48 protein-coding genes and 2 pseudogenes (1 of these 50 running past the window's edge) are annotated in these 57,671 nt (G+C 63.9%); 15 read left to right on the forward strand and 35 right to left on the reverse strand.

The window, feature by feature from the left end:
• Positions 1–351 precede the first annotated feature (351 nt).
• The 5 genes from AC1DT6_RS26580 to AC1DT6_RS26600 all read right to left on the reverse strand — a co-directional run bounded on the left by AC1DT6_RS26580 (position 352) and on the right by AC1DT6_RS26600 (position 6,548).
• Positions 352–714 (reverse strand): hypothetical protein, encoded by a 363-nt coding sequence (locus tag AC1DT6_RS26580; RefSeq protein WP_477115009.1) that lies wholly within the window; start codon positions 712–714, stop codon positions 352–354.
• Positions 711–2,597 carry an integrase gene (locus tag AC1DT6_RS26585; protein ID WP_477115010.1) on the reverse strand — a complete coding sequence of 629 codons (1,887 nt, stop codon included), beginning with the start codon at positions 2,595–2,597 and terminating at the stop codon, positions 711–713. Before AC1DT6_RS26585 ends, AC1DT6_RS26580 begins: the two co-directional genes overlap by 4 nt.
• Positions 2,594–4,474 carry an integrase gene (locus AC1DT6_RS26590; RefSeq protein WP_477115011.1) on the reverse strand — a complete coding sequence of 627 codons (1,881 nt, stop codon included), beginning with the start codon at positions 4,472–4,474 and terminating at the stop codon, positions 2,594–2,596. The genes AC1DT6_RS26585 and AC1DT6_RS26590 overlap by 4 nt, the downstream gene beginning before the upstream one ends.
• Entirely contained in the window at positions 4,471–5,919 is a 1,449-nt protein-coding gene (locus AC1DT6_RS26595; RefSeq protein WP_477115012.1) for a site-specific integrase, read from the reverse strand. Before AC1DT6_RS26595 ends, AC1DT6_RS26590 begins: the two co-directional genes overlap by 4 nt.
• Positions 5,920–6,347: 428 nt before the next feature.
• The gene (locus tag AC1DT6_RS26600; RefSeq protein ID WP_477115075.1) at positions 6,348–6,548 is read right to left on the reverse strand and encodes a hypothetical protein; all 201 of its coding nucleotides are present in this window, start codon (positions 6,546–6,548) and stop codon (positions 6,348–6,350) included.
• On the opposite strand from AC1DT6_RS26600, the pseudogene AC1DT6_RS26605 reads away from it, so the two are divergent.
• Positions 6,524–6,775, forward strand: a pseudogene (locus AC1DT6_RS26605) (tyrosine-type recombinase/integrase); the annotation flags it as partial. The gene AC1DT6_RS26600 and the pseudogene AC1DT6_RS26605 sit on opposite strands and share 25 nt — an antisense overlap.
• Before the next feature lie 300 nt (positions 6,776–7,075).
• Here the strand turns inward: AC1DT6_RS26605 and AC1DT6_RS26610 are convergent.
• The 3 genes and pseudogenes from AC1DT6_RS26610 to AC1DT6_RS26620 all read right to left on the reverse strand — a co-directional run bounded on the left by AC1DT6_RS26610 (position 7,076) and on the right by AC1DT6_RS26620 (position 9,662).
• Positions 7,076–7,741, reverse strand: a complete 666-nt coding sequence (locus AC1DT6_RS26610) for a hypothetical protein (protein WP_477115013.1) — start codon at positions 7,739–7,741, stop codon at positions 7,076–7,078.
• Positions 7,704–8,132 (reverse strand): annotated as a pseudogene (locus tag AC1DT6_RS26615) (ATP-binding protein); the annotation flags it as partial. The gene AC1DT6_RS26610 and the pseudogene AC1DT6_RS26615, both read right to left, overlap by 38 nt.
• A gap of 444 nt (positions 8,133–8,576) precedes the next feature.
• The gene (locus AC1DT6_RS26620) at positions 8,577–9,662 is read right to left on the reverse strand and encodes a Zn-dependent alcohol dehydrogenase (protein ID WP_477115014.1); all 1,086 of its coding nucleotides are present in this window, start codon (positions 9,660–9,662) and stop codon (positions 8,577–8,579) included.
• A gap of 413 nt (positions 9,663–10,075) precedes the next feature.
• Between AC1DT6_RS26620 and AC1DT6_RS26625 the strand changes: the two genes are divergently transcribed.
• The 5 genes from AC1DT6_RS26625 (at position 10,076) to AC1DT6_RS26645 (ending at position 18,750) form a co-directional block, all read left to right on the forward strand.
• Positions 10,076–11,878, forward strand: a complete 1,803-nt coding sequence (locus AC1DT6_RS26625) for a hypothetical protein (RefSeq protein ID WP_477115015.1) — start codon at positions 10,076–10,078, stop codon at positions 11,876–11,878.
• Between the two features lie 119 nt (positions 11,879–11,997).
• Positions 11,998–13,170: a porin gene (locus AC1DT6_RS26630; RefSeq protein WP_477115016.1), complete on the forward strand. Its 1,173-nt coding sequence runs from the start codon at positions 11,998–12,000 to the stop codon at positions 13,168–13,170.
• Positions 13,171–13,245: 75 nt separating this feature from the next.
• Positions 13,246–14,814: a long-chain-fatty-acid--CoA ligase gene (locus AC1DT6_RS26635; protein WP_477115017.1), complete on the forward strand. Its 1,569-nt coding sequence runs from the start codon at positions 13,246–13,248 to the stop codon at positions 14,812–14,814.
• A gap of 122 nt (positions 14,815–14,936) precedes the next feature.
• A complete protein-coding gene (locus AC1DT6_RS26640) occupies positions 14,937–15,842 on the forward strand; it encodes a LysR family transcriptional regulator (protein WP_477115018.1) in 906 nt (301 codons plus the stop codon).
• Between the two features lie 166 nt (positions 15,843–16,008).
• The gene (locus AC1DT6_RS26645; protein ID WP_477115019.1) at positions 16,009–18,750 is read left to right on the forward strand and encodes a LuxR C-terminal-related transcriptional regulator; all 2,742 of its coding nucleotides are present in this window, start codon (positions 16,009–16,011) and stop codon (positions 18,748–18,750) included.
• Between the two features lie 72 nt (positions 18,751–18,822).
• On the opposite strand, the gene AC1DT6_RS26650 is transcribed toward AC1DT6_RS26645, so the two are convergent.
• From AC1DT6_RS26650 to AC1DT6_RS26685, 8 genes are all read right to left on the reverse strand, one after another.
• Positions 18,823–20,244, reverse strand: coding sequence for an aldehyde dehydrogenase family protein (locus AC1DT6_RS26650; RefSeq protein ID WP_477115020.1), 1,422 nt, complete (start codon positions 20,242–20,244; stop codon positions 18,823–18,825).
• A gap of 61 nt (positions 20,245–20,305) precedes the next feature.
• The gene (locus AC1DT6_RS26655; RefSeq protein WP_477115021.1) at positions 20,306–21,493 is read right to left on the reverse strand and encodes a lipid-transfer protein; all 1,188 of its coding nucleotides are present in this window, start codon (positions 21,491–21,493) and stop codon (positions 20,306–20,308) included.
• 58 nt (positions 21,494–21,551) lie between these two features.
• On the reverse strand, positions 21,552–21,974 hold the full coding sequence (locus AC1DT6_RS26660) for a MaoC family dehydratase (protein WP_477115071.1): 423 nt from the start codon (positions 21,972–21,974) through the stop codon (positions 21,552–21,554).
• A gap of 24 nt (positions 21,975–21,998) precedes the next feature.
• Positions 21,999–22,442, reverse strand: a complete 444-nt coding sequence (locus AC1DT6_RS26665) for a MaoC family dehydratase N-terminal domain-containing protein (RefSeq protein ID WP_477115022.1) — start codon at positions 22,440–22,442, stop codon at positions 21,999–22,001.
• A gap of 31 nt (positions 22,443–22,473) precedes the next feature.
• Positions 22,474–23,613 (reverse strand): acyl-CoA dehydrogenase family protein, encoded by a 1,140-nt coding sequence (locus AC1DT6_RS26670; RefSeq protein ID WP_477115023.1) that lies wholly within the window; start codon positions 23,611–23,613, stop codon positions 22,474–22,476.
• A 153-nt stretch (positions 23,614–23,766) separates the two neighbouring features.
• Positions 23,767–24,597, reverse strand: a complete 831-nt coding sequence (locus AC1DT6_RS26675) for an SDR family NAD(P)-dependent oxidoreductase (RefSeq protein WP_477115024.1) — start codon at positions 24,595–24,597, stop codon at positions 23,767–23,769.
• A 40-nt stretch (positions 24,598–24,637) separates the two neighbouring features.
• Positions 24,638–25,828, reverse strand: coding sequence for a lipid-transfer protein (locus AC1DT6_RS26680; protein WP_477115025.1), 1,191 nt, complete (start codon positions 25,826–25,828; stop codon positions 24,638–24,640).
• A 33-nt stretch (positions 25,829–25,861) separates the two neighbouring features.
• On the reverse strand, positions 25,862–27,013 hold the full coding sequence (locus tag AC1DT6_RS26685; protein WP_477115026.1) for an acyl-CoA dehydrogenase family protein: 1,152 nt from the start codon (positions 27,011–27,013) through the stop codon (positions 25,862–25,864).
• A gap of 260 nt (positions 27,014–27,273) precedes the next feature.
• Here AC1DT6_RS26685 and AC1DT6_RS26690 point away from each other — a divergent pair, with 260 nt between their 5' ends.
• The 6 genes from AC1DT6_RS26690 (at position 27,274) to AC1DT6_RS26715 (ending at position 34,333) form a co-directional block, all read left to right on the forward strand.
• Positions 27,274–28,044 (forward strand): enoyl-CoA hydratase/isomerase family protein, encoded by a 771-nt coding sequence (locus AC1DT6_RS26690; RefSeq protein ID WP_477115027.1) that lies wholly within the window; start codon positions 27,274–27,276, stop codon positions 28,042–28,044.
• A gap of 199 nt (positions 28,045–28,243) precedes the next feature.
• Positions 28,244–29,410 (forward strand): acyl-CoA dehydrogenase family protein, encoded by a 1,167-nt coding sequence (locus tag AC1DT6_RS26695; RefSeq protein ID WP_477115028.1) that lies wholly within the window; start codon positions 28,244–28,246, stop codon positions 29,408–29,410.
• A 100-nt stretch (positions 29,411–29,510) separates the two neighbouring features.
• Positions 29,511–30,512, forward strand: a complete 1,002-nt coding sequence (locus AC1DT6_RS26700) for a Bug family tripartite tricarboxylate transporter substrate binding protein (RefSeq protein WP_477115029.1) — start codon at positions 29,511–29,513, stop codon at positions 30,510–30,512.
• Between the two features lie 113 nt (positions 30,513–30,625).
• Complete coding sequence (locus tag AC1DT6_RS26705; protein WP_477115030.1) at positions 30,626–32,197, forward strand: acyl-CoA synthetase; 1,572 nt, start codon at positions 30,626–30,628, stop codon at positions 32,195–32,197.
• 128 nt (positions 32,198–32,325) lie between these two features.
• Positions 32,326–33,489: a CaiB/BaiF CoA transferase family protein gene (locus AC1DT6_RS26710; RefSeq protein WP_477115031.1), complete on the forward strand. Its 1,164-nt coding sequence runs from the start codon at positions 32,326–32,328 to the stop codon at positions 33,487–33,489.
• A gap of 151 nt (positions 33,490–33,640) precedes the next feature.
• Complete coding sequence (locus AC1DT6_RS26715) at positions 33,641–34,333, forward strand: IS6 family transposase (protein ID WP_477115032.1); 693 nt, start codon at positions 33,641–33,643, stop codon at positions 34,331–34,333.
• Between the two features lie 339 nt (positions 34,334–34,672).
• On the opposite strand, the gene AC1DT6_RS26720 is transcribed toward AC1DT6_RS26715, so the two are convergent.
• From AC1DT6_RS26720 to AC1DT6_RS26735, 4 genes are all read right to left on the reverse strand, one after another.
• A complete protein-coding gene (locus tag AC1DT6_RS26720; protein ID WP_477115033.1) occupies positions 34,673–35,281 on the reverse strand; it encodes an acyloxyacyl hydrolase in 609 nt (202 codons plus the stop codon).
• Positions 35,282–35,796: 515 nt separating this feature from the next.
• Positions 35,797–36,474 (reverse strand): isochorismatase family protein, encoded by a 678-nt coding sequence (locus AC1DT6_RS26725; RefSeq protein WP_477115034.1) that lies wholly within the window; start codon positions 36,472–36,474, stop codon positions 35,797–35,799.
• An 80-nt stretch (positions 36,475–36,554) separates the two neighbouring features.
• On the reverse strand, positions 36,555–37,421 hold the full coding sequence (locus AC1DT6_RS26730) for a pirin family protein (RefSeq protein WP_477115035.1): 867 nt from the start codon (positions 37,419–37,421) through the stop codon (positions 36,555–36,557).
• Positions 37,422–37,588: 167 nt separating this feature from the next.
• Positions 37,589–38,539, reverse strand: coding sequence for a VOC family protein (locus AC1DT6_RS26735; protein WP_477115036.1), 951 nt, complete (start codon positions 38,537–38,539; stop codon positions 37,589–37,591).
• 442 nt (positions 38,540–38,981) lie between these two features.
• Here AC1DT6_RS26735 and AC1DT6_RS26740 point away from each other — a divergent pair, with 442 nt between their 5' ends.
• Positions 38,982–39,941: a LysR family transcriptional regulator gene (locus tag AC1DT6_RS26740; protein WP_477115037.1), complete on the forward strand. Its 960-nt coding sequence runs from the start codon at positions 38,982–38,984 to the stop codon at positions 39,939–39,941.
• 213 nt (positions 39,942–40,154) lie between these two features.
• The gene (locus AC1DT6_RS26745; protein WP_477115038.1) at positions 40,155–41,546 is read left to right on the forward strand and encodes an alginate export family protein; all 1,392 of its coding nucleotides are present in this window, start codon (positions 40,155–40,157) and stop codon (positions 41,544–41,546) included.
• Positions 41,547–41,581: 35 nt separating this feature from the next.
• Here AC1DT6_RS26745 and AC1DT6_RS26750 read toward each other — a convergent pair whose 3' ends face one another.
• The 3 genes from AC1DT6_RS26750 to AC1DT6_RS26760 form a co-directional block, all read right to left on the reverse strand.
• Positions 41,582–42,547, reverse strand: a complete 966-nt coding sequence (locus AC1DT6_RS26750) for a pirin family protein (protein WP_477115039.1) — start codon at positions 42,545–42,547, stop codon at positions 41,582–41,584.
• Positions 42,548–42,593: 46 nt separating this feature from the next.
• Positions 42,594–45,275, reverse strand: a complete 2,682-nt coding sequence (aceE, locus tag AC1DT6_RS26755; protein WP_477115040.1) for a pyruvate dehydrogenase (acetyl-transferring), homodimeric type — start codon at positions 45,273–45,275, stop codon at positions 42,594–42,596.
• 176 nt (positions 45,276–45,451) lie between these two features.
• Entirely contained in the window at positions 45,452–45,841 is a 390-nt protein-coding gene (locus AC1DT6_RS26760) for a nuclear transport factor 2 family protein (protein ID WP_477115041.1), read from the reverse strand.
• Between the two features lie 82 nt (positions 45,842–45,923).
• Here AC1DT6_RS26760 and AC1DT6_RS26765 point away from each other — a divergent pair, with 82 nt between their 5' ends.
• Positions 45,924–46,949, forward strand: a complete 1,026-nt coding sequence (locus AC1DT6_RS26765) for an IS630 family transposase (RefSeq protein ID WP_477115042.1) — start codon at positions 45,924–45,926, stop codon at positions 46,947–46,949.
• An 18-nt stretch (positions 46,950–46,967) separates the two neighbouring features.
• Here AC1DT6_RS26765 and AC1DT6_RS26770 read toward each other — a convergent pair whose 3' ends face one another.
• The 12 genes from AC1DT6_RS26770 to AC1DT6_RS26825 all read right to left on the reverse strand — a co-directional run.
• Entirely contained in the window at positions 46,968–47,687 is a 720-nt protein-coding gene (locus AC1DT6_RS26770) for an ABC transporter ATP-binding protein (protein WP_477115043.1), read from the reverse strand.
• Between the two features lie 2 nt (positions 47,688–47,689).
• The gene (locus tag AC1DT6_RS26775; protein ID WP_477115044.1) at positions 47,690–48,487 is read right to left on the reverse strand and encodes an ABC transporter ATP-binding protein; all 798 of its coding nucleotides are present in this window, start codon (positions 48,485–48,487) and stop codon (positions 47,690–47,692) included.
• 8 nt (positions 48,488–48,495) lie between these two features.
• Positions 48,496–49,329: a branched-chain amino acid ABC transporter permease gene (locus tag AC1DT6_RS26780; protein ID WP_477115072.1), complete on the reverse strand. Its 834-nt coding sequence runs from the start codon at positions 49,327–49,329 to the stop codon at positions 48,496–48,498.
• A gap of 103 nt (positions 49,330–49,432) precedes the next feature.
• Positions 49,433–50,314, reverse strand: coding sequence for a branched-chain amino acid ABC transporter permease (locus AC1DT6_RS26785; protein WP_477115045.1), 882 nt, complete (start codon positions 50,312–50,314; stop codon positions 49,433–49,435).
• Between the two features lie 36 nt (positions 50,315–50,350).
• Complete coding sequence (locus AC1DT6_RS26790) at positions 50,351–50,935, reverse strand: ABC transporter substrate-binding protein (protein ID WP_477115046.1); 585 nt, start codon at positions 50,933–50,935, stop codon at positions 50,351–50,353.
• The gene (locus tag AC1DT6_RS26795) at positions 50,932–51,474 is read right to left on the reverse strand and encodes an ABC transporter substrate-binding protein (RefSeq protein ID WP_477115047.1); all 543 of its coding nucleotides are present in this window, start codon (positions 51,472–51,474) and stop codon (positions 50,932–50,934) included. The genes AC1DT6_RS26790 and AC1DT6_RS26795 overlap by 4 nt, the downstream gene beginning before the upstream one ends.
• Before the next feature lie 354 nt (positions 51,475–51,828).
• Positions 51,829–52,905, reverse strand: coding sequence for a Bug family tripartite tricarboxylate transporter substrate binding protein (locus tag AC1DT6_RS26800; protein ID WP_477115048.1), 1,077 nt, complete (start codon positions 52,903–52,905; stop codon positions 51,829–51,831).
• Between the two features lie 65 nt (positions 52,906–52,970).
• Positions 52,971–53,609: a 3-isopropylmalate dehydratase small subunit gene (gene leuD / locus AC1DT6_RS26805; protein ID WP_477115049.1), complete on the reverse strand. Its 639-nt coding sequence runs from the start codon at positions 53,607–53,609 to the stop codon at positions 52,971–52,973.
• Between the two features lie 14 nt (positions 53,610–53,623).
• The gene (leuC, locus tag AC1DT6_RS26810; RefSeq protein WP_477115050.1) at positions 53,624–55,039 is read right to left on the reverse strand and encodes a 3-isopropylmalate dehydratase large subunit; all 1,416 of its coding nucleotides are present in this window, start codon (positions 55,037–55,039) and stop codon (positions 53,624–53,626) included.
• An 80-nt stretch (positions 55,040–55,119) separates the two neighbouring features.
• A complete protein-coding gene (locus AC1DT6_RS26815) occupies positions 55,120–56,064 on the reverse strand; it encodes a hydroxymethylglutaryl-CoA lyase (protein WP_477115051.1) in 945 nt (314 codons plus the stop codon).
• 29 nt (positions 56,065–56,093) lie between these two features.
• A complete protein-coding gene (locus tag AC1DT6_RS26820; protein ID WP_477115052.1) occupies positions 56,094–57,323 on the reverse strand; it encodes a CaiB/BaiF CoA transferase family protein in 1,230 nt (409 codons plus the stop codon).
• 133 nt (positions 57,324–57,456) lie between these two features.
• Positions 57,457–57,671, reverse strand: partial view of a LysR family transcriptional regulator gene (locus tag AC1DT6_RS26825; protein WP_477115073.1) — the 3' end only. Its footprint extends 673 nt past the window's final position; only the last 215 of its 888 coding nucleotides appear in the window; its start codon lies beyond the right edge, outside the window; its stop codon occupies positions 57,457–57,459.

The following is a 57,671-nucleotide window of genomic DNA, read 5'->3' on the forward strand; positions in this document are numbered from 1 at the left end:
TCACGTCCGAGCAGCGCCGCGCCGTGAAGATCTTCGAACTGCAGCGGTGGGCACCAATATTATTTCATGTATGACTTCCGAGCCCATTCAGTCATGATTTACGGGCCAAGAGCCGCCGATGGGGCCTTGCTTTGCGAAAGTACCGCTAGAGCGTGTCAAAGCATCGCGCGTCAAGGGTTCACTTCGCCGGGCTTCGCCCGCCCTTGACCCATTCAGCGGTGTTACAGAACCACGATCGAACTTGATGCGTCACTACGCGAGGTGAGCCGTACCGGGAACCTTCCCGAACATCAAGTCGACGCTGGCGAAGCAGCCCAGGCGCCGGTTTTGAGCGAAGACGCCCGCCCCGATCTAGCGGGGCTGCAAGGGCAGGACGCTACCGCCACGCAGCGCAGCCAGTTCCTTGCGCAGGCTGAACACCTGGCGCAGCAGTGAGAGTTCACGAGCCAGCGACTCGTCAAGCTGTGCCTGCAGATTCTTCGCGTCGTCCTTCGCGCGGTTCAGACGGTTGGTCAGTTCGAGCTTCGGGCGCTCGGCTACGACGTTGGCGGCGTGGATCGCTTCGATCAGTTCAGCGAACTGCGGGCGAGATTTCTTGATGCTGCCCTTCTTGCGGCCCGCCTCGATCGCCACGGTGTCGTTGTTGATGCGCGCACCCTTGCGTTTCTTCAGCCGCTCAAGGGCGGCGTAGTAGTCGGTCATGGCGCCGCTCATGCTGCCTCCGGATTGATGATGAGTTTCTCTTGCGCGTCAAGCAGTCGTTGCAGTGTGTGTGCCTCGATACGGTATTCGACACTCGCCTCATCGACAGCGCGCAGCTTCTCGACGGTAGCCTGCTGCGCCTTGATCACGCGCTGAAGCTTCGACGGCACGACCACAAGGTTACGGCAGTTCGATTCAAGGCAATCCAGACGCATCCAGTCGAGCGGCGTCGACTTGCACTGTTCGACGCTGGCACAGCCGCCCAGCACCGTCTCCCGGTACGCGAGCGTGCCCTTCTCGAACATTCTGACCGCCTGCTCGCGCGAGTAGACCGACACAGGTGACGCCTGCACTGCACGGCTCTGCGTCCACGCTGCATGCCCACCGAACAGCCGCTCGTCAGAGAACAGCACCTGCTCCGCGTACGCAAGGTACTCGGACAGGCCCTGCGTCTCGCCCCATTCCTTCGCGAAGTGGGTCCTGTCGGTGTCGATGAAGCCCTTCGCGAACGCCGAGCCACGAGCGTAATACATGCTCATTTCCTGCGTGATGTGCTGCAGCTGACGTTTGAGCGTCGGCAGAGTTACGAGACCGCTGCGGTGCGCGTACAGTGCGAGCGTGCGGCGAAGCTGATGACGCGTGAACGGCCACCGCTGTCCGGCCGCGTACTTCGGCTCATCTTCCCACGCGCGGTGCATGTCGACACGCTTCAGCTCAACGATGTCCTCGACCGTGATCGTCGGGAAGACGCGCTCACGAAAGGCTTCGATATCTTTGTGTACGGTACTCGGCGCCAGGTTTGCCACGTACTCATTATGCAGACCCATCCGACAGAACAGCAGGTGTGAACCGTCCGTCGATTCGGTGTAGCCTTGCGCGCCGTGTGCCCGGTGCGCCTCGCCCGACAGCCGTTGCGCGAGCCTGACCGCGCGGGCAGCGAGCGGGCTGGTCACCCAGCATGCGCGCCTGGGACGCCCGCCCGACAGCTTGGTCGTGACGCCTTTGATGGTGTAGTGCGTCACGCCATCCAGACGGGTCTCACCCAGGCAGTCGTACGGCAGGTTCTCCGCTTCCGCCGCGCGCATACCGGTGAACGACAGGATGACAAGCTGGCATAGCGTGCTGATCGACGCCACAAGCGACGACTCGACGTAACGGGAGTCCTTGCACCGGAAGTGCGCAGCAGCCGTTGCCAGCGCTGCAGAGATGCCTAGATTCTCGTCAGAGTACACGCGTGCGAGGTAGTCCGACAGGCTGTCGGCGACACCCTCAGCGATGCCAAGGTCATGCTCGCAGGTCGACAGGAAATGCTGGTAGATCCGCGTCGGGATGACAGGGTATTGTGAGTATCCAGCGTGTTGCGCGAAGCGTTCGAGCAGAGGCTTATGCAGTTGAGCCAGCGGTACGCGCAGCCCTGTGGTCTCGACGCCCAGACGGTGAAGCTTCACCAGAATCGAATGAAGGCGTTGTGCCTTCGCCTCCATCCCGGCTTGCGCCACATAGTCCAGAACAACGATGACGTTGGACAGCCCCTCGTAGAGCGTAAGCTGACGTGCGGCGGCAAAGAACGTAAACTCCCTCAGGTGCATTGAACGAGCTTGAAGCGTACCGGACGCCGGTACGATATCGGTTGCTTCGTGCATCAGAAAGTACATGACCTGCTTCCATTGACGCGTAGTCGCTTCTGAAAGCGCGCGGCTCACGCCGTCAGGCGAGTGGCCCCTAAAATAGATATGGGTGCTGCGTGGCCCAACCGTGTATGCACGGATGTCCCAGGCGTCGTCACCAAACAGCGAAACAGTGTTCCCAGCCGTATCGCGCGTGACGACCGTATCGTCCTCGACCCGATACCAGTCCGGTCGCGCGGCGATCGGCGCAATCAGCGTGTTGTTCATGCCACTCCCAGTTCGTAGAGTTGGTCGAGCTTGGCCGACCAGAAAGCGTCCAGATTCCCTTCGATATCAACGTCCTGCTCGATCTGATGAACCAATGCGGCGTCGCGCTTGCGCAGCTCATCCAGCAGGAAGTCAACGCGCCGCAGCACGGCGCCGAACGAGCTGTCGTACTGCCAGATCGAGTCGGCACGTCCGCTCACGAGCCTGACGCAGTGACGGCAGCTCAGCAGCTTGCGGATGTCGGCGGCGTCAGCGTGTACGCGGTACTGGTCGCAGAAGAGACACCCTTCGGTCGAGCGGCAGTCAGGCTGTACGGTGACCGACGCCGCGATTGGCGCAGGCTTGTTGAACTCAATGCAGACGCCCACCGCGCTCTTGATGCTGCCCGCCGGGTCGTTGCCGGGCTTCAGCACGGACTTCTCCACCAAAGCGAGGAATGCGCCCATCTCTGCCTTGTGCGCGGCGTCCGTGCCGTCCGAGTACGAGCGCAGCGCCGTGACCAGGGAGTGGCCCATCAGCCTGGCTGCGACGACGGGGCCGTGGTTGCTCACCGCCCAATCCTGCTTCGCCGCACGCCACTGACGTGCGCTAATTCGCGGCAGTACAACCCCGAGTTTGTTGAGTCGACTGTAAAGCAGCACCAGAAATTCGGTTGGGAGACCGATTGGCCGTCGTAGCTGTGCATGATTCCCGACTACGATGAATAATGCGTCGCAGTCTGCGTCCTGCACCAGATACTCGCGCAACGCCAGATACGCCTTGAGCTTAGGCATGAAACCCAGCGAGACGGTAAACGTGACGTCCTTCCCGGCTGCACGGTACTTGACCTCACGAAACTTCTGACGTGCAACTGACGCATCCTGCAGGCTCGCGGCAAGCTCGGGCCTCCATTTCATGGCCAGCAGCTGCGCGAGGTTGATGCCTGTTTCGGCGAGAAACAGCGTGGCGAAGCAAGAGGCCGCTATCGAAGCGTGCGAGCGACGGATCGGTGACTGCGCGTCCGCGTTCGCCGCCGTAAGATTTTTAGCCGTTAGCCTGGCGATTTCCCACGAACGCTCACGCGGTTTGTTAGCCCCTGCCTCAACCATCCGCGTCCTGAGTTCCTCCCGTGTGCGCGGCTCTCCCGTCTCCAGATTCCAGCCAAGCAGGCCGCGCGAGTTGTCGCCCTTATTACGGCCAAACGGGTGCGGAACAAGGAAAAGATTCTCGCCTCGTGCTGTGGTCACGTGCACCGGGTACGGCTTGAAGTCGAGTACGAGCGTGCTGATGCTGCTGAAGAGCGCATCAGCCCATGCGAGCAGGGAGGCTTGTGCCTCGGCATCAGGCACAGCTGTTGGCACAGAAGCATTCTCTTGGCTGCGCAACACTCTCGCATCGGCGCAGAAGTCGTCGTTTCTGAAGAGCTCACGTAGCATCGACAACAGATTGCGCTGATAGCGGGCGACGGAATTGCGGTGCAGGCTGCCCAGCGAGACCTGTTCGCGCTTCTCACGGAAGTAGCGATGAACCGCTTCCTCGGTAGTCTTCTCGTCACAGAGCACCTGATGCAATCCCTGACTGTCGGCCCAGTTGACGAAGTCAAGCACGACGCGCAGAGCAGCGTAGACCGTCTTCGGACGCATCGCGCCAAGGGTCATACGCCCGGAAAGCTGCGTCACCAGCAGGCGTACGACCTTAGCGCGTTCGCTGCTGAAGCTTGTATGGTCGAAAGTACGTCGCGTGCGCTGCCGACTCGACGTGTCGCGCGTCAGGTAGCAGATCCTCCCGATATCGGAACTGCTGCTAAGGCCTTCCCACTTGAGCAGCGCGCGTTCGGGGTGCAGCAGCGTTGTGCCCTCCGCGAGCGGCATGCACACTTCCTCATACAGGCGGTTCATGCTGCCACCGTAGTGTCGAGGACGCGCGTGACCAGCGTCGACAGATGCGCACCCCAGCCGTCCTGCACAGCGTCGAACAGCTTGCGATTCTCGCGGTAGCTGAGGTAGCCCTCGGTCGTGGACAGCCGCGCGTGCCACATCAACTGCCGCAACTGATCGAGTGCCCGTGTGTACTTCGTCTCATTCGCTGTCATCGTATCGACCATGTTCAGCCCGTAGGTAGCGCGCAGGTCGTGGAAGCTGAACTCGTACTTGGGGTTGCCGAACTGCACGCGCATCATGGGCAACAGTTCGTCCCTGATGAACTGGCGCACGGCCTGCCCGGTCTTGACGTGGCGGCGCTCCTGCGGGCCAGTGCTGAGCGGGCCGCGCGACGCGCGATCCTCGTAGAGTGGCGCACCGCGATGGCTCAGAAAGAGCGGCTGGTCGGGGTGATCGCCGCCGTCTGCCAGTTGGCGACGCTTGCGAGCACGATTGCTGTGCACGTAGACGTACAGCCGCTCGTAGAAACCGCGCGGCAGGTGCAACACGCCCTTGACACCGCCCTTCGTGTCGATGCCCGTGCCCGGCCCGCAGGCGAGACGGATGTCGTCGCCGTGAAACCCGTCAGGCTTGCGCATCACGTGTTTCGCGCGCACGGTCAGTACCGTCTGGATGCGAGCGCCTGTCAACAGCGCGAACAGATGAACGAGCGTCATCTCGGTGTTGCCGAGTCCGGCTAACGATTCAAGCAGCACCGACTGCTCTGAAGAGGGGAGCGGACGCAAGCCGCCGCCGTCCTGAATGCGATCGTCCCACGGGTCCTCTGCGCGCCGACCACTGATCGACAGGTCGGTGGTCTTGACCTCGATCACGCCGCTGAAGCCCTGCTGGTCCTTGAACTCGATGAAACGGTCAGATTCGACCCACGGCGCGTTCGCGGGCCTGAAGCCCACTTCGGTCATGAGCCAGCGATAGAAGCGCACCACGGCGCCCATACGACGCTTGGCGACGCCCGGAGACAGTTCGCCTACCTGCACGGCCAGCTTGATCGAGGCGCTATAGCGGTAGGTCGGACGTTGCCGCTTGTTCGCGGGGAACACCAGCCAGTCGATGCCCTCGTCATCCAGATAACGACGGAACGCCACTAGATCGTCAGCGATGCTGGCAAAGGTCAGCATGTTGGGCGACGACTTCGACTCCATCATATCGATGAGCCAGACATTCGCCTCAGCCCACGGCGCGCCGTCTGCGAGTCRGACAACTGGAAAGAGAGGGAATGTGCCTGCGATCCACTGCGGGCGGGCATCGCGCCGCCTGCCGGTGTCGGGGTCTGCGAGCGGGACCGTGTGATAGATGGTGCCGCCCTCGGGCGTGGTGATGCTGACCGGCGTCGCGCCGGGTGTGTCACGGTCAACAACCTCGGTCAGTGGCAGTTGCCGGATGGTGGTTCGTCTTGCTGTCATCGCCCAGATCCTCATGTTGTATTCGAGTGGGCGTCCTCTCTAACACAGCCTGCGAGTATCACGGGATCGTTCTTGGCTTGCGCATACCGCCTGGGCGTTGATCGAGAAACCGGGCCTAGCGAACCTACTGCGTCAGACACAGCAGTCGACTCAAAGCTCGCCTGAGCGTGCGATGCGCTTGCTGCTTGAACTGCTGAACTTGGAGCGACACGGTCGCCACCATGAACTAGTGGAACGGCGCAAGGAATTGCGCGGTTTGCAGCCGGCGCTGTTTGCCGCCTACATGAGCAGCCGATAGGGTTGTGCCGCAGAAAGGGAGGGAGAGTCAGCAGCCGAAGTTGGCGATGGCCGTATTGCATCGATGAACGCCCAGCCATGGCCCGGGCGTTCATTGATCAGGCTTGGGTCGCGGACCGTGCCGCCGTGGCCTAGCGGGTCGTTACGGGCACCGCGGCTTGCGCTTCATGGTTTTGCCAGCGCAGGTTTTCCGTGGTGTCACACTTGCCGTCATGGCTCCAGCCCGGGAGCAGGGCCAGGTAGCTGATTGCATCCCACAGGTGCGTGCCGAAACGATTTCCCGTGCCACCCTGCAGACCTATCGACGCGCGGCGCGACCGCGTGGCGGCCATTTGCCGGTCCGCTCTCTCCGGTGAGCGCGCGCCACACCATGGTGATCCTCAACGGCCTGTTCGCCTAGCTGGTCGACGCCGGCTACCTGGCCGGCAATCCGCTCTCGCTGGCACGCGGCCGGCGCGGCGCGCCCAAGCCGCGCATCACGCGCTACCTGCGCCACGCCATGTGGCAGGCGGTCAAGGACGCGATCGACGCGACGCCGGGCTCGAGCGACAGTCGTAGACCAAAGGAAAGTTGCCACTGTTTCCGAAGTAATGTTGTCAATCTGCAAGACAGCGGCAGAGCGATCCGAGGTAACATCAATGAAATCAATGATTTACATCATGCGAAGTAAAGTTGTCACCACCTGAGGTTCGCGAAGGTGTCAATCAGGTGTGCGACGCGACTGCGCAGCCCTAAAACTCCGGGCCCCCGACCATCTTGCGACCGCGATCGGCGACCTAAAACGGAATCGAAAATCCTGACCGCCTTACTGCAGCGGCTGTCTTGTGATCGCGGTATGCGCTCAAGCCAGTGTCCGTGACTAACCAAGGCTCCTGCATCCCAGGCCATGCTCAAAGTAAGCCCGCGCCAACGCCTTGCGGTGCTCCGGCTTCATACGTCGATCACTGCCGGGTCGCCATAACACCTGCCGAACATAGCGTACGTGGCAATGCGCGCAACGGTATGGCGCCTCAAGCAGTTGCACGTTTACGCGATACGGCGTCTCATACCCGCACCGTGGACATGCCGACTCCATTGGGCAACGATGCGCAGGACATCGAATCGCGCTCTCCATTTGATGCAAGAGGCAGTGGTAGCCGCGTGTCATGCAGGAGCGACAGTAGCGGAACACTTCGCAGTAGCGTCGCTGCTCGCCTGCCTCGATGAGTGCCATGTGCAGCGCTTTTGTTGGCAAGCCCAGTGCTTCGTTCAGCCGAACGATATCAATCAATCCCCGCTGCGGCGGAATGCTCCCGTAGGGATCGATGTCCGGTCTTACCAGCCGCATCATAGCCGCACCAGACAACGCATTCGCTATCTTGAATTTCCACAAGATCGAGACGAGCGACTCCCATGGCTCGATCCACTTCTTGTCGAACACGTAGCCCAGCGCCGGTGTGAGCTTTGCCTCGTCGAGCGTGAGGATAGGAAAGCGCGGCGCTCCCACCTCACAAGGCGGCGGCGACGAGCACACGTCCGGTTGCATGGCGTGACTGGACATAACCGCAATGCCGTACCGCATGAGCCCACAACGCTGGCTCGGGACAGTAGCCCGGGCAATCCCTGATCTCGCTGTCTTTCAGCAGGATCTCGACGGCACGAGCGAACGACTCCATCGGGATCTCGAGTTTGCCTGGCAAACTGGCCTTGTGGTGCGCCGTCTCGAACGCCTCCCACAGCGCGTCGGCATCGCTGACCAGCCGATAACCAGCATCAAACGCTTGCGGAACGTAGAATCGGGTAAAGCTCCATTGGCTACGCTCAGGATAAGCCGTCTCGTCATAGCCGCTCAGACACGTCGCCACGTCCTTCGCATTTCGAATGCCGTAGAAAGCCAACTCCTCGACCATCAGCCGCGCGACGATCTGCGTCTTGCCTGTCGAAGCCCTGACTACAAGAGCCGCACCCTCTAGGCTTGCCGTAGCTCGCCAATAGAAGCGCTAGATGAAACACATTGCGCGAGACAACAGCCATCGCTTACCTCACGCCTAGTACAAGGTTGGCCATCGTCACTGGACTTACCTGTAGCGCCGAATACTCGACAACACCTAGTTAACTACGCTTCGCTGGTAGCAGACGCGAGCGGGCAATCCGCTCGACGGCAGCATCCTCGTCGGCAACTTCCCGAATTTTTTCACTTTGCGGGCCTGAAGGTACCGCTATCGTCGTCCTGGAAAATCCGCGAAACCTACACCTTCAGGCACGCTCCCCCAAACCATACCGCTAACTCTGAGCATTCCCCATCGGGGCGGCTTTTCACTCGGCGTGCGGAGATCTGCCTGTCGGCATTACCCCAAGCCCCCGGAGCCGCCCGTACGGAGTCAGTCTTCGAACACAATGACTGAGCGGGCCAGTTCTCCGCGACGCAGCTCGTCGAAGGCCTCGTTGATCTGCTCCAGCTTCAGCCGGCGCGAGATCATCTCGTCCAGTCGCAGCTTGCCCGCCATGTAGAAATCGACAAGGCGCGGCATGTCGACCGGGAAGCGGTTGGAGCCCATCACCGAGCCTTGCAGGCGCTTGCCCTGCAACAGCTGGTAGGGATCGATATCGAGCTTGACCCCGGGCTTGACCATGCCGATCACCGTGGCAGTTCCGCCCCGTCGCAGCATGGCGAAGGCCTGCTCGGCAGTGGCCTTCAGGCCGATACACTCGAACGCATGATGCACCCCGCCGCGTGTGAGGTCACGGACGGCCTTCGCCACATCGGTGTCTTTCGCGCTGATGACGTCGGTGGCGCCGAAGGAGCGCGCCAGTTCGAGCTTGCCGTCGAGCATGTCGATCGCAATGATGCGGCCGGCCCCGGCGAGCGCCGCGCCATTGATGGCAGCCAGGCCGATGCCGCCGCAGCCGATCACGGCGACCGTCTCGCCCGGCGCTACGTTGGCCGTGTGGAACACCGCGCCGGTGCCCGTCGTCACGCCGCAGCCGATCAGCGCGGCGCGGTCCAGCGGCATGTCGCGCCGGATGGCGACGCAGGCGTGCTCGTGCACCAGCATCTGCTCGGCGAAGGCCGAGAGATTGGCGAACTGCGGCATCGGCTTCTGCCGGTAGGCAAGGCGAGGCTCCTCCTCCTTGCTTCGGCGAGTATCCGGCGAGATGCACAGCGAAAGCTGGCCGGTCAGGCAATGCTCGCAGTGGCCGCAATAGACGGAGAGGCACGTCACAACATGGTCCCCCGGCTTGACCGTCCGGACCAGCTCGCCGACTGCCTCGACCACACCGGCCGCTTCGTGTCCGAGGATGACGGGCGCCGGATGCGGCAAGAGGCCATCGACAAGATGCAGGTCGGAATGGCAGACGCCGACGGCGCGGGTGCGGATCAGCACCTCATGCGGCCCGGGCTTGCTGATGGACACGTCTTCAATGCTCAGTGGACTGCCTGGGGTGTGGAAAACTGCAGCTTTCATGATCGGGGTCTCCTGTGGAAGGTGGTATGGCGTGATCTGTCCTGCCGGCTTCCGCCTGCCGCGGTTCGCGTGGGGGCGGGCAAGGCCGTGCAGAACCGTAGCACCGGGGCGAATGGGACAGCCCCCACCCATGGCGGGGAGGGGTGGCGTGCTGTCGCAATCTGCTCATGTTCCCGTCTCGTGGTTTTCCCGTAGCCGGATGCTCCGGCACAAGCGACCGATTCCCTCAGGGTGCCGAGCTGTCGACATCCGCTCCCGGCAATGAGTTCTTGTTATCAGACTCGCCCCTAGATTGCATTGGACTGCGTCTGAGGCTGGCCGAAGAATCCGCCCTGTGCATGGCCGACCGCAGCCGCTTAGTCGATGCGGCGCGCGAATCCATGCAGCAATTCCACAGATTCTTGGAGACAGCAATGCAGGGAGTAGTGAGGCAACCCGATGTCCATCTCGCGATCCGCCGTACCGCGCTGCGCCGCGGTGCGGCGCACGCCGCCGCCGTCCTTCTGACCGCCACGGCCTTCGCCGCAAGCGCGCTCGCCGCCACCGACTCTGCCGGCGGTACCCGCGCGAACCCCTACCTGGCCCAGTCGTACAACAACCAGACGCACGGCAACGATGCCGGAACCAACAGCGTCAGCTTCAAGGTCCCACGCGGCAACTTCGAGGTCACGCCCGAGTCCGCGCAAATTCTCTATGGCGAGGCATGCGGCTTGCCGCTGGTCACCGATACCGTGGCGGACAAGAACGTCTACTGGTGGTGGGCCGGCTTCTCGCTGCGCAAGCTGATCCTGCAGGACGGCAAGCTGGTGGAAGTCGCCCGCTCGGAGCTGCCTCCCCTGCTGCCGGGATTCAGTCCCGTCGCGCCGGAGCAACGTGCTGCCCAGGCAAAGGCTGTGCAGGGCTTCCTCGATGCACACGACGAACCGGGCCTGCTGGCCTACATGAAAGCCCAGCCGAACCGCCTCATCAGCCAGGCCGAAGACCAGCTGGCAGGTGGCGCAATCTATTCCATGCTGGATCGCGACAACGCTTTCTACGCCGCCAATAGCCGCTCGCTTTTCCGCATTGCCCAGCAGGACCCGAAGAACCCCCTCTCCCCGATGAGCGCCCCGCAGGTCTCGAAACTGCCGGATGCGGTGTTCGACAACGAGAAGGTGCGCGCGCACTCGCGCTTTCCGGCCGACATGATGTTCGGGCTTGGAATGACCTACAACGGCTATATCGTCGCGAACACCGTGGGCGGCAAGGTCCTGACGCTGGACCGAAAGACCCTGGAACTGGTCGACACCTTCACGGTCCCCGGCAACGACGAACTGTTCCTCAATAGCTTTGCCACCGGGCCCGAGGCCAACAACGGCGCCGTGTACGTGGCCTCGAACGCGAACATGTATCGCCTGGTCGTTGACCGCAACGGCAAGATCCATGCCGACAAGGCGAGCGGCGCGTGGCAGTCGCCCTACGACCGCGGCGTTGTCATGCCCGCGCCCAAGGTCGGGGATGGCACCGGCTCGACACCGTCGCTGATGGGGTTCGGTCCACACGACGACAAACTGGTGGTCATTACCGACGGTGCGCGAAAGATGCGCCTGGTAGCCTTCTGGCGTGACCAGATCCCGGCCGATTGGAAACAGCGGCCCGGCACGCCGTCGTTGCGCGTGGCGGACCAACGTGTCATTGACATGGGTCCGGAGATCGAGACCGTCCAGTCCGAGCAGGCTGTCGCAAGCTATGGCGACTACGCATTCGTGGTCAACAACATCCCGACCCGTGAAGCTCCGCAACTGGAGCGCTCGCTCACCTTCGCCGCGCTGATCAACGGCGCTACGCGGCCGGGGCCACGGGGGGTAGCTGCCATGAAATGGGAACAAGCCACGCACAGCTGGAAGCCGCTGTGGACGCGCGACGACATCTCGACCATCTCCATGGTGCCCATCATCAGTGGCGGCGGCCACATGGCGATTATCGACGGTTACTTCGCCGGCGGCTGGAACGATCGCTACCACATCGGCATGGATCTCGACAGCGGCAAGACCGTGATGACCATCCGGGAGGGCAGCAACCCGGTCTTCAACGGCATGTTTGCAGGGGTGAAAGTCGACGACCAGGGGCGCGTCCTGCATGCCGGCGCCTTCGGTCTGATGCGCCTGGACACCGCAAAGATGAAGAAGGTGGCCGGGCCTGAAGACGCGAAGCTGGCTGGCCGCGCGGGCTCTTGAACATCCCAGGAAAGTAAGCAGGAAAGGTGGGTACTCCGAATGCCGGCGCATCTGGAATACCCACTGTCGCGGGCGAAAGACTTCGCGACGGACCAACAATAAACAGGAGGCAACCGGGTATGAACAAGAAGCAGTTGGCCGTGGCAGTACTTTGGGGGATGGGTAGCGGGGCATCAATGGCCCAGGCGCAGACAAGCGTTACGCTGTACGGCGTCTTCGATGCGGCGGTTGAATACGTGAACCGCACCACCAGCGGAACTTCCGCAGGCTCGCGTGTCGATATGGCTCCGCTGAGCGGCTTGTCGCCGTCGCGCTGGGGCATGCGGGGAACCGAAGATCTCGGAGGCGGCACGCAGGCCCTTTTCTGGCTTGAGAGTGGCTTCAACCCGGGCACCGGCACCTTCGCCCCGACCCCGACCAGCGCGCTGTTCTCCCGTCAGGCTGCCGTCGGGCTGCGACAAGCCGGGGTTGGCCAACTGTCGTTCGGTCGCCAGACCATGAGCCTGTTCGATGCCATCGCCAACTTCATGCCGATGCGCGCGGCCTCGACCTACGAACCCGGGCTGACGGTTTCCGGCCTCGACTATCGCGTCGATAACGCCATCAAGTATGCCGGGGATTTCGGCGCGCTGCATGCGGCCGCACACTACTCCTTCGGTGCGGGCGTGCCGATCTTCGGTGGCGTGCCCTCGACGATCGCGGAGGGCGAATTGCCTGGCCACGCCAAGGCCCAGACCGCCTACGGCGCCGGGGCGTACTACTACACCGATCGGTTCTCGGGCGGCCTTGCCTATGACCAGTTCAATCCGGGCGCGTCTGCGAATGCCGCGCTCGGCACCGACCGCAAGATCGCCGTGGGTGCGTCCTACAACGTCGGGAACACCAAATTCTATGCAGGGTACCGGTGGCGCAATTCCTTCTATGGGAACTCGGTCACCATGATGCGCGACAACTTCTACTGGACCGGCGTCTCGCATGTGTTCTCCCCGTCGTGGCAGGTCACCCTGGCCTATTACTACGATCAGGTGAAGGCCGCCTCGCTGTCACCCGCCGCGCCCGCGGCCAAACAGCCGAACTTCAGCCAGGTCAGCCTGCTGGCGGACTACAACCTATCCAAACGTACCGACGTATATGTCGCCACGGCGTATGCGCACAACGGTGCGATGAACTATGACTCGCTGATCCAGACAGGCGGCGTCTATGGCTACGGCGTGAACAACACCATCAACGGACTGGCGAACGGCCAGAAGGGCATGTTCAGTATCGCGGCCGGCATTCGCATGATTTTCTGACAATCCCCAGCGCATCTCGCCCGGCATCTGCGTCAGCAGGCCGGGCCCGCGCCCCCCCCAATACTGGAGTCTCTCATGTACATCACCCAAGGCCTGCATCGCAGCATGCACGTGCGCCCGAATGCCACCGCGATCAGAACAAAGGGGCGCAGTATCACATTTTCGGAGTTTGGCCAGCGCGTCGCATGCCTTGCCGGTGCACTCAAGCGCATTGGCGTGCAGCGCAACGATCGCGTGGCCATGCTGTCGCTGAACTCTGACCGATATCTCGAGTACCAGCTTGCCGTCCCCTGGGCCGACGCCGTGCTCAACCCGGTAAATATCCGCTGGAGCCTCGACGAGATCGTCTTTTCTCTGGATGACTCCGAGACGGTAGTGTTGATCGTCGACGATACTTTCAAGGACCTCGGGATCCAGGCCGCCGCGCAATCGAAGACGGTCCGCCAGACGATCTATGCAGGCGATCACGAAGCGCCCCAGGGCATGCTGTCGTACGAGGCCATTATCAAGGCTGCCGAGCCGGTCGAGGACGTGCGCCGCGGCGGCGACGAGCTGCTCGGCATCTTCTATACCGGCGGAACGACGGGCTTCCCCAAAGGCGTGATGCTGAGCCACTACAACATGGCGTTCGCCATGATGGCGGCGACCTATGCCGGCGTGATGGGCGTCAGCGCCACATACCTGCACGCCATGCCGATGTTCCACCTCGCGGACTACACGCTCACGACGGCGCTCTTCATGAGCGGCGGCACCCATGTAGTGGTGCCATCGTTTACGCCGGAAGCCGTGCTGAAGGCCACCCACACCGAAGGCGTCACGGACATCATGCTGGCACCCACGCTGATCCAGATGCTGCTGGACTGGCGCGACAAGCAGCCCGAACCACGGGCACTGGACCTCAGTTCCGTCGTCAGCCTGACCTATGGCGCATCGGCCATCTCGCCTGCCCTGCTCGACCGCACGCGCGAGGCCTTTCCTTCAGCAGCGTTCACGCAGGGCTACGGCATGACGGAAATCGCCGCGGCCGGTACCGCGCTGACGGGCGAATACCACACGACCGAGCATCAGGCCAGCGGGAAGATGTACTCCGCGGGACTGCCCCATCCGTGCGTGGAAGTTCAGATCGTCGACGCGGAAGACCGCGAGGTCCCGCGCGGCACCGTGGGCGAAATCGTCGTACGCGGCCCTAACGTCATGCTCGGCTACTGGAAACGCCCCGACGAAACCGCCAAGGCGCTGCGCAATGGCTGGATGCACACGGGCGACGGCGGCTATATGGATGCCGACGGCTTCGTCTACGTGGTCGACCGACTGAAAGATATGGTGGTGACCGGCGGCGAGAACGTCTACTCAGCGGAAGTGGAGAAGGCCATCGCCAGCCACCCGGCGGTGGCGCACTGCGCAGTCATCGGCGTGCCCTCGGAGAAGTGGGGCGAAATGGTCTACGCCGTCGTTGTCCTGAAGGATGCGTCCAGCGCCACCGAGGCCGAGATCGTCGCCCACTGCCGGGAACGCATTGCCGGCTACAAATGCCCGCGCGGCGTCGAGTTCCGGGCGGCGCTGCCGATGACCGGCGTGGGCAAGGTCTCCAAGGTTGATCTGCGCAAGCCGTTCTGGGCGAAAAAGGAACGCAGCGTGGCGTAGCAACAGGTTCCGCGATGCAATCTCCGGGGCGAAAGGCAGGCAAAGCCGGTTAGCGGTGTTTACCTTGCCAGCGCAGGTGGTCCGGTGCAATGATTGCAGTCTCCCGGAAACGCACTTGCATCATGGATCTGCGCAAACTGCGCCACGTCTTGGTATTGGCCCARGAATTGAATTTCGCCCGGGCCGCCATGTCGCTGCACCTGACGCAGCCGGCCCTGAGTCGCAGCATCCGCGCGCTCGAGGAGGAACTCGGCTGCCAGCTGTTTGACCGCGACGGACAGGGCGTGCGCATTACCGCAGTCGGCCGGACCGTTGCGGAGCGGGCGCGCGTACTCCTGCGCGATGCCCGCAATCTTGAGCACGAAGTCGACATGATGCTGCGCCGCGAGGTCGGCCACGTCAGGATGGGGGCGGGTCCGCTGCCGCTGGCGGTCCTGCTGCCGCCGGTCATGGCGAGGCTGGTGCGGGAGCACCCGGGCCTGCGGGTCGAGATCGAGAGCCACAGCACGCCCGTCCTGATGGAAATGCTGCTGGACGGCGTCATTGAGTTCTTCGCCGCCGACGTGACTGCGTACAAAGACGATCCACGTATCAAGATCCGGGCGCTCACCACGGAACCGCTGTGCGCCTATTGTCGCGCCGGCCACCCCCTGGCCGCACAAGCCACGGTGACACCGCGGGATCTGGCTCTCTATCCCATCATCTCCGGGCGCCGGCCCGGACCGTACGACAACTGGCTGGCAAGGTATCTCCGCCTCGAAGACCTGCAGGCGTCGCCGATGCATCTCGTTACGGACTTCGTGCCCTTGTTGATCAGCGTGACGCTCGCCAGCGATGCCGTGCTGATCGGCGTGAATACAGCGGTGCGGGCGGAGCTCGACAGCGGTGCGTTTGTCACGCTGAACCTGTCTCCCTCGCTCGCGCGGGTGGGCGGCCTCGGTGTTGTCAGCCTGGCTGGCTGGACCCTGTCGCCGGCGGCGGACTGGATCATCGAGCAGTTGGTTGTCTCAGCCGCCAGTTCGGCCTGAGCGCGACCGGGCAACCTCCCGGCTGCCCGGGAAATCCCCATGGCCGCGAGGGTCGGTGCCCCGCCGGATCTCGCAAGAACACCATATAATTCCAGCGTGCCCGCCTCCGCGCTTCCGCGCTGCCATGCAAGTGCCTAACTCCCCACAGACGCAGCCTGAATCCCCGATGCCTACCGCCATTGGCACGAAGGTCGTACCGCCTCGCGGCGCACGCCGCCTGATGGCGCGCGAAGCATTGATGGCGCGACTGATGGAGCTTCGGCGCAAGCGTTGCCTGGTGCTGCGCGCGCGTGCAGGGAGCGGGAAGACCAGTACGCTGCTGGCCTGGCGACAAGCCCTGGTCGGCATGGGGTTCGATGTATCGTGGCTATCAGTCAACCCCGACGACAACGAATGGAACAGGTTCAGCGAATGCCTGCTCGCCACGCTGAACGAGATCGATCCCGCCATCACCCGTGACGCCGCCCTGCTGCAAGGCAACTGCGACGACGACCTCGCCATCGAACGCTGGATCATCATCCTGCTCGGCGGCCTGGCCGCGCGCGCACGCCCGGTCATGATGATGTTCGATGACCTCCAGCACCTGACCCATCCGCACGTGGTCTCGGCAATGCGTTGCCTGATCCAGTATGCGCCCGCGCACGTGCATTTCGCGCTCGGCACACGCACCGCCCTGCCCTTGCTACCCGCGCATTTGCTGGCGCAGGACGAAGTTGCCGAGCTCGGGCTGGAGGATCTGGCCTTTACCGAGGCCGAATCGGAGGTGTTTCTGCATGAGCAGCTTGGCCGCATCGACAAACGCGAGGCCAGGATCCTGCACGACATGACCGAGGGCTGGGTGGCCGGCCTGCAACTGTTCGCACTGAAGCTCAAGGCACAGCGCGACGCCCCCACGCAGCATGTTCCCCTGCACGACCCGGAGGCATTTTCGAGCTACTTCGAGACTGAACTGCTGGCCCACATGACACCGGAAGACCTGAACCTGCTCACTCGCATGTCGGTCTGCAACCCGGTGAGCGCCTCTCTGTGCGCCGCGCTGGTGGGATACCCGCGCGCCGTGGCCGGCACCATGACGCGCCTGAACCGGCTCGATGCCAACGACCTTTTCATTACGCAGATTCACGACCGCGACAGCGAAACCTGGTACAAGCTCCACCCGCTGCTGCGCGAAGTCCTGCAGGCACGCGTGCAAAAGATGCCCGAGGCCGAGCAGCAGGCGCTGCACGGCATCGCGTGGCACTGGTTCGAGAGGCGCGGCATGCTCGACGAAGCCGTGCGCCACGCCGTGCAGGCGGGCGATGCCGAGGCCGCCGCCGAACTCGTCGACGCAGCGGCCGTTGACCTGATGGCGCGTGGCGAAATGGGCAAGCTGGCCGGTTTGCTGCACCTGCTGCCACCTGGCCAGATCGACGCACATTTCCACCTGCGGCTGGCCGAGGCTTACCTCCTGCTGCCGGCTCGCGGGCAGGGTGCCATCGCCCGTGCGCTTGAACACTTCGACGCGCAGATTGCGGCTGGCGAACTGGACGCGCGCCAGCGCTTTTCCGTCAATGTGCTGCGCGGCGCGCTGGCGCTGCGCAATGACGACGCCGTGAGTATTGCCCGCCTGCAATCCGCACTGCTGGACGCACCAGAAGACATTGACGTCCATGAGCGCGTGTTGCGCGACAACCTGCTGGCGTGGATGTACTTGTCGCGGGGCGACTATGCACAGGCACGCCAGATTGTCGCCGTGCACGAGCAGACCGAGGGCGCCCCACGCGAACAGCTTTTCAGCCGCTGTGTCCTCGCAACCAGCCATGCCGTGGAAGGCCGGCTGGCGCTTGTAGAGCCACTCTTGCGGCCTGTCATGCAGGAGGCCGAAAAGCGTGGCCCGGCATTCATCGAAGTACACTGCCTCGCCGCGGGGCTGCTGGCACATGCGATGTATGAACTCAACCAGACCGAAGTCGTGCGCCGGCTGCTCGAGGGCCGCATGGACATCATCGAACGCATCTGGTTGCCGGACATTGTGATGCGCGCCTTGCTGATCCTGACCGGCGCTTACCTGGCCGAGCACCGTCACCTGGACGCGTATGCCAGCCTGGACCGGCTGGAAGATTATGCAGTCACGAACGACCTCGAACGCCTGCGCGCACACTTGCTGTGCGCCCGCGTGCAGCTATCCCTGCGCACTGGCGAGGTGAATCTTGCCGAGGCTTCACTGCAACGGCTCGATGCCATGATCCAACGCTATCCCGACTCCGCGAACGACGGCATGACGTTCGACATCTGGCTGTGCTGGCTGCGTGCCCGCACCGAGCGGGACCTACACCAGAACGCCTTCGATGCCGCGCGTGAGCGCCTGGAACTGGCCGTGAAGCTCTGCGTGACACGCGGGCGGGTGCGGCGCTCAGTCAGCGTGCGCCTGCAACTCGCCCTGGCGGAGCAAGGCTGCTGCCGTCTCGAGGCTGCACGCGCGAGCTTGCTGGCAGCGCTCCAGGACGGCCACCGTCTCGGGCTGGTGCGCACGCTGCTCGACGTGTCCCCGCAGTTGACCTCGATGCTGCGAGACCTGCTGGCGTCGGACACACTGGATCCGGTCATCGCCTTGTATGCGCGACGACTGCTGGACGCGGCGGCGCACGCTCCCTCCGGTCACCAACCTGCCGCTCCTGCGCCGAATCCCGCGCCAAAGCGCATTACCGTGCCACTGTCGGCGCTGTCGGGCCGCGAGCGCGACATTCTCGAAATGGTGGCACAGGCCATGCCGAACAAGAAGATCGCCCGTGCCTTGAACATCACGCCGGAAACGGTAAAGTGGCACCTGAAGAATGTCTTTTCGAAGCTCGGCGTCAGCGGGCGGGACGAAGCTGCCGAACGCCTGCGCAATCTCAAGTCGGACGCCGGGCCGGAAAGCCCGCGCTGACAACAACGCTGCCTTCGCGAGCTGGTAATGAGCGCGGCGCGGAAATTTCCCGCGCCGCACCAACCTTCCGGATCAGCCGGCGATCGACTTGTGCTCGAGATACTCGGCCAGGCCGTAGACGCCCAGCTCGCGCCCGTTTCCTGATCGCTTGTACCCGCCGAACGGTGCCGCATTGTCCGGGCTGGCGCCATTGATGCGCACCGAACCTGCCCGCAGCCGGCCCGCCACCCGGCGTGCGCGCGCGGCATCGCCCGACCACACATAGGCAGCCAGGCCATAGTCCGTGTCGTTGGCGATGGCGATGGCGTCTTCCTCGCTGTCGTAGGGAAGGATCACCAGCACCGGCCCGAAGATCTCCTCGCGGGCGATGGTCGCGTCATTGCCAACATTGGCAAAGATGGTCGGACGGACGAAATAGCCCTTCTCCACGCCGTCGGGCCGGCCAGGACCGCCCGCCACCACGGTGGCGCCGTCCTCGATACCGATGCCGATCATGCGCTGGATTTTCTCGAACTGCGCCCGGTTGGCCAGCGCGCCGATTTTATTCTCGGCCTGAGACGGATCGCCCACCTTCAGCGCGCCCGCTACCGCCGCAGCGATACCGGCGGCCTTGTCGTGGAGATGGCGCGGGACCAGCATCCGCGTCGGCGCCACGCACGTCTGCCCTGAATTCAGCATGCAACCAATAACACCGTCCTTGACCGCGGCCGTCAGGTCCGCGTCATCCAGGATCACGGTGGGCGACTTGCCGCCCAGCTCCAGCAGCACGCGCTTGACGGTGGAAGCGGCAGCGGCAGCTACCTCGGTGCCGGCCCGGGTCGATCCGGTCAGCGAGATGACATCGACGTCCGGATGCCGCGACAGCGCCGCGCCGACCACCGGGCCGAGGCCATACAACATGTTGAACACGCCCGGAGGGAAGCCGGCTTCATGCACGATCTCGGCGATCACGCGCGCGTCAAGCGGCGCCACCTCCGATGGCTTGAGGACGACAGTGCAGCCTGCGGCCAGCGCGTAGGCCACTTTGCCCATGAGCGTGCCGGCCGGCCAGTTCCATGGCGTGATGAGCGCAGCAACGCCGATCGGCTCGCTGACCACCTCGGTATTGCCGAGTTTGCGCCCGAACTCCATTTCCTTCAGCGCCGCGAGGGCCGAGTGGAGCACCTGCAGGCCTAGCGGCGCCTGGTGCGAGCGGCACAACCACAGCGGCGCGCCGATTTCCTGATGGATCGCCATCGCGATATCGTCCATCCGGGATTTGTACAGTTCGACGAGCCGCCCCAGCAAAGCCAGCCGCTCGTCGCGGCTGGTGGCGGACCAGGCCGGAAAGGCAGCGCGGGCTGCCGCTACCGTGCGGTCCACGTCGGCTTCGGTGCCGAGGGCGACGGAACCGATGACTGCCTCGGTCGCCGGATTGACGATCTCCGCGCTGGACGCGCCCGGTGCGGGCGACTGCCAGGCGCCGTCGATGTAGAAGGTGTTGAGGTTCTGCATGGTTTTGGGTAGTCCTCGTTGTGTTCCGGAGCCCGCCCGGCGGTGCGGGAAGCTGCCAGCTTCAGTTCTTGCCGTAGAGCGTCACCACGCAGGCGCCACCGAGGCCAAGGTTATGCTGCAGTGCGAGATTCGCGCCTTCCACCTGGCGCCTGTCGGCGGTGCCGCGCAACTGGTGCGTTAGTTCGTAGCATTGCGCCAGCCCGGTCGCGCCGAGCGGGTGGCCCTTGGAGAGCAGGCCGCCGGACGGGTTGGTCACGACCTTGCCGCCATAGGTGTTGTCGCCGTCCATGATGAATTTCTCCGCCTCGCCGGTCGGGCAGAAGCCCAGCCCCTCATAGGTCAGCAATTCGTTGTGGGCGAAGCAGTCGTGCAACTCGCACACCTTGATGTCCTCCGGGCCGACGCCGGCCTTCTCGTAGACCTCCTTTGCGCCAGCGCGGGTCATGTGGCTGCCCACATAGGAGATCAGCGAGGGCGGGTCGAACGACTCGACTGGGTCGGACGTCATGGACTGGGCCAGGATGCGCACATCCGTGCGAAGGTTGTGCTTCTTGGCAAAGCGCTCCGAAACGATCAGCGCGGCGGCGGCGCCGCAGGTCGGCGGGCAGGCCATCAGGCGGGTCATCACGCCCGGCCACACCACCTTGTCGTTCATCACATCATCGGCGGTCACCACGTTCCGGAACATCGCCAACGGGTTGTTGGCCGCATGGCGGCTGGCCTTGGCGCGGATCTCGGCGAAGGCTCGCATGCTGGTGCCGTACTTCTGCATGTGCTCGCGGCCAGCGCCGCCGAAGCCGCGCAGGGCCTGCGGTACGTTCTCGGCATCGGCAGTCAGGTTCCACAGGATGGGCAGGAAGCGTTCGCGCGGACGCGGACGGTCATCCCAGTGCGCCTTCAGCGCGCCGGCTTGCATCTGTTCGAAACCCAGTGCCAGTACGCAGTCGGCAGCGCCGCTCTCCACGGCCTTGCGCGCCAGCCACAGTGCCGTCGAGCCCGTGGAGCAATTGTTGTTGACGTTGACCACCGGGATGCCGGTCATGCCCACTTCGTACAGCGCGGTCTGGCCGCAGGTGGAATCCCCGAACACATAGCCGACGTAGGCTTCCTGGATCAGCGCATAGCTGATGCCCGCATCGCGCAGCGCCAGGCGCACGGCTTCGGCGCCCATTTCGGTGTAGCTGGGGCTCGCGCCCGGCTTGCTGAAGGGGATCATGCCGACGCCGCCAACGATGACTTTCTCACTCATGTCGTTCTCTCTCGAATTGGGGCCCGCCACATCGAGCGGGCAGGTGGATACTTGCCGGTCAGACGCTCAGCGCGACCACGGCTTCGCCGACGAGCTTGTCTTCGCCGAACTGGTTCACGCACTTCATGGCCACGCGGACGCGTTTCTCGCCGCCGGCCTCAAACTTCTCGACGATCTCGCCGGAGCAGGTTGGCTGGTTGCCAAGGTGCGTAATGCCGGTGAACCGCACCGACAGGCCGCGCAGCGCGCTCTGCGGCACCCAGCCGGTCAGCAGGCGGCCGAGGTAGGCGGCCGACAACATACCGTGCGCGAACACATCGGGCATGCGCGACTTTCGCGCGAAGTCGATGTCGATATGGATCGGGTTGTGATCGCCCGAGGCGCCGGCATAGAGCGCCAGCGTAGTGCGGTTGATCGCCGGCAGCGCCAGCGGCGGCAGCTTGTCGCCGACCTTCACGTCATCAAAGCGGGGAGCGTGCATCGTTGTCTTATCCATGGCCATCGATCAGCCGCGACGCTCGACCAGCGTGCTGCGCAGGTCAGCCACGTGGTCGCCGTTCTGGTTGGTCACTCTGGTGCCCTGCACGACAAAGTGCAGCGCACCGCCCTTCTTGTCGTAGATGTCCTCGATCTTCGTCTCGAAGCGCAGGGTGTCGCCGGCGTAGGCCATGCGGTGGTAGTCGAAGGCCTGTTCGGCATGCAGGATGCGGCCCAGGTCCATTTGCAGGATCTCCAGGCTGGCCCGCGTGTCGCCAATGCCGCTGTTCAGGCACATCAGGAAGGTCGGCGGCACCGGCAGCGACGGGTGGCCGGCATCGCGCGCGGCGGCCTCATCGGTGTAAACCGGATTGGCCTCCCCCGTGGCCTTGGCGAAGAAGCGCAGGCGCCCTTTCTCCACGTCGGCGGTGCCGTGCGACATCACACGGCCGATCAGACTCTTGTCTGCCATCTCGTTGTCTCCTCGTGTTGGGGTACTGCGCTTACAACTTGCGCGAGATGATGTCGCGCATCACCTCGTTGCTGCCGCCGAAGATCCGCGCGATGCGCTGATCGGTGAAGATGCGGGCGATGGGGTATTCGATCATGTAGCCATAGCCACCGTGCAGTTGCACCATGTCGTCGACGTGCTTCCACATGGTCTCGGTGGCGAACAGCTTGGCGGCGGCCGCTTCTTCTCCGGACAGCTCGCCGCGCAGTTGCTTGCCGAGACAGTTGTCGACCAGGGCGCGCACCGCCATGGCGCCGGCCTTGGCGTCGGCCAGCTTGAACTTGGTGTTCTGGAAATCCCAGATAGTCTGGCCAAAGGCCCGGCGGTCCTTCACGTAGGCCAGGGTGTGCTCGAGCGCTGTCTCCAGCTGGGACGCCGCATTGAGCGCGATGCCCAGGCGCTCTTGCGATAGGTCGTGCATCAGGTAGCCAAAGCCCTGGTTGACCTCGCCCAGCAAGTTGCTGGCCGGCACGCGCACGTTGTCGAAGAACAGCTCGGCGGTATCGGCCGCGGGCTGGCCGACCTTCTGCAGCTTGCGGCCTCGGCGGAAGCCAGGGCGGTCGGCCTCGACAAAGATCAGGCTGATGCCCCTGGCGCCGGCGGCAGGGTCGGTCTTGCAGATGACCATGATCAGGTCGGCCGTCATGCCGTTGCTGATGAAGGTCTTGCTACCGTTGATCACCCACTCGTCGCCGTCACGGACGGCGGTGGTACGGCAGGCTTTCATGTCGGAACCGCTACCGGGCTCGGTGATGGCGATGGCGAGGATCGTCTCCCCGGCGCACGCCTTCGGCAGCCAGCGCTGCTTCTGCTCCTCAGTCCCGAGGCGGGAGATGTAGGGCGCGACCACGGAGGAATGCACGCCATAGCCGAAGCCGCTGATGCCTGCGCGCGCGGCCTCTTCGATGATCACCGCCACGTGGCCGAAGTCGCCACCGCCACCGCCGTACTCCACCGCGGTCGTGACGCAGAGCAGCCCATCCCGGCCGGCTTTCAGCCAGGTCTCGCGGTCAACCATTCCGGCTGCGTTCCAGGCCTCCTGGCGCGGCACGCACTCGCGCTCGAAGAAGCGGCGCACCGAGGTGCGGTATTGCTCGTGATCTTCACGAAAGACGTTGCGACTGACGTTCACTGGGTATTCTCCCTCTTCATACTGTGGCCGTTCGAATGGCAGGCCCTCTGTGCATGATTGCACTGTGCTGCGCGGCAGGCGCCCCCTGTGGGGAGGGAAGGCATGCCATCGCCCGCCCCCTCGCCACGGGGGGGGCGGCATCAGGATGAGTTGTCAGACGGCGCCGTAGCCACCGCCGCAGACCAGCACCTGACCGGATACGTAGTTGGATTCCGGCAGGCAGAACAAGTACACCGCGTTCGCGGCTTCGTCGGCCGTGCCCGGACGACCGGCGGGGATGGTCCGGCCGGCGTTGTCGATCATCGCCTTCTGCACGCCGACCTTGATCTCGCGCCCTTCGATGTTCACCGTCTTGCTCTCATCGCCGGCGAGCGCCTGCGTCAGACGCGTTTCAATAAAGCCGAAGGCGACGGCATTGACGTTGACCTTGAGGCGTCCCCACTCCTTGGCGAGGCTCTTGGTCATGCCCAGGATGCCGGACTTCGCCGACGAGTAGTTGGCCTGCCCGGCGTTGCCGCCCGCGGCGGTCGACGAGATATTCACCACCTTGCGCCAGATTTCGCGGCCCTCTGCGGCTTCGGCTTTGGCGGCAGCCGAGATGACCGGCTGGGCGGCGCGCAGGATGCGGAACGGCGCCGTCAGGTGGCAGTCGATGATGGCGTACCACTGCTCGTCGGTCATTTTCTGGATGACGTTGTCCCAGGTGTAGCCGGCGTTGTTGACGATGATGTCAATGCCCTTGTAGTGGTCAACGGCCGTCTTGATGAAACGGTCGGCGAAGTCCGGCGCGGTGACGCTGCCGGCGCACGCCACGGCTTCACCGCCATGAGCCTTGATCAGTTCGACCACTTCATTGGCCGGATCGGCGTCGAGATCGTTAACGACCACGCGCGCGCCTTCCGATGCCAGCTTCAGTGCCAGCGAACGGCCGATGCCGCGGCCCGAGCCGCTGATCAGTGCGACCTTGCCTTCTAGTTTGCTCATTTCGATACTCCTGAGTGATATGGGGTTGATTCGGTTGGGGTCAGGCGCGTCCGTACAGCGTCACCACGCAGGCGCCTCCGAGGCCGAGGTTATGCTGGAGAGCCAGCTTCGCGCCGCTGACCTGGGTGCCGCCCGCGGTGCCGCGCAACTGGTGGGTCAGCTCGTAGCACTGAGCGAGGCCCGTGGCGCCGAGCGGGTGGCCTTTCGACAGCAGGCCGCCGGACGGGTTGGTCACGAACCTGCCGCCGTAGGTGTTATCTCCGTCTTCGACGAATTTTTCCGCCTCCCCCACCGGGCAGAGGCCGAGCGACTCATAGGTCAGCAGTTCGTTGTGGGCAAAGCAGTCGTGCAGTTCCACCACCTGCACGTCCGACGGGCCTACCCCTGCCTGGTCGTACACCTGGTGGGCGGCCGCGCGCGCCATGTCGAAGCCAACGACTTGGATCATCGAACGGTCGTCATACAGCGCCGGACTGTCCGTGGTCATCGCCTGCGCCAGCACGCGCACTTCGCTGTTCAGGCCATGCCGCCGGGCGAAGGCTTCCGTGCAAAGGATGGCCGCGGCGGCGCCGCAGGTCGGCGGGCACGCCATCAGGCGGGTCATGACGTCCGGCCACATCATCTTGTCCTGCATCACTTGCTCGGCGGTCACGACGTTGCGGGACACGGCCAGCGGGTTGTTGGCGGCGTGGCGACTAGCCTTGGCGCGGATCTTTGCGAACGTCTCAAGCTTCGTGCCGTACTTCTCCATGTGCTCCTTGCCCGCGCCGCCGAACTGCAGCAGGGCCATCGGCACACCGGCCGTCACGGCTCCGGGGTTCAGTTCCGCGGTCAGCGCCAGCGCACGGTCCATTGGGCCGGGCCGGTCGTCGAACACCGACCCCAGGGCGCCCGGCTGCATCTGCTCGAAGCCCAGCGCGATGGCGCACTCCACCGCCCCGCTTTCCACAGCTTGCCGGGCCAGGTACAGCGCCGTTGAGCCGGTCGAGCAGTTGTTGTTGACGTTGACGATGGGGATCTGCGTCATGCCAACCGGGTACAGCGCCGCCTGTCCGCAAGCGGAATCGCCGTAAACGTAGCCGACATAGGCCTGCTGCACCTGGTTGTAGCCCACGCCGGCGTCCGCCAATGCGAGTCGCGCAGCTTCCGCGCCCATTTCGATATAGTTGCCGCTGGCGCCAGGCTTGCGGAACGGCACCATGCCGATGCCCGCCACTACCACTTTGGACATGTCTAAGTTCCTTGACAGGTTGTTGAAACCGACTCAGAGCGAGCGGCCAACCAGCTCGCGCTGGATTTCGTTGGTGCCGCCGTAGATGCGCTGCACGCGCGCGTCGACGTACATTCGGGCAATCGGGTATTCCTTCATGTAGCCATAGCCGCCGAAGAGCTGCAGGCACTTGTCCATCACTTCGCCCTGGCGCTCGGTCAGCCAGAACTTGGCCATGGACGCCATCACCGAATCGAGCGAGCCGTCCAGCCACTGCTGCACCACCATGTCGGAGAACGCGCGCGAGGCGGTCACGGTGGCCTTGACATCGGCCAGCACGAAACGGGAGTTCTGGAAGTCGCCGATGGGCTTGCCGAACGCCTTGCGCTCCTTCACGTAGGCTACCGTCATGTCGAACGCGCGGCGCATGGCGCCCACCGCGTGAATCGCAAGTTGCGCGCGTTCGAACGGCAGTTGATGCATGAGCTGATAGAAGCCCTGCCCTTCAACGCCGCCCAGCAGGCTATCGACCGGCACGGCACAGTCGTCGAAGAACATCTCGGAAGTGTCCTGGCCTTCCATGCCGAGCTTGTCGAGTGCCTTGCCGCGCCGGAAGCCGGGCGAGCGGGTGTCGACCAGCATCAGCGAAATGCCCTTGCCGCCGAGCGTCGGATCCGTCTTGACGACGGCCAGCACAACGTCGCAAAGCTGGCCGTTGGAAATAAAGGTCTTGGCGCCGTTCAGGACGTAGTTGTCGCCGCGGCGTTCAGCGCGCGTGCGCACCCCCTGAAGATCCGAGCCCGTGCCCGGTTCGGTCATGGCGATGGCTGCCACGACTTCGCCACTGCACATTCCCGGCAGCCAACGCCGTTTCTGGGCCTCGGTGCCGTAGCGCAGCAGATAGTGGGCGACGATATGGTTCATGCCCGTGCCAAGGGAAAGGGCGGTGTTGCCGCTATAGCCGAATTCCTCGAACAACACAGCCGCATGTGCCGGGGTGCCGCCGGCGCCACCGTATTCCTCCGGCACGTCCGGCAGGATCATCCCGAGCTCACCGGCCATGCGCCAGGCCTCGCGCGTCGGCTGCTTGGCTTCGCGCCATTTCACGTCATTGGGCTCCAGTTGCTCGCGCGCAAAACGGCCTATGGCGTCACGAAACTGCACCAGGTCGTCGCTCATCCACGCCGGTCGGTAACTCTCGGACATCTTCCCCTCCTCATGATCTTGGAATGACGTCGAGCGTAATGGCGCGGCGGCCCCAACGCACCATGCGCTGCGGGGGAGGGGTGGGCCTGCCCACCCCCCCCCGCCACGGGGTGGGGTGGCCGGCGTTGCCCTCCGACACACTTCGCTGCAAGCGCTGCCGGGCAGGACCACACGAGAACGGCACTCGCACCGACACCGGCTGTCGCAGCCTGCCCGGCCGCGCCTGCAGCCGGAGCCCCTATCAACAGGAGTGCCCTCGCATGACATCCGCCACCAACCTCCAACTCTCGCGCGACGGCCACGTGGCGCGCATCGCGCTGGCGCGCCCGCCCCAGAACTTCGTCGACACCGCAACCATCGAGCAACTCGTGACCATGCTGTCGGCCCTGGATGAAGACAACGCATGCCGCGCTGTGCTGCTGGAATCCGGCGTCGACGTGTTCTGCGCCGGCGCGGACTTCAGCGCGGCCCCCTCCGGCGGCGTGCCGGGCGACCCCGCCGTCTTTTACGGCCATGCCATGAAGCTGTTTCACACCCGCAAGCCCATCGTCGCCGCCATGACGGGTGCCGCGATCGGCGCGGGACTGGGTCTGGCGCTGGTGGCGGATTTTCGCGTGAGCTGCGCAGAGGCCCGCTTCAGCGCCAACTTCAATCGCCTCGGCATTCACCCCGGGTTCGGCATGAGCGTGACGCTGCCGCGGGTGGTGGGCGAGCAGCGCGCAGCGGAGCTCTTCTTCACCGGCCGACGCATCACCGGCACGGAGGCACTGGCGATCGGCCTGGTCGATCATCTCGTGCCGAAGGCTGAAGTCAGCGCTCGCGCGCTCGCACTGGCGCGGGAAATCGCCCTGTCGGCACCGCTGGCGGTGGAGACCACGCGCGCCACCCTGCGCCAGGGCCTGGCTGAACGCGTCGCCGAGGTCAACCAGCGCGAACTGGAAATCCAGCGCGATCAGTTCCGCAGCGAAGACTTCCGGGAGGGCGTGGCGGCCATGTCGGCGCGCCGCGAGCCGGTGTTCCAGCGGCACTGAATGGAGGCGGCGACGAGGAAAGCGGATGGTAAGCCAGCGTGCGCTGGCCCCCTCGCCGGCCTTCGTGTGCTCCATCTGACCCCGGCTTGCAGGGCGGACGCCGTCCCGCCGCCACGCGTCGGCGCTCGACGAGCACACAGCCGAAGTCCTGCGCGAACTCGACGCAAGCCGGCAATCCTATTTCTCACAGGAATGCACTATGAACTTCGAACTCGACAGTGAACACCGCATGCTGAAGGACCTCGTGGCACGCTTCGTGCGCGAGCAACTGATTCCCCTGGAGAGCGCCGTCATGGCGCGCGAGGCCGAAAGCGGAGAGCTTGCGTTGCTGCCAGAAGAGCATGAGCGGCTCAACGCGATGTCGCGTGAACTCGGCCTGTGGGGTCTCGACGCCCCCGAAGAAATGGGCGGCTCGGATCTGCCCACCGTGGCCATGGTCGGCGTCAACGAAGAGTTCGGCAAAACGATCACGCCGTACGAAATGCCGCCGGACTCGCCGAACCTGCGCATGCTGATGCTGACCGCCAATGCGACACAGCGCGAGAAATACCTGGCCCCGTACGCCCGTGGCGAGACCATCTCGGCAATGGCCATCTCCGAACCCGGCGCGGGCGGCGACCCAGCCATGATGACCACGCGCGCCGTCCGCGACGGCGACGACTGGGTCATCAACGGCCGCAAGATCTGGATCAGCCGTGCTGCGCAGGCGGACTGGACCATCGTCATGGCGGTTACGGACAAGGCTCTCGGCGCACGCGGCGGCATCTCGGCCTTCATCGTCGATCGCGACACGCCCGGCCTGCGGGTGGAGCGCCGCATCCCGATGATCGGCGGCGTGTCCACGTATGAGGTCGTGCTGGAAGACTGCCGCGTGCCGGCCTCGCAATTGCTTGGTGTTGAAGGCCAGGGGTTCGCGCCAATGCAGGCGCGGCTATCGACCCGCCGCGTGCAGATGGCCGCCTGGTGCATCGGCCGCGCCCAGCGGGCCTTGGACATGCTGTGCGAATACGCCCAGCAGCGCCAGACCTTCGGCGCGCCGCTCGCGCAGCGCCAGGCCATCCAGTGGTGGGTGGCCGACGCCGCCACGCGCATCCACGCCTGCCGCTTGATGACCTACGAAGCCGCCAGCCGCATCGACGCCGGCGAGGAAGCCCGCACGCAGGTGTCGATGATCAAGGTCTATGCCACGGAGATGGCCTGGGACGTGATCGACTACGCCATGCAGACCTTCGGCGCGATGGGCATGACCAAGGAACTGCCACTGCAGCAGATGGCCAATGACACGCGCCTGATGCGCATCTACGAAGGGCCGAGCGAGGTGCACCGCTGGGTGGTCGCACGCGACCTCCTCGGCCTGCGCCGCTGAGGCACGAGGGGATACGAGGTACTGGGAAGTGGCGCGACACTCCGCTTCCCTCCGCACCGGCGCGCACGCGCAGGGCACCATAACCCAGGAGACACGACGCATGACACAGTACATCCGCACCCGCCGACGCTTCCTGCGCGCGGCGGCAGCCATTGCCGGCGGCGCGGCTGGCCTACCGCTTGCCACGCTGGCCGCCAAAGGCGATGGTACCTTCCCGGCGCGCCCGGCCAGGTTCGTCGTACCCTTCCCTGCAGGCACCGGCATGGATATTTCCGCGCGCCTGTTTGCCAACGAGATCGGCAAGCTGTCCGGGCAGAGCGTCGTGGTGGAAAACAAGCCCGGCGCCAACGGCATCATCGCCGTGCGGGCGGTACTCAGTTCGCCGGCGGACGGCTACACCGTCCTGATCGGCAGTAACTCCACGCTGTCGACCAATTCCGTCGTCTACCGCAGCCTGCCCTACGATCCGCTGGCGGACTTCACCCCGGTCACGCTGCTTTCCAGCGGGCCCTGCGTCGTCGTCGTACCGACTGCCTCCCCGTACCGCACGCTGGCCGACCTGCTGGCCGGCGCCCGCAAAAACCCGGGCGCGCTCAACTATGGTGCCGGCTCGATTACCTACAGCCTCTTCGTCGAATGGATGGACGAACTCGCTGGCGTGCAGACCTCGCCGGTGCCCTATAAGGGCGCCAATGAAGCCATTAATGCCGTGATGACGGGCGCTGTCGACTTTGCCGTGATCGACGCCACCATTGCGGTGGGACTGATAAAGGCGGAGAAGGTCCGCGCGCTGGCCTACACGTCGACCCGGCGCATGCCGCTGCTGCCCAACGTCCCTACCGTGGCGGAGGCTGGACTCCCGGCCTTCCAGCCCATCAACTGGGTGGGTGTCGCCATTCCGGCAAAGACGCCCGCCGGGATCGCAACGCGGTGGCACGAATTATTCGCGCAGGCGGCCGCAGCCACCGAGGTGCGCGACTACTTCGCCCGAAACGCGCTGCCACTGATCCTGTCGTCCCCTGCGGAATTGCGGCAATTCCAGAAAGACGAAATACAACGGTGGAAACGCCTGGCAAGCACCGCCAAGATGCCTTTGCAGTAAGCCCTGCCTATCGCGCGCGCCACCCGGCGCGCGCAAACCAGACATACACGGGAAGGCCGGTCCTCAGGCCCGCGCACTGCCAGCCTTGCCGTCAGAAGAAGGAGGCTTTATCTATGGACACCTCACGCTGGACGTATCCCGGCGACCACACCCGCCGCAATCCCGACAAGGTTGCCATCATCAACGGCACCACCGGCGCCTCGCTGACGTACGCCGAACTGGATGCGCGTTCAAACCGCTACGCGCAGTACCTCCGGGCACAGGGCCTGCGCGCGGGCGATCACGTCGCTGTCTTGATGGATAACAACATCCGCTATTTCGAGATCATCTGGGCGGCCATGCGCTCGGGCCTCGTGATCACCGCCATCAACCGCTTCTTGACGCCCGATGAAGCAGCCTACATCGTCGCTGACAGCAACGCGAAGGCAATCGTCTGCTCCAATAGTGTGCGCGACCTGGCCGAAGCCCTTTCGGATCGCATGCCCGCCTGCCCGCTCCGCCTGATGGTGGACGGCACCGCCGACGGCTGGCTTTCGTTCGAGCCAACCGTTGCGGCGTATCCGGCCGAGCCAATCGCCGACGAGCAGCTCGGGGTCATGATGCTGTACAGTTCGGGCACCACCGGCCGGCCCAAGGGCATTTTGCGCACGCCGCACACCACGGACGTGCGCGGCATGCTCGATCCCTTCCGCAGCAAGCTCCATGCCGAGCAGTACGCCTTCTTCGACGACATGGTCTACCTGTCACCGGCGCCGCTGTATCACGCCGCACCGCTGGGCTGGGCGATCAGCATCCACGCGGTCGGCGGCACGGTGGTGTTCATGGAGAAGTTCGACCCCGCCCAGGCGCTCGTGCTGATCCAGCGCTACCGCATCACGCACAGCCAGTGGGTGCCGACCATGTTCGTGCGCATGTTGAAGCTGCCGGACGCCGAGCGCCTGTCCTACGACCTTTCCAGCCTGCGCTTCGCCATTCACTCAGCGGCCCCGTGCCCGGTCGACGTCAAGCTGAAGATGATCGAATGGTGGGGCTCGATCGTTTTCGAGTACTACGGCTCGAGCGAAGGTGTCGGCCTGACCACGATCAGCAGTGAAGAGTACCTGGCCCACCCCGGCTCCGTGGGCCGTTCGGTGCTCGGCACCGTGCACATCTGCGACGACGAGGGCAACGAACTGCCGGCGGGCGAGACTGGGTTGATCTACTTCGGGCGCGACAACGTGGCCTTCCAGTACCACAACGCGCCCGACAAGACCCGGTCGACCCAGCATCCGCGCCATCCGACATGGATGGCCGTGGGCGATGTCGGCTACCTCGATGCGCAGGGGTACCTCTACCTGACGGACCGCAAGACGTTCATGATTATCTCGGGCGGAGTGAATATCTACCCGCAAGCCATCGAGGACGCGCTCATCTCGCATCCCAAGGTCGGCGATGCCGCGGTGATCGGCGTGCCGGACGAAGAAATGGGCGAGGCCGTGAAGGCCGTCGTGGAAGTGGGGCCCGGCATCGAGCCCGGCTCGGCCCTGGCCGAGGAATTGATCGCCTATCTGCGTGGTAAGGTGGCCCGCTATATGGTGCCGAAGTCGGTCGACTTCGTCGATCAACTGCCGCGCCTGCCAACCGGCAAGCTCTATAAGCATGAGGTGCGCAAGCGCTACTGGGAATCCGGCGAGGCAAAAACCTGATCCGGGCCAGGAGCAATCCGGGACGGGCATCGCGCCCGCCCCTGCGCTTGCTGCGCGAGCGCTGACGTCATCGTCGAAGTTCCCGCAGGCGGCCACAGTACTGACGAAGATCGAATCTGGAGATGGACATGGGTGTACTTAGTGGAATTCGCGTGGTGGAGTTCGAGGCTATCGGACCGGGCCCGTTCGGGGCCATGCTGCTGGCCGACATGGGCGCCGACGTGCTGCGTATCGACCGGCCGGTGGCGCCACCGGACCTCGGGCTGAAAGCTGAAACCGGCAAGCGCGTCGACATCATGGGCCGCGGCCGCCGCTCGGTCACGCTGGACCTGAAGCAGTCCGACGCAAAGCGCGCAGCGCTGGAACTAATCGCGAAAGCCGATGTGGTGATCGAAGGCTTCCGCCCTGGCACCATGGAGCGCCTGGGTCTGGGACCCGATGCGGCGCTCGCGCACAACCCCAGGCTCGTCTACGGCCGCATGACCGGCTGGGGCCAGACGGGCCCGCTGGCCGACCGGGCAGGCCACGACCTGAACTACATCGCGCTTTCGGGGGTGCTGTCCGGCATCGGCCGGGCAGGGGAAGCGCCGGTGCCGCCGCTGAATCTGGTCGGCGACTACGGCGGCGGCGGCATGCTGCTGGCCCTGGGAGTGGTCGCCGCTTTGCTCAATGTGCAGCGCGGCGGCAAGGGACAGGTGGTGGACGCAGCCATGGCCGAAGGCGCCGCCCAGCTTGGCGCCATCTTCTGGGGCCTGCTGGCCTCCGGCAACTTCCGGGAAGCGCGCGGCAGCAACATCCTTGACGGCGGGGCGCCGTGGTACGACAGCTACCGCACGCGCGACGACGGGTACATGTCGATCGGCCCTATCGAGGGGCGCTTCTATACTGAGCTGCTCGACAAGCTCGGCCTGGACGCCAACAACCTGCCCGCGCAGTACGATCGTAGCGGCTGGCCGGTCTTGCGCAAGCACTTCGAAAACGTGTTTCTGACCCGCACCCGGGACGAATGGTGTGCCGTGTTTGAGGGCAGCGATGCGTGCTGGGCGCCCGTACTGACCCTCAGCGAAGCGCCGGACCATCCGCACCATCGCTCCCGCGGCAGCTTTGTCGAGGTCGATGGCGTGGTGCAGCCCGCGCCTGCACCGCGCTTTCTCGGCACGCCGTCAGAGATCCGTGGCGCTGCGCCGCAGCGTGGCCAGTACGGCGGCGCCGCACTGCGTGACTGGGGATTTGATGCCGATGCTGTGTCGCGGTTGCGGGCTCTGGGGCTTAACTTCCAGTCGGAGGCCTGACGCACTGCACAATGGCAAGATTTCAGCCGTCAGGCCGCGCGGGCTGGGAAGCAATATCTTGCGATCTCGGGTGGCGCTCTGACGGGATTTGTCGCAATAAGCCTCCGGTAGAATGATCCGGAATCGGATTCAGGCAATTTGGGCAGTGGTGATGAACACGGAGATTGCGAAGGTATTGAAGCGCTTGCACTATCCGCTGGAGGTGATGCTGACCTGCGTGCGTTGGTATGTCGCCTATCCGCTGAGCCTGCGTCATCTCGAGGAGATGATGGCCGAACGTGGCATCTCGGTTGATCACTCGACCGTGCACCGCTGGACGCTGAAGTTGCTGCCGGTGCTAATAAAAATCTTTCGTCGCTCCAAGCGCCCGGTGGGCAAAAGCTGGCGCATGGACGAGACCTACATCCTGGTACGCGGCCAGTGGAAGTATCTGTACCGGGCGGTCGACAAGGCGGGCAATACCATCGACTTCCTGCTACGCGCCCAGCGTGACAAGGCCGCAGCACGGCGGTTTTTCGAGAAGGCCATCGCGCACCACGGCCAGCCTGACACGGTGACCATCGACGGCAGCGCATCCAACCTGGCGGCCCTGAACGACGTTAACGCCGAACGAGAGACCCCCATCACCATCCGGCAGGTCAAGTACCTGAACAACATTGTCGAACAGGACCACCGAGCCATCAAACGCCTGACCCGACCAATGCTTGGATTCAAGGACTTTCGCTGCGCGCGCATCCTGTTGGGCGGTATCGAGTTCATGCACATGATTGCCAAGGGCCAGATGCAGTGTCACGACGGGAGCAATCCGTCCGTTGCAGAGCAATTCTATTCGCTGGCAGCATAAGTCAGTTGTGCCCTCGGGCGTCCCGCGCCTTCTCGTCCTCGCTCCCTTACAGCGACAGAGCCGGCGTATATGGTCACCAAGGTTGAACGAGTCCAAATGCAACTAAGGCTCGATGGACCCGACGGTGCTTGCATGCGCAGGATCAGACCTTGTGCCGCAACCCACCCCTGCCGATTTGCCGGAGTCCAAGTCCAAGACCTTGCCATGGCGCCAGGCTGCATAGACGTCAGTCCGCCTGGAAAACGGAGAGTCGGAAGCGATCGTCGCAGTGCCGCGCCGCGCCGGCCTGCCGCATTCCTCATGTCGTCGTACGCGAGTGCATCGGCAACGACATTACTCTTAGAAACGCGCCGAGTATTGGAGCATGTAGAAGTTGATACCGGGGTTGGGCTCCTTAATGCCAGCATTGGAGTAATGCTGGAAACGCACCGCCAGTTCCGAGTCAAACGGATCGCCAAACCGGTAGCCTGCGGCAATGCGATCGCCAAACTGGAACGCCGTCGAGAAAACCTTGGAGTCCGAGATGTGCGTCCGAGACAGCAGGTGCATGCCGGCGCCAATCTCCGCGAAGGCACCCGAGCGCCCCGATCCCTGAATCCGGAAGATGGGTGTAAAGCCGATATCGCCCATCACKCTGCTGTTGCTGCCATGTGGATTCCAACCACCCACGGAAGCCTCGAGACCGAAGCGAAGCCGAACCGACTGCGAGCTCGTCGCCCAAAGGTCGTTCTTCAAGTTCCAGCGCGCCTCCAGGCGTGCAATCGAAGCCGCATCTCCCGCACCCAATGCGACCCCGAGACGAACCGGATCGAACCACGAGGCGTCCTCGCTGGTGGGCGCGGCACCCGCGGCGCCGCTGGCAAACGCGCTGGAAAGCAGGATGATGAAGATGACGGATCGAAGCATGACTAAAGCCTCATGAAAAGTAATTCTTGCTTTTGATGACACGTTGCACGGCGCTGAAAGTGAACACGAACCATGAGGATTTCATCGCCGTGGCGAACACTCCCCAGGTTCGTCGCACCTCCATGGCGGGCTCCGCGCGAAAATCCGGAAGTATGCTTTCAGCGCAAGCGGTCGAATAGATGCCGCCAGCGCATATCTGCGTTCCACTTTTGGAACGACGTAATCGCATGGAATACTGTCCGTGGAAGAAGGAGCGTCGTTGGTCGCGTGGAAGGTGGCTTCACGAAGCTTCCCGATGTGTGGCCAACGAGGGAGCGAACATGGCGCGAGTCGACGGGTCGGCGGCGGCGTGGCGCCTGCAATCAAGCTGGGCACCAGCACGCGAGAAAAGTGCTCTTGGGGTTGACTGCGGAGCGCTCGCTCGTAAAGCGAGTGAATTGTTGAAGACCGGCATCGGTAATGGGCCAAATATCCGGTGCCGGCCTGGTGCTTGGGCTAATCCGCGGCCAACTGTGTGATAGACGTGACGATCTCTCACACAGCGGCACCACGGACGATCAGCGAGCCGAGTCCAGCTCCTCGCTGTCCTTCACGACGTTCTGGGCCTTGGTATAGCTCTCGATCAGCAATTGGTACGCCGGGAAGATCTTGGTGTAGATCTCGGCCCACTGCATGGCATCGTCCCGGTGCCAGGTTTTCTGCAGTTCCGAAGCAACCGCGGCGGTATCCATCGGAACCACCCCGGCTTGTACAACCCGGGCAAGCGTGATCTCCTGGGCCATCTTCGAGTACGTGCCAGACGCATCGACTACAGCGAAAACCCTGTAACCATCCGCGACCGCGCTAATCGAGGGGAAGGCCATGCATACGCTCGTAATGGTGCCCGCGATAATCAGCGTCTTGCGGCCGGTCGCCTTCACCGCCGCCACGAAATCTGGATTGTCCCAAGCATTGATCTCGCCTTTGCGGGCGACATACTGGGCATGCGGCGCGTTTTCATGGATTTCAGGGATTAGCGGACCATTGGGCCCTTGCGGCACTGAAGCCGTCGTGATGACCGGCAGCTTGGAAAGCGTGGCCATCTTCGCCAATGCAGCGGCACGGGCCCGCAGTTCCAGCATGGGCATATCGCCTACAGTCTGGAACAAGCCGCTCTGATGGTCGATCAACAGCATGGCCGCATCGCTGGGATCGATAACCGGGCGCTGCCCATTGAAGTTCGCAGGTGTGCTCATCGTGCTTCTCCTTGAGGGGTGAACGGTGCATCGGCACCAACTTTAGAATGTTCTGCCGCTCCGAGGCGGCAGAACAGGACCTATCCTTGCATCTGACCAAAGCGACCACTGTTGAAGTCGGCATAGGCCTGGACAATTTCTTCCTGGCTGTTCATCACGAAGGGACCGTAACCCACGATAGGCTCATCAATAGGCTCGCCGCTCAAGAGAAGTGCGACTGTATCGCTAGTGGCCTCGATCGATATGTCCTGCCCTGCTCGGTCCAGTACGATCATTTGCGCATCGCCGGCCACCGTATCGCCATTCACGAGCACCGCACCTCGCAGGATCACGAGTGCCGTGCTCCAACCGTCCGGTAGCGACATTTCGTTGCTGCCGCCTTGCCTCAACCGCAGGTCCCAGACATGCATCGGCGAGAAGGTTTGCGCGGGGCCTGAGTGACCGGCATACTCGCCCGCAATCACTCGAACCGTCCCGGCGCCATCTGGGAGCGTTACGGCCGGAATGTCCCGGTCGAGGATAGCCTGGTAGCCGGGCTCGGTCATCTTGTCCCTGGCAGGCAGATTCACCCAGAGCTGTACCATTTCCAGCGCGCCACCGGATTGGGTGAAGGCCGGAGAATGGAATTCCTCATGCAGAATGCCGGCACCCGCCGTCATCCATTGCACATCGCCGGGACCAATGACGCCGCCCCGCCCTGTCGAATCGCGGTGTGCCACCTCACCCTTGTAGACGATCGTAACCGTCTCGAAGCCGCGGTGGGGGTGCTGGCCGACCCCGCGTGGCCTCTCGGCAGGGGTGAAATCGGCCGGCCCAGCGTAGTCGAACAGCAGGAACGGACTAAGGTGTCTTCCAAGGGTCTGGTAAGAGAACATCGACCGCACCGGGAAGCCATCCCCCACCCAGTGGCGGGGCGGTGCGCTGTACACGCCAAGGACTCGTTTCATGTGAATCTCCGAGGGCGATTGGATTCAATCGCGTCATTTGCGGTAAGCATAGGGGAGATGCCGCTTCCCCGGTAGTCTGCCAAATCGGGCTACAGAGTCCTACTTCGTGAACGATGGGCCCACGCTTCCCGTGCAAGACCCGCAGCTCGCTCCCACAGCACCTATCGTCAGACCTCGGAATTGACCGTAAAGTCCGAAGGCGAGTCAGGTCCCCATATGTACAAGATCTCGTCTCGCGCATGGGTTCGCTCCTTCCAATCGGCACCCGCCGGAATATAGTCAATGTGAGCGGCGTACTCACAGAAGGAACCCCACGGATCTCTCGCATAGTAGAAATAGTTGGAGCCAAGGATGTGTCTACCAACTCCCCAGCCGTCGCAAAACCCCGCAGCCCTCATCTGCGTCGCACCACTTCCCACGTCGTCCATGTCCGGAACCTCCCAGGAACTGTGATGCCACCCCGTTGCCGAGGACGCCGCAAAGGCAACTATGTGATGGTCGCTTCCATGCCTTGTATGCATATACCCGACCAACCCGTCCGCGCTGTCGGTGATTCGCATGCCGAGGGCCTGAACATAGAACGCCATAACCGCCTCCATCTGGGGCACGAAGAGCATCACATGAGACAAACGTAAGGGCTGGACCTCTCTGATGTCACTACGGATCAGCACATTCCTCGCTACGGCATCGCGTTGCAGTGCTGTCGAGACGACACCTCGGTCGAGTTTCACCGGTGCATCGATGGGTCCCTGACGTAGCTGGACTAGATTTCCAACGATGTCACGAAACCAGTAGCCGTCGGGTGGCGCTTCGGGGAACGGCGTCGCTGGAGTACCGCCAGCACGAACAACCTGCGCACAAATTCTCTCAAAGTCTTCTGGAAAGCAGCGGAACGCGATATACCCCAAGGTTCTCGACCACCCAGGGAAAATGCGGGCCCAACAGCGTTGTGCACCGCCAGCGCGCAACTCCAGATTGCTGCCGGGAATCTCGACTACATCGAGGCCGAATGCCCAGAAGAACTCTGTTGCAATGCGAAGGTCCGGTACAACAAGGCCAAAATGGTCAATCGAATGTATGCCAGCCAATTCATCCATGTTTGACGTCTCTTCGTGCATCTTCCCTGCTCCTCTGCTCTGCTTCAGCCGAGAGCAGACGGCACATCAACGCTGTGCCGCAAGCGCACGACTCAGCTCTCTGCGCAGCGGCAACGCCGTGGCACATTGCGTAGCCCCGCCACCTGGCTTGCGAGGACAATCATTCGGATGCACCCCGCCGCCGGACCAATGATGTGGATTGCCGGAGCGAAGCGGATTGGCCAGCAGGCTGACCAGTCGTGCATTTGGAATCAGGTCCCGGCACAACACTGTCCACGCTAGTCCGACTGGTCGTCTTTCAGCGAGTGCGTGCCGGGACGCGAAGAGTAGCATCGGAACACCGCCTTTACGTACGCCTCTTGCCGAAAACGGCGTTCTTCTATGCCGAACAATCCCCCTCCGGGGACCGGGTTCCACGCGATCATCGGGGCGATTGCTGAACGCAATCGACCTTGGGTATCCTATGGACCCGACGCATCCCTCTCTATACATTCGAATGCAGCTAAGAACGGACGAACTTGAAGCTTTTCTGTTGGTTGTTGAGCAAGGCAGTGTCAGCGGGGCCGCCCGTCACCTCAATTTGTCGAAATCCGTTATCAGCAAGCGATTAAGTGACCTGGAGCGTACGCTCGGCGTTTTGCTCCTTCAACGCTCGACGCGACGCGTTCAGCCCACGGAGAATGGGGCAAGATTCTATGAAGAGACGCGCTCAGCATTGGCGCAGCTCACGCGCGCGGCCGAGACCATTTCTCAGAACTCACAAGAGTTGTGCGGCGAATTGCGAATTCTTGCTCCCATGAGTTTCGGTACGCTCTGGCTCTCGCCACTCCTGTCCCGGTTCGCAGCCGCAAATCCAAAACTGAATCTGGTGGTCGATCTCGACGACAGACTCGTCGATACCGAACACGCGCGGTTTGATGTGGCAATCCGGGTGACGCGCCTGGGCGACACTGCGATGATCGCAAGGAAGCTTGCGGCAAGTCGCAGGATCGTTTGCTGCAGCCCAGCATACGCGCAACGAGCGGGGCTTCCCAAGACGCTGGACGACATCACACGCCATGCCTGCCTGACTTATAGCAACGCGCCGCCCGGCCAGATCTGGGCATTCCAGGGTCCGACACCCCGGTCCGCCCCGAGAGTGGTCACGCCGCGGGGTCAGTTCACCGCGAATAATGGCGAGGTGCTGAGGGATGCAGCGACATCTGGACAGGGGCTGGCTGTGCTGCCGCTCTTCATCGTGGCCGACGACATTCGGGCGGGCCGTCTTATCAATGCGCTACCCAACGAGACGCCGCTGGACGACGGCATCTTTGCCGTCTATCAACGCACCCCGTTTGTCTCGCACAAGCTGAAGGCACTTATCCTGTTCCTGCAACAATCACTGTCGCCACCTCCCTGGGAGGAGCCGGGGCATCAGGAATAGCCGGCGGCATCATTGTCTTGYGGCTGTACGAAGGCCAGCCTAACCTTGTGCTCATAAGCGAAATCCTGCCATAGCGGCAGGCTTCCAACTGACGAACGGAATTCGAACCACGGGTCGCTAGTCAGGAAAGACATGAGCACGGGAGCGCTCCCAAAACGAAGTCGCCGGCTACGTCCGGCCACCCGTTCCGGCTTCGGGAGGGTGGCTGGCGCGATGCTTGCCGCCCTGGCCACCGCTCTGGAGATGACCTGCGCCACCGCCCAGCAGTCTTCTCCGGTGGCTGCCACTGCGCCCGCCTACAAGCTGATGCGCTACGACGAGGACTACAGCTACCTGCAAGACCCCGCCCGACGGAGCGACTTCTGGGATCCCGTCAAGTACATTCCGATCAGCGAGTCTGGCTGGTTCATCAGTCTCGGCGGCGAAGTGCGGGAACGCTTCGAAGATTACACGGCGGCGAATTTTGGCGTGCCGGGCAAACAGGGTGACAGTTACCTGCTGCATCGCGCCCTGCTCCATGCCGATCTGCATGCGGGTAAACTCGTTCGCGGCTTCGTGCAGCTTGGCAATCAGCTGGCGCCCGGCAAGGATAACGCCGCGCCGCCCTATAGTGACCGGCTCGACGTGCAACAGGCCTTCGTTGACGTGCGGTTTCCGTTGAAGGAACGTCCGGCCGATGACCCGTTCCTGCGGATTGGACGTCAGGAAATGGCATTTGGTGCACAGCGCCTGATCTCGATCCGGGACGCGCCGAATGTGCGGCGCGCTTTCGATGGCGCCCGCCTGGGCGGAACGGTCGACCAGGTTCGCGTCGACGCCTTCGCCACGCGCCCGGTACTGTTGCGGGACGGCGTTTTCGATGATCAACCCAACCATGCGCAGGGGTTCTGGGGCGCCTACGCGACGGTAGCGGACAGCGTCATACCCCACTCCGGTTTCGATCTCTACTATCTTGGTTTCGAGAACGACCACGCGCTGTTTAGCACCGGCACAGACGTGGAGCGAAGGCACTCGATCGGCGCACGCGTCTTTGGCCACCACGGACGCTGGGACTGGGATTGGGAAGCGCTCGGCCAGTTCGGATCCTTCTCCCAGCGACAGATCCGGGCATGGGGATTTTCAACCGATACCGGCTACACGCTGGCGGCTTACGACTGGAAGCCCAGGGGCGGGGTCAAGGCGACCATGGGCAGCGGCGACCGCAACCCCCACGACGGAACGCTTGGCACATACGACGGACTCTTTCCAAAGCTCGCGTATTTCAATCAGGCCGGGCTGATTGGGGCCTCCAACGTGATCGATATACAGCCATCGCTGACCCTGCACCCGACCCCCGCCCTGAAGCTCACGCTGGCCTGCGATTTCATCTGGCGGGCGACAACCCACGATGCCGTCTACACCTCCGTGGGCATACCGATCGCGGGTACTGCAGGACACCCGGGCCAGTACAGCAGCAGCCAGCTTTCAGTCGATGCGGTCTGGCAAGTAAATCGCCACATTCTCTTCAATGCCGGCCTTGTCTATGTGGATATTTCCAAGGCCTTGAGCACAGTGGGCGGGCACAATACAACGTTCACCTATATCGCGGCCAGCTACACGTTCTGACCGTGTCGGACGTTGCGCAAATGCATGGCGGCTCGCTAGCGCCCGCGGCTGGCCTTGATCTGGAGCCCTGCCATATCGGGGGCGGCAAGACGGGGCGAGGTACTGCCCCTGACCTCGCCAAAGCGCTCGACGTTGTGGTTCCATTCATACGTCGCGGCCTCGATCTCGGCCTGAGTGCGCCCGACGAAGTTCCACCACAGCAGAATTTCCTCGTCGAACGGCACGCCGCCAATGATGAGCAATTGCGCCGGCCCGGCACAGCGCAGGCTCAGGTGTGTCCGGCCGGCGCCGAGGTACATCAAGGTGCCGGGGGCGAGTTGCTCCCCGTCAATCTCCACTTCGCCGCGCAGGGTCAGCGCGGCATACTCGAAGCCGGCATCCAGCGGCACCGATTGCGTCCCGGCACCCGCGGCCGCGAGATCGAGTCCCACCAGCGGCGAGTACACCGGGACGGGAGACGTTTCGCCGAATGCCGTCCCCACCAGTACTGTGATACGGAAGCCGCCGGCATCCACCACCGGCAGGTCGGGATAGTTCCGGAACGCCGGCTCCCGGTGACGCTCGGCGTCCGGCAGTGCAATCCAGAGCTGCGCGGCATGCAACCGGCCTGCGCTTGCATTCGGCGTATCTTCGGCGTGAACGATGCCCCGCCCGGCGGTCATCAGGTTGACCTGCCCCGGGCTGATCAGTTGTTCATAGCCCAGGCTGTCGCGGTGCAGGACTTCTCCCTCGATCATCCAGGTGAAGGTCTGCAGCCCGATGTGCGGATGCGGACCCACGCGCAAGCCCTGTCCCTCCCCAAACTCGGCAGGACCCGCGTGATCAAGGAAACACCAGGCTCCGACCATGCGCCGTTGCCGGCTGGGCAGCGCGCGGTGAATGACGAAGCCCTCGCCGATCTGGGCCGCGCGCGTCGGGATGCGCTCCAGTACCGGATGGCCGGGGCATTGCGGACAGTCGCGCGACAGCGAAGCGGCGCTGTCTGTCGTTACATTGCTCATGGAAAACTCCTCTATTCGGACTAGGCGATCCACAGCCGCGGCCCGATCAGGCGCGCAGCGGATACGGCTTGCCAGGGTCGATTTCATACTTGTCGATGGCACGCTGCACGATAGCCTTGTCCAAGGTACCCTCATCCGCCAAGGCCTTCAAAGCGGCCAGGACAATCCAGTGGCGGTCGACTTCGAAGAAATGGCGCAATTGTTCACGCGTGTCCGATCTGCCGTAGCCGTCGGTACCGAGCACCGTGTACCGCCGCGGCACGAACGGGCGAATCTGCTCCGCCAGCGCACGTACGTAGTCGGTGGCGGCAATCACCGGGCCCTGCGCCTGCCCAAGGCACTGCTCGACATGGGACTGCCGTGGCGGCGCTTCGGGGTGCAGGAGATTCCATCGCGTTGCCTCGTTGCCCTCGCGCGCCAGTTCGGTAAAGCTGGGGCAACCCCAGAGGTCAGCCTGCACGCCCCAGTCCCGGTGCAGCAGATCCGCCGCCGCGATGACCTCGCGGAAGATGGTGCCGGCGCCGAGCAGCTGCACCCGGGGCGATGCACCGTTGCCGTCCTCGCCGCGCCGGAACAGGTACATGCCCTTCAGGATGTCGGCCTCGGCGCCTGAAGGCATCGCCGGATGCTCGTAGTTCTCGTTCATCACGGTGATGTAGTAATACACATCCTCCTGGTCCTGGATCATCCGGCGCAGGCCATCCTGGATGATCACAGCCAGCTCGTAGGCGAACGTCGGGTCGTAGCTGATGCAGTTGGGGATGGTTCCGCCCCAGACCAGGCTATGGCCGTCCTCGTGCTGCAGGCCCTCCCCGTTCAGCGTCGTGCGGCCCGCGGTTCCCCCCAGCAGGAAGCCGCGCGCGCGCTGGTCGCCTGCGGCCCAGGCCAGATCGCCGAAGCGCTGGAAGCCGAAGATCGAGTAGAAGATAAAGAACGGGATCATCGGCTCGCCGTGCGTCGAGTACGCCGTGGCGGCGGCAATCCAGTCCGCCATCGCCYCCGCCTCGTTGATGCCCTCCTGCAGAATCTGCCCGTCCTTCGATTCCTTGTAGAACATCAACTGCGTGGCATCCTGCGGCGTGTAGGTCTGCCCCTGCTGCGACCAGATGCCGATCTGCCGGAACAACCCTTCCATGCCGAAGGTACGCGATTCGTCCGAGACGATCGGCACGATGCGCCGGCCCAGTACCTTGTCGCGCAGCAGCGTGTTCAGGATGCGGACGTAGCTCATCGCGGTCGAGAACTCGCGCCCCTCGCCACCGGCCTTGAGCTGGGCGTCGAAGGCCGACAAGGGCGGCACCGGCAGCGACGGGCCGCGCCTGCGCCGGGATGGAAGATAGCCGCCCAGCGCTTTGCGGCGCGCATGCAGGTATGCGTGCTCGCGGGAGCCTTCCTCGAATTTCAGGTAGGGCAAGGCTTCGAGCTGCTGGTCCGATAGGGGCAACTTGAACCGGTCACGGAAATGCATGAGCGCTTCCACGCGCATGCTCTTTTGCTGATGCGTGATGTTCTGGGCTTCGCCCGCCTCGCCCATGCCGTAGCCCTTGATGGTCTTCGCCAGGATGACGGTCGGCTGGCCCTGATGATCCGCGGCGGCCTGGTAGGCGGCATAGACCTTGTGCGGATCATGGCCGCCGCGGTTCAACGCCCAGATATCGTCGTCCGACCAGTCGGCGACCATGGCCTTCAACTCGGGCGTATTGAAGAAATGCTCGCGCACGTAGGCGCCATCCTTGGCCTTGAAGGTCTGGTAGTCGCCGTCCACGCATTCCATCATCCGCCTGGCAAGGATGCCGGCCTTGTCCCGCGCCAGCAGCGCATCCCACTTGCTGCCCCACACCACCTTGATGACGTTCCAGCCGGCGCCACGGAATTCCGCCTCCAGTTCCTGGATGATCTTGCCGTTGCCGCGAACCGGGCCATCGAGCCGTTGCAGGTTGCAGTTGATGACAAACACCAGGTTGTCCAGGTGCTCCCGCCCCGCCATGCCCAGCGCGCCACGGGATTCGGGCTCGTCCATCTCGCCGTCGCCGCTGAACACCCAGACCTTGCGGCCGGCGTGCTGCCCGAAGCCGCGGTCTTGCAGGTACTTCATGAAGCGGGCCTGGTAGATGCCCATGATGGGGCCCAGCCCCATCGACACCGTCGGGAACTGCCAGAAGTCGGGCATCAGCCAGGGGTGCGGATAGGAAGAGATGCCCTTGCCGTCCACTTCCTGGCGGAAGTTGTCCATCTGTTCTTCCGTCAACCGGCCTTCGAGGAATGCCCGCGCATAGAAGCCCGGCGAAGAGTGCCCCTGGAAGAAGACCAGGTCGCCGCCATGCTCGCCGGACGGCGCATGCCAGAAGTGATTGAAGCCGACCTCATACAGCGTCGCGGCAGATGCGAAGCTGGCGATATGGCCGCCGACATTGGTGTCGCGCGCTGCTCGCAGGACAAGCGCAACCGCGTTCCAGCGGATATACGACCGGATGCGGTGTTCGAGGTCCTGGTCGCCGGTACTCCTGGCCTGCACGTCAACGGGAATGGTATTGACGTAGGCCGTGTTCGCGCTGAATGGCAGGTAGATGCCGGCGCCATGCGCGCGCTCGATCAGTTTCTCGATCAGGAAGTGCGCGCGTTCCGTCCCTTCGTACGCGATGACGGAATCGAGCGCGTCGAGCCATTCCGCAGTCTCCTGCGTGTCAATGTCGTCGTTCGGGAAAGTGGGCGGCGTAGCTTGCGCCATGTTGAACTCCTCTTGGGCAAGGTTGGAGCGAAGCGTCCGGCAATCCATATGGGAAGACTCCCCGGACAGGGGAGTGAAGCGTAGCATCCGCACTTCGCCGCGGTAAGGTTCCAGTTATCGAACACGCTGTTGCATCAGCGCAAACGGCAGGCCGACGGATCAGGCTGGCGAACCTGTCACGCCGCACGTGCCGGCACGGGCGTTGACGCCCATGCGACCATCTGCCAGGCACTGCCGCCATGCTTCCAAACGCTCAGGAATCGGTTGTCCAGGGTGCGCTCGACGCCATCGACGACGGCCTCGATCACCACCATGCCGTGCATCACCGCCATGTCGTCATAAATAGTTTGCTCCACATCACTCAAGCGGGCGTCCAGGTACCTGACCCGCCCGTTCGCAAGCGAGGCGAGGTACGCTTGCTTGCCCTCCCGCAGCGCGGACGAATGCGTGTAGGTAAGCTCCTCGGCCAGCAGGCCTTCCAGCGCGGCGATATCGCCGGCAAGCATGGCGCGGTACCGGGCTTCGTCGGCCAGCTTCAGTTGCGCAACGGCCGTTGTGTGTTCCATGCTGTCATCTCCTTACTCATAAGTCAGGAATTTAGCGGACAAGTAGTCTATGCTTGAACGATAGATTATTAAGGGGGCGTTCATGAAACATGACGGCCGCAGTCTGGCTCACAACACGCTCGAAGAAATGCGCATCCTGGCGGTGCAACGCATGGCCGAGGGCGAGCATCCGGATGATGTCGCGGCATCGTTCGGATTGAATCGGTCGTGGGCATACAAGATTCGCGCCCAGGCGCACGGTCGCGGTGTACGGGCGCTGCGCTCGACCAAAGGCACGGGTCGCCCGCGCACGCTCACGCCTACGCAGGAGCAGCGGGTGCTGCGATGGATCAATGGCAAGAATCCGACGCAGTATGGGTTCGATTTCGGCCTGTGGACACGCAATCTGGTTCGCGAACTGGTGCAGAAGAAGTTCGGCGTAACGCTAAGTCTGGCATCGATCGGTGCGATGCTGGCTCGCCTGAACCTAACGCCGCAAAAGCCACTTCAGCGCGCTTACCAGCGCGATCCGGAGGCAATCGATCGCTGGCGGCACGACACGTATCCGGCCGTTGCCAGGCAGGCTCGCGAGCAGAAGGCGGATATCTTCTTCTGGGACGAATCGGGCTTTCGAGCTGACTCGGTGCATGGCAAGACTTGGGCGCCGCGCGGCGAAACGCCCGTTGTCGAGCGGCCGGGCCAGCGGCAAAGCATGAGCGCGGCGTCCGCCGTCAATTCGAAGGGGGCCTTCTGGTTTGCGATGTACGAAGGCGGGCTCAGCGGCGAGTTGTTCGTCATGCTGCTCAAGAAGCTGATGTTCAATCGAAAGAAGGCGGTACATCTGATCGTCGACGGATTGCCAGCGCATAAGAAAGCCATCGTCAAGGACTATGTCGCCAGTACGCAGGGCAAACTAACCTTGCATTTCCTGYCCGGTTACGCACCGGACCTCAATCCGGATGAGTTGGTGTGGAGTCACGTCAAGCGCAACGGCGTCGCGCGACGTCCTTTGCAAAAAGGCGAAAAGCTGGGCCCGCGAATTCACGAGCAGCTTGCACAAATTGGACGCAACCCGAAGCTCGTGCGCTCATTCTTCAGACATCCATCTGTCCGCTATATTTCTGACTGATGAGTAAATTGCCGGGCATCAGCCCTGCAGGTAGGCTATGATCAATGTCTTGTCGTTCAACACCGCGCTCCATTCCCCCCGGCGAACCTCATGGATGACGCGCCCCACCGACAGGACGTAAGCCCGGTCGGTCATCTCGGAGGCAATCGCCACGCTCTGCTCCACCAGCACGATGCTCATGCCGCGCGCCCGCAACTGGTTCAGCACCGCCAGTATCTCCTTGACGATCCTGGGCGCCAGCCCGGTGGTCAGTTCATACATGATCAGCAAGTCGGGTTGCAGCAACAGCGCGCGGGCGATCGCGACCATTTGCTGCTGGCCGCCGGACAGCAGTTCCACCGCGCACTGCCCGCGCTCGCGCAGGATCGCGAAGAGATCGCAGACTTCGTCGAATGAAAAGCGCGTCTTGCCGCCATTGGCACGCTTGCCGGCGCGCTCGGCAAGCCGCAGGTTGTCATGGACCGACAGCTCGGTGAACAGGTTCCGGTTCTCCAGCACCACCGCGATGCCGTGCTCGAATCGCCGGTAGCCAGGCACCCGGCTGATCTCGAGGCCATCCTTGACAATGCTGCCGCCCATCGGCCTGATCAGGCCGGACAGGGTCCGCACCAGTGCCGTCTTGCCGGCGCCATTGGCGCCCACTACGGCAACCGCCTCGCCCTGCTCCACATCGATATCGATCTCGTGCAGCACCGGCACTGTCCCGTAGCCGGCGCGCAAGCCTCTTACCTGTAGCATCGTCAGACTCCCATATAGGCTTCACGTACACGCGGATCGGCCTGCACCTCATTCAGCGCCCCGGTGGCGATGATCTCGCCAAAATACAGCACGTGCACGGTGTCGCAAGCCGTCATCAGCCCCATATCGTGCGAGACTAGCAGGATGGTGATGCCCTCCTCGTTCAGGCGTGCGATCCACGCTGCCAGCGTTTCGATCTCGTCGCTGTTGAGACCGGAGGACGGCTCATCCAGCAGCAGCAGGCGCGGATTGCCGATGCAGGCGCGCGCCAGTTCGACAATGCGGCGCTGCCCGGCAGGAAGGCTTCCCGCCAGGTTGTCCTGCAGCCGTGCCAGGCCGAACTTCTCGCAGCAAGCCTGTGCGGATGCACGCATTGCGCCCAGTTCGGCACGGGACTTCGGGGTGCACAGCATGGCTTGCAGCACGCCCGAACTCGTCGCCTTGTAGCCGCCCACCATCAGGTTTTCCAGCACGGTCATGTGCTCGAAGACCTGGGGCGTCTGGAACGTCCGGACCAGGCCGGCGCGGCTGCGCTGCTGGATCGAATCGGCGGTGATCTCTCGCCCCGCCAGCGATACCCTGCCGCCCTTCGGGCGCAGGAAGCCAGAGATGATATTGAAACAGGTGGTCTTKCCGCTGCCGTTCGGACCGATCAGGCCGACGATCCGGCCCGCGGGCACCTCGAAGCTCACGTTGCGCAGGACGTCGAGGCCGCCGAAACTGTGCGCGACGCCTTCGAGCGTCAGCAAGGACGGCGTGGCGGCGTGCACGGCATGCGCGCCGGTTCTGAAATCAGGCACGGGAGCATTCATTGCGCCGCCCTCCACGACCGGGCGCGCATCAGCGCACCCACCAGCCCACCCGGCATCAGGGTCACGACCAGAACCAGCGCCAGACCGAACAGCACCTGGTGGAAGTCTCCCAGGCCGCTGAGCAACTCCGGCGCCAGGGCAACGAACAGCGCCCCCAGCACCACGCCATAGACAGAACGCGCACCGGCAACGACCGGCACCAGCAAGAAGACGATGGATCGCTCCACGGTGAAGCTCTGCACGCTGACAAACGACACGTAGTGCGCGAACAGGGAACCCGCCAGCGAGCCGAGCATGGCGGACAGCACGAACATCGCCGTCTTCAGCCCGCGCATGTCGATGCCCAGCACTTCGGCCGCCGGCGCGGCGTCGCGCATGGCTCGCATCGACAGGCCCGGCCTGCCCTTGACCAGGTTGTCCACCAGCCACAGCAGCAGGATCGCGAGCGGCCAGATGAAGTAGTAGTAGCGCTCCGGCGTGTCAAGCATAAAGCCGAACAGCGACAGCTTCGGAATGCCGCCGATGCCGAGCGTGCCGCCGGTCAGCCAGTCCCACTCGAAGAAGAGCACATTGGCGATGCTTCCCACCGCAAGCGTAGCCAGGGCGAGAAAGAAGCCGCCGAGGCGCAGCACCGGCGTGCCGATGATCGCAGCCAGCACGGCACTGAAGACCAGACCGACGCCGAACCCGCCCAGCGCCGGCCAGCCGAGTACCGTGGTGCAGTAGGCCGACGCATACGCGCCAAAGCCATAGAACGCGGCCTGCCCGAGGTTGACGATGCCGTACTGCCCGAGCAGCAGGCCGACGCCCAGTCCGCCGACCGTCAGGATCGCCGCGAAGTCAGCATATCCAGGTAGTGCCGCGACAGCATCTGCCCGGCCACCGCCCATAGCACCAGGGCGATGAGCACCAGCGCACGCGAGTAGTTCATGGTTATCCTCCTTTGCGGCCCACGCGGCCAAGCATGCCGTTGGGAAGCAGAATCATGATGACGATCAGGATCGACAAAGCGATCACATCGCGGTAGCCCGATGGAAAGCCCAGCACGGCCAGCGATTCGATCAGGCCAAGCATCAGCCCGCCGACGACGGCGCCCAGCGGATTGCTCAGCCCGCCGAGGATGGCGGCCGCGAAGCCTTTCAACGTGAGGCCGATGCCCATCTGGTAGTTCATGGCGATCAGCGGCGTGACCAGGATGCCGGCAATAGCGCCGAACCCGCCGCCAAGCAGGAACGTCAGGGACCGCATCCGGCGCACATTGATGCCGGTGGTGGTGGCCCCGTCGGGATCGAGCGAGGCGGCCGTCATGGCCAGGCCCGTCAGCGTCCTGGTATAGAACAGGCGCAGCAGGCCAACCAGCAGCGCGGCAATGCCGATCAGGGACAAAGCGTGCGTCAGCGTGACGGCGCCGAGGAGTTCGACCACGCCGTCGCCGCCGATGCCCGGCAGCAGATGCGAATCGCGTCCGCCGACATACAGCGCGGCGGCGGACAAGGTGAAGGCCAGCCCAATGGTCAGCAGCAGATAGCTTTCCTCGGTGGCTCCGCGCCGCGTCATCGGCCGCACGAACAGCAGGTCGATGACCAGGCCGCTGGCCGCCCCGGCGGCGATGCCAGCAGGGATGGCCAGCGCGTAGGGCAGCCCGACGGCCTGCAGCGCGAACACCGCCACCAGTCCACCGACCACGGCGAACTCGCCTTGCATGGCGTTGACGATGCGGGTGCCCTTGTAGATGACTGCCATGCCGACGCCGATCAGCGCGTAGACAAAGCCATTGGTGATCCCGGACAGGACCGCCTGGATGGTGAGGCTCATGGACATCGTGGTTCCTCTCAGATTACCGGTATCCCGCTATGGCTTGGCGGCCGTGTAGCCCAGGCGCACGAACTGGCCCTTTTGCAACCGCGAGTAGGTGAAGCCGGCAAGCGTCATGCCGCCCATGTCGGACGCGGAGAAGTCATAGCCGGTGGTGGCGCCCAGGTATGGCTTGCGCAGTGCGCTGCAGAGCTTGTCGTTCGGCGCGTCCGCGCCGGCGGTCTTCAGGCCGTCGGCCAGCGCCATCACGGCGTCCCACGCGACCGCGGAGAAGTGCTTGGGCAGCTTGCCGTACTCCTTGCGATACGCTTCGACGAACGCCTTCTGGTTCGGCAGCGGGTCCTCGGCCACCACGAACTCCGGGTGGATGATGTTGTCCGCCGCATCGCCCATCGCCTTGACGGTCTCGTAGGTGGCGGTGCCGTGCACGGAAAGGATGGGCACGCCGATCTTCAACTGGCGCACATTGCGGAACGGCGCGGGCGAGGTCGAGATGATGATGAGCGCATCGGGCGTGGTTGCCTTCACCTTGGCCGCCTGGGTCGTCACGTCGGTCGCGGCGATTTCGAATTTCTCCACCTGCACGAAGCTGACCCCATACTCGCGGTCCAGGTTCTTCATGCTGTTCCACACCACTTGCCGTAGCCGGAGTCATGCAGCACGCCAATCCGCTTGAGGCCGTTGTCGCGGGCGTAGGAGAGCACGGCGCGCGCGTTGAGCTCCTGCGAGGGCGTCATATGAAAGACGCAGGTGCGCTCGCGCTCCACCGCCGGCCCCAGGCCGGAAAAGGCGAATACGGGCAGTTTCTGCGGCTGCGTGATGCTGCCGATGGCGACGGTCTGCGCAATTCCCGTGGGCCCCACAATGGCGCGCACCTTGTGCGTGTAAATCAGTGCGTTCGCCTTGGCCACCGCGGAGTCAGGGCTGGACCCGTCGTCCTCGAACACGATCTCGAGCGGGCGTCCCTGGATGCCGCCGCGGCCATTGATCACCTTCTGGGCCAACAGGGCGCCTCCGCGTTCGGCGAGCCCCACGGCGGCAAGTCCGCCGGTCGTCGACAACAGCGCGCCGATACGGATTGGCTCGCCGCCCGGCTTCGGCTGGGCCAGGGCCGGCTGTACCGCGCATGTGAATGCCGTGCCCGCAATGACGGCGGCCATCGCCTTCCCGGGCATCCGTAGATGGATTGCTCTGTAGCTCATGTCTGCTCCGTTTCTATTATTAGTGATTGACCCGATGGCCTTGAAGGATCGGCCCGGGCTCACGGCCCCGGGCAAGACGGGCGGAAGTCATGCGCATCGGCATGCCCGCTCATCATCGCCAGCACGTCAGCGAGCGCGGCCACATCGAGATGACTCATATCCCGGCTCTGCCGCGAGCCATGCAGGCATGGGAGCGCCTTGCGGCCTGAAGGAGGCCGCAAGGCGCGATGCGGGAACAGCCGACTCCCTATTACCTATGCAAAGAGAGTGATCGAGGGCGCGGCGGCCATGTGCCGCTTATAGACCGGCCAGCTAGTCGACCTTCGCCCCGGAGAGCGCCACGATCTTCCTGGTCTGCTGCGTCTGCTCTTCGATATAGCGCGAGAACTGCTCCGGGCTGAACTTCATCGGCACCATCCCCTGCGCGGCGAAGTTCTTCTCGACGAAGTCCCGCTCATTGAGGATCTCGACAATGGTGGTGTTCAGCTTGGTCACCACCTGCCTGGGCACTTTTGCTGGGGCAAGCACGCCGTAGACGGCGGAGATATTCATCTCCTTGAAGCCGGCCTCCGTAAATGTGGGGACATCCGGCAGGGCCCGGGTCCGCTTCTCGCCGCTCACCGCCAGCACTTTGATCTTGCGCGCGCCGACGAAGCTCTGGATGGTAGGCAGCGCCGGGAACGTCAGGAGGATCTGGCCGCCCACGACATCGCTGACCGCCGGCGCGGAGCCCTTGTAGGGCACGTGGACCAGATCGGTGCCGGCCAGCTTGTTGAACAGTTCCCCCATCAGGTGCGGCTGGCTGCCGTTACCGAACGAGCCGTAGCTGAGCGTGCCCGGCCGGCTCTTTGCGTAGGCCGCCAGTTCTTTGAGACTATTGACCGGCAAGCTGCCCGACACGGCCATGACGAGGGGCACATAGCCAATGGCGGCCACCGGCGCGAAATCCCGCGATACGTTGTAGGAAAGCGAGGGCAGTACCACCGGGTTCAGCACAAAGGTGGCGTCATTCGTCAGCAGCAGCGTATAGCCATCGGGTTGCGCCTTGGCCACGGCTTCCGCGCCGATCACGGTGTTGCCGCCGCTCTTGTTTTCGACCACGACTTGCTGGCCCAGCTTTTCTGACATGCGATAGGCCAGTTGCCTGGCGATGATGTCGGTGGTGCCGCCGGGCGCGTACGGCACCACCAGCCTGATGGGCTGGGCGGGATAGGACTGCGCCCACGCCGTGCCCGCCCCGGTCAGCCATGCGAGGGCAAGGGCCGCCAGGCCCGTGTGCCTGCAGTGGCGGGAAAGCCCGCTGGTCTTTGCGTCCGCCCTTGCATCCTTGTTCCCGCGCGCAGGGGAATTTTCGCGGCCAGGTTGCCGCTTGTGGTCTTGCCAAAGCATAGTGTCTCCATCCATTTCAGTATTGGAATTCAGTATTGGAATCCAGCTCGCCGGCTGGCTTTCATTCAGGCAAACAACCAGGGCTCCCGCCGTGCCCGTTCTTGTTCATAGCCGCGGATTTTTACGGTATGGCGCAGGGCCAGCGCGATATCGTCGAGCCCGTTCAGCAGGCAGTACTTCTTGAACGGATCGAGCGAAAAGCCAATCGCTTCGCCGGACGGCGTCGTCACGGTCTGCCCGGCGAGGTCGATTTGCAGGCGGTAGCCGGGCGTCGCCGCGACCTCGGCAAACAGCCGGTCGACAACGGCCGCATCGACGACGATCGGCAGCAAACCGTTCTTCATGCAGTTGTTGTAAAAGATGTCGGCGAAACCGGGCGCGATCAGGGCGCGCATGCCGAAGTCTTCGAGTGCCCACGGCGCGTGTTCACGGGACGAGCCGCAACCGAAGTTCTCGCGCGCCAGCATGACCGACGCACTCCGATAGCGCGGCTGGTTGAGCACAAAGTCCGGGTTCAGCGGACGGCTGCTACAGTCCTGTCCCGGCTCGCCGTGATCCAGGTAGCGCCATTCATCGAACAGGTAGGGACCGAATCCGCTGCGCTTGATGGATTTCAGGAACTGCTTGGGAAGCATGGCGTCGGTATCGACGTTGGCGCGGTCCAGCGGCGCCACCAGTCCGTCCAGCGTGGTAAAGGCTCTCATCGTTACCTCCTCTGTCAAAGCGCGCGAATGTCGACGAAATGGCCCGCCACCGCCGCCGCGGCCGCCATCTGCGGGCTCACCAGGTGGGTTCGCCCTCCTGGTCCCTGCCGGCCCTCGAAATTGCGGTTCGAGGTAGACGCGCATCGCTCGCCGGCCGCCAGCCTGTCGTCGTTCATGCCCAGGCACATGGAACACCCCGGCTCCCGCCATTCAAAGCCGGCCGCGATAAAGACCTGGTCCAGCCCTTCGGCCTCCGCCTGCGACTTCACCAGCCCGGAACCGGGCACCGCCAGGGCCAGGCGGATGCTCGGGGCGATGTGCCGGCCGCGCAGCACTTGCGCTGCCGCGCGAAGATCCTCAAGGCGGGCGTTGGTGCACGAGCCGATGAAGATCTTGTCCAGCGGGATGGACTCCAGCGGCGTATCCGGCTGCAAGCCCATATAGTCGAGCGCCCGTTCCATGCTCTTGCGCTTGACCGGATCGCGCTCCCACTGGGGATCGGGTACACGCTCGCCGATGGCCACCACCATTTCCGGCGAGGTGCCCCAGGTCACATGCGGGCGGACCGATGCCGCATCGATCTCCACGATGGCATCGAAAACCGCGTGCGGGTCGCTGCGCAAGTTGCGCCAGAACGCGCTGGCGGTCTCCCACGCCTGGCCTTCAGGCGCGAGCGGACGGCCCCGGAGATAGGACAGCGTGGTCTCGTCGACCGCCACCATGCCGGCCCGCGCCCCCGCCTCGATCGCCATGTTGCAGACCGTCATGCGTGCTTCCATGCTCAGGCCGCGGATGGTGCTGCCGGCGAACTCGATCACATGCCCGGTCGCGCCGGCGGTACCGATCCGGCCAATCAGGCTGAGCGCGATATCCTTGGCGGAAACACCCGGCGACAGCTCGCCTTCCACCCTGACCAGCATCGATTTCGGCTTGGTCATCCACAGGCATTGCGCGCCCAGCACCTGCTCGACCTCCGAGGTCCCGATACCAAAGGCGAACGCAGCGAATGCGCCGTGCGTGGATGTGTGCGAATCGCCGCAGGCGATGGTCATGCCGGGCAGCGTGGCCCCGCGCTCTGGCCCGACCACGTGCAGGATGCCCTGGCGCGGATCATCCATGCCGAAGTTGACAATGCCGTGGTCGGCGCAGTTCTGGTCCAGCGCCTCCACCTGGGCGCGGCTCACAGGATCGGTGATGCCCTGCGCGCGCGCGGTGGTCGGCACATTGTGGTCGGCCGTGGCAAGCACCGAAGCGGCGCGCCAGAGCTTGCGCCCGTTCAGGCGCAGGCCTTCGAAGGCCTGGGGACTGGTCACCTCGTTCACCAGGTGCCGGTCGATATAGATCAGCGAGGGCCCGTCGGCTTCCTCGTGGATGACGTGGCTGGCCCAGAGCTTGTCGAGCAGGCTGGCCGGTTGGCTGACTTCAAGCATGATGTTGGTCTCCGTAATACCCCGCGCAGGCGCAGATCGCGCGCGGGCCTTGCCAAGGGATGCTGGATTGCGCTGCCGGCCTATCGTGTTTCCAGCCAGGCCGGCCTGGGATGGAGGTCGGTGCGCTTGCCGGCCTTGACGACCTGCCCGGAAATGTCGTGCCCGACCAGGGCCGGCAGGCCGAGCGCCACACCGAGCAACCGGTCCAGGTCGACCCCGGTGTCAACGCCGGACGACTCCAGCATGTGCACCAGGTCTTCGGTGCAGATGTTGCCGGTGGCGCCCGGCGCGAACGGGCAGCCGCCCAGCCCGCCCAGCGACGCGTCGAAGCTGGTCACCCCCGCCGCCAGTCCCGCCAGCACGTTGCTCAGTCCCATGCCGCGCGTGTTGTGGAAGTGCAAGGTCAAGGGCACGCCGGGGAACCATGCGCGGAAGGCCGCCACCAGTGCGCCCACCTGGCGAGGATCGGCCATGCCGGTGGTATCCGCCAGCGTGATGCTGTGCATGCCCATGCCGAGGTACTGCTCGGCAGCCCATTTCACCCGCTCGGGCGCGATGTCGCCTTCGAACGGGCAGCCGAAGGCCGTCGCGATGCAGCCGCTGACCCGCAGCGCCGCTCCCTGCGCCAGTTGCATCACACCGCGAAACTGCTCGATCGACTGCGCGCAGGTCATGCGCATATTGGCCAGGTTATGCGTCTCGCTTGCCGACATGACCAGATTGATCTCGTCCATGCCGCAAGTCAGCGCCCGTTCGCAGCCGCGCGCGTTCGGCACCAGCGCCGCGTAGGTGACATCCGGATGGCGCCGGATCCCCCTGGCGACCGCTTCGGCATCGCGCAGATTCGGAATGGCCTTGGGCGAGACGAAGGAAGTGATCTCGATCTTGGCCAGTCCCGTTGCCGATAGCCGGTCGATCAGATCGATCTTCTGCCCGGTCGGAATAAACTCTGGCTCGATCTGGAAGCCGTCCCGTACCGAAACCTCGTTGATGAATACCCGCTGCGGGGCGTTTGAAAACCACATGACTTTCTCCTGTCGTGCCGGCTGGCGGTTCAGACCACGCCGGCGTCGCGCAATGCCTGGAATTCGGCGCCGGAGATGCCGAGCGATGCCAGCACCTCCTTCGTGTGGGCACCCAGCGCGGGACCGAGCCACTGAGTCTTGCCCGGAGTCTCGCTGAGCTTGGGCACGATTCCCGCCATTTCCACTGGCACGCCGTCCGGCAGGATGTGGGTCTCGATCATGTCGCGGGCGCGATAGTGCTCATCGGTGCAGATTTCGGCGGCCGTGTAGATCTTGCCGCAGGGAACGGCCGCGGCGCCCAGCGTGGCGAGCACCGTTTCCAGGTCATGCGAGGATGTCCACTCGGCGATGGCCTCGTCGAGCATCGCGTTATGCGCGACCCGGCCGTCGTTATGGGCAAGGCGCGGGTCCTCGCCGAGATCGCCGCGGCCGATGGCCGTCATGAAGCGCTTGAAGATGGCGTCGCCATTGCCGGCAATGATGACGTAGTGGCCGTCCTTGCAGGGATAGGTATTGGAAGGCGAGATGCCCGGCAGGCTGGCGCCCGATCTCTCCCGCACATGCTTGAGCATCGAGTATTCGGGAACCAGGCTCTCCATCACGGCGAAGACCGATTCGTAGAGCGCCACGTCGATAAACTGGCCTTCGCCGCCGTTGGCGCGCAAGTGATGCATGGCCAGCAGCGCGCCGATCACGCCGTAGAGCGAGGCCAGCGTATCGCCGATGCTCACGCCCGAGCGGACCGGCGGCCGGTCCGGATAGCCCGAGACGTAGCGCAGCCCGCCCATCGATTCCGCGATGGCGGCAAAGCCCGGCCGGTCCTTGTAGGGACCAGTCTGACCGTACCCGGAAATCCTGACCATGATCAGCGCCGGATTCACCTGGCGCAGGTCTTCCCAGCCGAGGCCCCATTTTTCGAGCGTCCCCGGCCGGAAGTTCTCGATCACGATATCGGCACTGGCGACCAGCTTGCGCACGATGTCCTGGCCTGCGGGCGAGCGCAGGTCCAGCGTCACCGATTTCTTGTTGCGGCTCTGGCTGTACCACCACAGGGAGGTGCCCTCGTACAGCTTGCGCCATTTGCGCAGCGGATCGCCCTCCTCAGGCGGCTCGATCTTCAGCACGTCGGCACCGAACTGGGCCAGCAGGCTGCCCGCGTATGGTCCGGCGATCAGCGAACCGAGTTCAATGACCCGGATGCCCCGGAGGGAGGATTTGTCGTTGACGTTGTCTTTGTCGTCGTTGTTGGCTTCGGCCATGGCTGTATCGAACTCCTGTCTGCCACTATTGCCTGGTGGCTTGCGGTACTGAAGGTTGAAAGAAGTCGCGCGAGCCGTAAAGCAACCATTGGCGAGCGCGCCATCGCAAAACGCGATGGCAGGGCCGGCACGGCTACGGCGCCTCGCGAAGGTGGTCGACCAGCAGCCTCGCCACCACGGACAAGCCCTGGTACGCGCGTACCCCGATCACAAGCTGGCGCTCCGCCCACGGTTCGTCCAGCCTGATGGTGTGGATGCCAAGCGTGTGCTGGTATGGCGCGGCGCTGCATTTGGGCAGGATGCCCAGGCCCAGGCCGGCCTGCACCATCAGGCACAGGGCGTCGTAGC

It is taken from the genome of Cupriavidus sp. 01L45, assembly GCF_056399885.1.

What these genes read in the sequence shown, in the direction of transcription:
- AC1DT6_RS26700 (WP_477115029.1), top strand. Translation starts at nt 29,511, where the DNA reads ATGACACAGTACATCCGCACCCGCCGACGCTTCCTGCGCGCGGCGGCA.
- AC1DT6_RS26740 (WP_477115037.1), top strand. Translation starts at nt 38,982, where the DNA reads ATGGACCCGACGCATCCCTCTCTATACATTCGAATGCAGCTAAGAACG.
- AC1DT6_RS26625 (WP_477115015.1), top strand. Translation starts at nt 10,076, where the DNA reads ATGCAGGGAGTAGTGAGGCAACCCGATGTCCATCTCGCGATCCGCCGT.
- AC1DT6_RS26790 (WP_477115046.1), bottom strand. Translation starts at nt 50,935, where the DNA reads ATGAAGAACCTGGACCGCGAGTATGGGGTCAGCTTCGTGCAGGTGGAG.
- AC1DT6_RS26655 (WP_477115021.1), bottom strand. Translation starts at nt 21,493, where the DNA reads ATGAGTGAGAAAGTCATCGTTGGCGGCGTCGGCATGATCCCCTTCAGC.
- AC1DT6_RS26600 (WP_477115075.1), bottom strand. Translation starts at nt 6,548, where the DNA reads ATGGCCGCCACGCGGTCGCGCCGCGCGTCGATAGGTCTGCAGGGTGGC.
- AC1DT6_RS26610 (WP_477115013.1), bottom strand. Translation starts at nt 7,741, where the DNA reads ATGCAACCGGACGTGTGCTCGTCGCCGCCGCCTTGTGAGGTGGGAGCG.
- AC1DT6_RS26760 (WP_477115041.1), bottom strand. Translation starts at nt 45,841, where the DNA reads ATGGAACACACAACGGCCGTTGCGCAACTGAAGCTGGCCGACGAAGCC.
- AC1DT6_RS26695 (WP_477115028.1), top strand. Translation starts at nt 28,244, where the DNA reads ATGAACTTCGAACTCGACAGTGAACACCGCATGCTGAAGGACCTCGTG.
- AC1DT6_RS26750 (WP_477115039.1), bottom strand. Translation starts at nt 42,547, where the DNA reads ATGAGCAATGTAACGACAGACAGCGCCGCTTCGCTGTCGCGCGACTGT.
- AC1DT6_RS26725 (WP_477115034.1), bottom strand. Translation starts at nt 36,474, where the DNA reads ATGAGCACACCTGCGAACTTCAATGGGCAGCGCCCGGTTATCGATCCC.
- AC1DT6_RS26580 (WP_477115009.1), bottom strand. Translation starts at nt 714, where the DNA reads ATGAGCGGCGCCATGACCGACTACTACGCCGCCCTTGAGCGGCTGAAG.
- AC1DT6_RS26730 (WP_477115035.1), bottom strand. Translation starts at nt 37,421, where the DNA reads ATGAAACGAGTCCTTGGCGTGTACAGCGCACCGCCCCGCCACTGGGTG.
- AC1DT6_RS26645 (WP_477115019.1), top strand. Translation starts at nt 16,009, where the DNA reads ATGCCTACCGCCATTGGCACGAAGGTCGTACCGCCTCGCGGCGCACGC.
- AC1DT6_RS26590 (WP_477115011.1), bottom strand. Translation starts at nt 4,474, where the DNA reads ATGAACCGCCTGTATGAGGAAGTGTGCATGCCGCTCGCGGAGGGCACA.
- AC1DT6_RS26795 (WP_477115047.1), bottom strand. Translation starts at nt 51,474, where the DNA reads ATGGCCGCCGTCATTGCGGGCACGGCATTCACATGCGCGGTACAGCCG.
- AC1DT6_RS26705 (WP_477115030.1), top strand. Translation starts at nt 30,626, where the DNA reads ATGGACACCTCACGCTGGACGTATCCCGGCGACCACACCCGCCGCAAT.
- AC1DT6_RS26735 (WP_477115036.1), bottom strand. Translation starts at nt 38,539, where the DNA reads ATGCACGAAGAGACGTCAAACATGGATGAATTGGCTGGCATACATTCG.
- AC1DT6_RS26820 (WP_477115052.1), bottom strand. Translation starts at nt 57,323, where the DNA reads ATGGCCGAAGCCAACAACGACGACAAAGACAACGTCAACGACAAATCC.
- AC1DT6_RS26650 (WP_477115020.1), bottom strand. Translation starts at nt 20,244, where the DNA reads ATGCAGAACCTCAACACCTTCTACATCGACGGCGCCTGGCAGTCGCCC.
- AC1DT6_RS26630 (WP_477115016.1), top strand. Translation starts at nt 11,998, where the DNA reads ATGAACAAGAAGCAGTTGGCCGTGGCAGTACTTTGGGGGATGGGTAGC.
- AC1DT6_RS26690 (WP_477115027.1), top strand. Translation starts at nt 27,274, where the DNA reads ATGACATCCGCCACCAACCTCCAACTCTCGCGCGACGGCCACGTGGCG.
- AC1DT6_RS26710 (WP_477115031.1), top strand. Translation starts at nt 32,326, where the DNA reads ATGGGTGTACTTAGTGGAATTCGCGTGGTGGAGTTCGAGGCTATCGGA.
- AC1DT6_RS26680 (WP_477115025.1), bottom strand. Translation starts at nt 25,828, where the DNA reads ATGTCCAAAGTGGTAGTGGCGGGCATCGGCATGGTGCCGTTCCGCAAG.
- leuC (WP_477115050.1), bottom strand. Translation starts at nt 55,039, where the DNA reads ATGCTTGAAGTCAGCCAACCGGCCAGCCTGCTCGACAAGCTCTGGGCC.
- AC1DT6_RS26745 (WP_477115038.1), top strand. Translation starts at nt 40,155, where the DNA reads ATGCTTGCCGCCCTGGCCACCGCTCTGGAGATGACCTGCGCCACCGCC.
- AC1DT6_RS26770 (WP_477115043.1), bottom strand. Translation starts at nt 47,687, where the DNA reads ATGCTACAGGTAAGAGGCTTGCGCGCCGGCTACGGGACAGTGCCGGTG.
- AC1DT6_RS26685 (WP_477115026.1), bottom strand. Translation starts at nt 27,013, where the DNA reads ATGTCCGAGAGTTACCGACCGGCGTGGATGAGCGACGACCTGGTGCAG.
- AC1DT6_RS26675 (WP_477115024.1), bottom strand. Translation starts at nt 24,597, where the DNA reads ATGAGCAAACTAGAAGGCAAGGTCGCACTGATCAGCGGCTCGGGCCGC.
- AC1DT6_RS26665 (WP_477115022.1), bottom strand. Translation starts at nt 22,442, where the DNA reads ATGGCAGACAAGAGTCTGATCGGCCGTGTGATGTCGCACGGCACCGCC.
- AC1DT6_RS26660 (WP_477115071.1), bottom strand. Translation starts at nt 21,974, where the DNA reads ATGCACGCTCCCCGCTTTGATGACGTGAAGGTCGGCGACAAGCTGCCG.
- leuD (WP_477115049.1), bottom strand. Translation starts at nt 53,609, where the DNA reads ATGAGAGCCTTTACCACGCTGGACGGACTGGTGGCGCCGCTGGACCGC.
- AC1DT6_RS26635 (WP_477115017.1), top strand. Translation starts at nt 13,246, where the DNA reads ATGTACATCACCCAAGGCCTGCATCGCAGCATGCACGTGCGCCCGAAT.
- AC1DT6_RS26585 (WP_477115010.1), bottom strand. Translation starts at nt 2,597, where the DNA reads ATGAACAACACGCTGATTGCGCCGATCGCCGCGCGACCGGACTGGTAT.
- AC1DT6_RS26800 (WP_477115048.1), bottom strand. Translation starts at nt 52,905, where the DNA reads ATGCTTTGGCAAGACCACAAGCGGCAACCTGGCCGCGAAAATTCCCCT.
- AC1DT6_RS26620 (WP_477115014.1), bottom strand. Translation starts at nt 9,662, where the DNA reads ATGAAAGCTGCAGTTTTCCACACCCCAGGCAGTCCACTGAGCATTGAA.
- AC1DT6_RS26815 (WP_477115051.1), bottom strand. Translation starts at nt 56,064, where the DNA reads ATGTGGTTTTCAAACGCCCCGCAGCGGGTATTCATCAACGAGGTTTCG.
- AC1DT6_RS26715 (WP_477115032.1), top strand. Translation starts at nt 33,641, where the DNA reads ATGAACACGGAGATTGCGAAGGTATTGAAGCGCTTGCACTATCCGCTG.
- AC1DT6_RS26785 (WP_477115045.1), bottom strand. Translation starts at nt 50,314, where the DNA reads ATGAGCCTCACCATCCAGGCGGTCCTGTCCGGGATCACCAATGGCTTT.